Source organism: Cellulosimicrobium arenosum, from assembly GCF_014837295.1.
Lineage (GTDB): Bacteria > Actinomycetota > Actinomycetes > Actinomycetales > Cellulomonadaceae > Cellulosimicrobium > Cellulosimicrobium arenosum.
This window is the reverse complement of sequence record NZ_JACYHB010000002.1, coordinates 346,029-388,535: the sequence shown is the minus strand read 5'-3', so window position 1 is coordinate 388,535 and position 42,507 is coordinate 346,029. Positions and strand designations below refer to the sequence as shown.

Annotated in this window: 35 protein-coding genes and 1 riboswitch (1 of these 36 cut by a window edge); of the genes, 15 read left to right on the top strand and 20 right to left on the bottom strand. The window is 73.5% G+C overall.

Features of this window, described 5'->3' with window-relative positions; translation table 11 throughout:
• Positions 1-147, bottom strand: a 147-nt coding sequence (locus IF651_RS18330; RefSeq protein WP_206715142.1) for a helix-turn-helix domain-containing protein, incomplete at its 3' end; no start/stop codon positions are given.
• A gap of 204 nt (positions 148-351) precedes the next feature.
• Positions 352-642 carry a WhiB family transcriptional regulator gene (locus tag IF651_RS04590; protein ID WP_191827880.1) on the bottom strand — a complete coding sequence of 97 codons (291 nt, stop codon included), beginning with the start codon at positions 640-642 and terminating at the stop codon, positions 352-354.
• A gap of 260 nt (positions 643-902) precedes the next feature.
• Between IF651_RS04590 and IF651_RS04585 the strand changes: the two genes are divergently transcribed.
• Together IF651_RS04585 and guaB are read left to right on the top strand one after the other, a co-directional pair.
• Positions 903-2,129: a MerR family transcriptional regulator gene (locus IF651_RS04585; RefSeq protein WP_191827879.1), complete on the top strand. Its 1,227-nt coding sequence runs from the start codon at positions 903-905 to the stop codon at positions 2,127-2,129.
• Between the two features lie 66 nt (positions 2,130-2,195).
• Positions 2,196-3,728: an IMP dehydrogenase gene (gene guaB, locus IF651_RS04580; protein WP_191827878.1), complete on the top strand. Its 1,533-nt coding sequence runs from the start codon at positions 2,196-2,198 to the stop codon at positions 3,726-3,728.
• A gap of 82 nt (positions 3,729-3,810) precedes the next feature.
• Here guaB and IF651_RS04575 read toward each other — a convergent pair whose 3' ends face one another.
• Entirely contained in the window at positions 3,811-5,424 is a 1,614-nt protein-coding gene (locus IF651_RS04575) for a flavin monoamine oxidase family protein (protein WP_191827877.1), read from the bottom strand.
• Positions 5,425-5,788: 364 nt separating this feature from the next.
• On the opposite strand from IF651_RS04575, the gene IF651_RS04570 reads away from it, so the two are divergent.
• Positions 5,789-6,427 carry a Rid family hydrolase gene (locus IF651_RS04570; RefSeq protein WP_191827876.1) on the top strand — a complete coding sequence of 213 codons (639 nt, stop codon included), beginning with the start codon at positions 5,789-5,791 and terminating at the stop codon, positions 6,425-6,427.
• A 60-nt stretch (positions 6,428-6,487) separates the two neighbouring features.
• Here IF651_RS04570 and IF651_RS04565 read toward each other — a convergent pair whose 3' ends face one another.
• Both IF651_RS04565 and IF651_RS04560 read right to left on the bottom strand, forming a co-directional pair.
• A complete protein-coding gene (locus tag IF651_RS04565) occupies positions 6,488-8,023 on the bottom strand; it encodes a helix-turn-helix domain-containing protein (RefSeq protein WP_191827875.1) in 1,536 nt (511 codons plus the stop codon).
• A 102-nt stretch (positions 8,024-8,125) separates the two neighbouring features.
• Entirely contained in the window at positions 8,126-8,818 is a 693-nt protein-coding gene (locus tag IF651_RS04560) for an exonuclease domain-containing protein (protein ID WP_191827874.1), read from the bottom strand.
• Between the two features lie 146 nt (positions 8,819-8,964).
• Between IF651_RS04560 and IF651_RS04555 the strand changes: the two genes are divergently transcribed.
• The 3 genes from IF651_RS04555 (at position 8,965) to IF651_RS04545 (ending at position 12,833) form a co-directional block, all read left to right on the top strand.
• On the top strand, positions 8,965-10,089 hold the full coding sequence (locus IF651_RS04555; RefSeq protein WP_191827873.1) for a GuaB3 family IMP dehydrogenase-related protein: 1,125 nt from the start codon (positions 8,965-8,967) through the stop codon (positions 10,087-10,089).
• A gap of 69 nt (positions 10,090-10,158) precedes the next feature.
• Complete coding sequence (locus IF651_RS18145) at positions 10,159-11,184, top strand: GNAT family N-acetyltransferase (protein WP_191827872.1); 1,026 nt, start codon at positions 10,159-10,161, stop codon at positions 11,182-11,184.
• Positions 11,181-12,833: a succinic semialdehyde dehydrogenase gene (locus IF651_RS04545; protein WP_191827871.1), complete on the top strand. Its 1,653-nt coding sequence runs from the start codon at positions 11,181-11,183 to the stop codon at positions 12,831-12,833. Before IF651_RS18145 ends, IF651_RS04545 begins: the two co-directional genes overlap by 4 nt.
• 37 nt (positions 12,834-12,870) lie before the next feature.
• On the opposite strand, the gene IF651_RS04540 is transcribed toward IF651_RS04545, so the two are convergent.
• The 6 genes from IF651_RS04540 to IF651_RS04515 all read right to left on the bottom strand — a co-directional run bounded on the left by IF651_RS04540 (position 12,871) and on the right by IF651_RS04515 (position 22,844).
• Positions 12,871-13,539 (bottom strand): SanA/YdcF family protein, encoded by a 669-nt coding sequence (locus IF651_RS04540; RefSeq protein WP_338403769.1) that lies wholly within the window; start codon positions 13,537-13,539, stop codon positions 12,871-12,873.
• Positions 13,540-13,620: 81 nt separating this feature from the next.
• Positions 13,621-14,538 carry a DUF4031 domain-containing protein gene (locus tag IF651_RS04535; protein ID WP_191827870.1) on the bottom strand — a complete coding sequence of 306 codons (918 nt, stop codon included), beginning with the start codon at positions 14,536-14,538 and terminating at the stop codon, positions 13,621-13,623.
• Between the two features lie 93 nt (positions 14,539-14,631).
• The gene (locus IF651_RS04530) at positions 14,632-15,879 is read right to left on the bottom strand and encodes an acetate/propionate family kinase (protein WP_191827869.1); all 1,248 of its coding nucleotides are present in this window, start codon (positions 15,877-15,879) and stop codon (positions 14,632-14,634) included.
• Positions 15,876-17,942, bottom strand: a complete 2,067-nt coding sequence (pta, locus tag IF651_RS04525) for a phosphate acetyltransferase (protein ID WP_194719913.1) — start codon at positions 17,940-17,942, stop codon at positions 15,876-15,878. The genes IF651_RS04530 and pta overlap by 4 nt, the downstream gene beginning before the upstream one ends.
• 56 nt (positions 17,943-17,998) lie before the next feature.
• Positions 17,999-20,497 carry a phosphoketolase family protein gene (locus tag IF651_RS04520; protein WP_191827867.1) on the bottom strand — a complete coding sequence of 833 codons (2,499 nt, stop codon included), beginning with the start codon at positions 20,495-20,497 and terminating at the stop codon, positions 17,999-18,001.
• A gap of 151 nt (positions 20,498-20,648) precedes the next feature.
• On the bottom strand, positions 20,649-22,844 hold the full coding sequence (locus IF651_RS04515; RefSeq protein ID WP_191827866.1) for a DUF7507 domain-containing protein: 2,196 nt from the start codon (positions 22,842-22,844) through the stop codon (positions 20,649-20,651).
• 77 nt (positions 22,845-22,921) lie between these two features.
• Here IF651_RS04515 and IF651_RS04510 point away from each other — a divergent pair, with 77 nt between their 5' ends.
• Positions 22,922-23,812, top strand: coding sequence for an SURF1 family protein (locus IF651_RS04510; protein ID WP_338403768.1), 891 nt, complete (start codon positions 22,922-22,924; stop codon positions 23,810-23,812).
• 38 nt (positions 23,813-23,850) lie between these two features.
• On the opposite strand, the gene IF651_RS04505 is transcribed toward IF651_RS04510, so the two are convergent.
• The 3 genes from IF651_RS04505 to IF651_RS04495 form a co-directional block, all read right to left on the bottom strand.
• The gene (locus tag IF651_RS04505) at positions 23,851-24,828 is read right to left on the bottom strand and encodes a hypothetical protein (protein WP_191827865.1); all 978 of its coding nucleotides are present in this window, start codon (positions 24,826-24,828) and stop codon (positions 23,851-23,853) included.
• A 146-nt stretch (positions 24,829-24,974) separates the two neighbouring features.
• Positions 24,975-26,708 carry an ABC transporter ATP-binding protein gene (locus IF651_RS04500; protein ID WP_191827864.1) on the bottom strand — a complete coding sequence of 578 codons (1,734 nt, stop codon included), beginning with the start codon at positions 26,706-26,708 and terminating at the stop codon, positions 24,975-24,977.
• Positions 26,705-28,582 carry an ABC transporter transmembrane domain-containing protein gene (locus IF651_RS04495; protein ID WP_191827863.1) on the bottom strand — a complete coding sequence of 626 codons (1,878 nt, stop codon included), beginning with the start codon at positions 28,580-28,582 and terminating at the stop codon, positions 26,705-26,707. The genes IF651_RS04500 and IF651_RS04495 overlap by 4 nt, the downstream gene beginning before the upstream one ends.
• Positions 28,583-28,698: 116 nt before the next feature.
• Here IF651_RS04495 and IF651_RS04490 point away from each other — a divergent pair, with 116 nt between their 5' ends.
• From IF651_RS04490 to IF651_RS04480, 3 genes are read left to right on the top strand one after another with little or no spacing between them, the layout of a single operon-like run.
• Positions 28,699-29,139 carry a DUF3817 domain-containing protein gene (locus tag IF651_RS04490; RefSeq protein ID WP_191827862.1) on the top strand — a complete coding sequence of 147 codons (441 nt, stop codon included), beginning with the start codon at positions 28,699-28,701 and terminating at the stop codon, positions 29,137-29,139.
• A 26-nt stretch (positions 29,140-29,165) separates the two neighbouring features.
• The gene (locus IF651_RS04485) at positions 29,166-30,464 is read left to right on the top strand and encodes a ThiF family adenylyltransferase (protein WP_338403767.1); all 1,299 of its coding nucleotides are present in this window, start codon (positions 29,166-29,168) and stop codon (positions 30,462-30,464) included.
• 51 nt (positions 30,465-30,515) lie between these two features.
• Positions 30,516-32,174: a DHA2 family efflux MFS transporter permease subunit gene (locus IF651_RS04480; protein ID WP_191827861.1), complete on the top strand. Its 1,659-nt coding sequence runs from the start codon at positions 30,516-30,518 to the stop codon at positions 32,172-32,174.
• 40 nt (positions 32,175-32,214) lie between these two features.
• On the opposite strand, the gene IF651_RS04475 is transcribed toward IF651_RS04480, so the two are convergent.
• Positions 32,215-32,910 carry an ABC transporter ATP-binding protein gene (locus tag IF651_RS04475; RefSeq protein WP_191827860.1) on the bottom strand — a complete coding sequence of 232 codons (696 nt, stop codon included), beginning with the start codon at positions 32,908-32,910 and terminating at the stop codon, positions 32,215-32,217.
• Between the two features lie 77 nt (positions 32,911-32,987).
• Positions 32,988-34,085 (bottom strand): ABC transporter permease, encoded by a 1,098-nt coding sequence (locus IF651_RS04470; RefSeq protein ID WP_191827859.1) that lies wholly within the window; start codon positions 34,083-34,085, stop codon positions 32,988-32,990.
• 179 nt (positions 34,086-34,264) lie between these two features.
• Between IF651_RS04470 and IF651_RS04465 the strand changes: the two genes are divergently transcribed.
• Together IF651_RS04465 and IF651_RS04460 are read left to right on the top strand one after the other, a co-directional pair.
• Complete coding sequence (locus tag IF651_RS04465; RefSeq protein WP_191827858.1) at positions 34,265-35,515, top strand: histidine kinase; 1,251 nt, start codon at positions 34,265-34,267, stop codon at positions 35,513-35,515.
• Positions 35,512-36,132 carry a response regulator gene (locus tag IF651_RS04460; RefSeq protein WP_191827857.1) on the top strand — a complete coding sequence of 207 codons (621 nt, stop codon included), beginning with the start codon at positions 35,512-35,514 and terminating at the stop codon, positions 36,130-36,132. The genes IF651_RS04465 and IF651_RS04460 overlap by 4 nt, the downstream gene beginning before the upstream one ends.
• 7 nt (positions 36,133-36,139) lie before the next feature.
• Here IF651_RS04460 and IF651_RS04455 read toward each other — a convergent pair whose 3' ends face one another.
• The 3 genes from IF651_RS04455 to thiO form a co-directional block, all read right to left on the bottom strand.
• Positions 36,140-36,988 carry a thiazole synthase gene (locus IF651_RS04455; RefSeq protein WP_191827856.1) on the bottom strand — a complete coding sequence of 283 codons (849 nt, stop codon included), beginning with the start codon at positions 36,986-36,988 and terminating at the stop codon, positions 36,140-36,142.
• Positions 36,989-36,990: 2 nt separating this feature from the next.
• Positions 36,991-37,221 (bottom strand): sulfur carrier protein ThiS, encoded by a 231-nt coding sequence (gene thiS / locus IF651_RS04450; RefSeq protein ID WP_191827855.1) that lies wholly within the window; start codon positions 37,219-37,221, stop codon positions 36,991-36,993.
• Between the two features lie 4 nt (positions 37,222-37,225).
• Positions 37,226-38,449: a glycine oxidase ThiO gene (gene thiO / locus IF651_RS04445; protein WP_191827854.1), complete on the bottom strand. Its 1,224-nt coding sequence runs from the start codon at positions 38,447-38,449 to the stop codon at positions 37,226-37,228.
• A riboswitch (TPP riboswitch) is annotated at positions 38,439-38,541 on the bottom strand. Its footprint overlaps the gene before it by 11 nt.
• A 44-nt stretch (positions 38,542-38,585) precedes the next feature.
• On the opposite strand from thiO, the gene thiE reads away from it, so the two are divergent.
• Both thiE and guaA read left to right on the top strand, forming a co-directional pair.
• Positions 38,586-39,317, top strand: coding sequence for a thiamine phosphate synthase (gene thiE, locus IF651_RS04440; protein WP_191827853.1), 732 nt, complete (start codon positions 38,586-38,588; stop codon positions 39,315-39,317).
• Positions 39,314-40,918, top strand: a complete 1,605-nt coding sequence (gene guaA / locus IF651_RS04435) for a glutamine-hydrolyzing GMP synthase (protein WP_338403766.1) — start codon at positions 39,314-39,316, stop codon at positions 40,916-40,918. Before thiE ends, guaA begins: the two co-directional genes overlap by 4 nt.
• A 50-nt stretch (positions 40,919-40,968) precedes the next feature.
• On the opposite strand, the gene IF651_RS04430 is transcribed toward guaA, so the two are convergent.
• The gene (locus tag IF651_RS04430) at positions 40,969-42,108 is read right to left on the bottom strand and encodes a glycosyltransferase (RefSeq protein WP_191827852.1); all 1,140 of its coding nucleotides are present in this window, start codon (positions 42,106-42,108) and stop codon (positions 40,969-40,971) included.
• 199 nt (positions 42,109-42,307) lie between these two features.
• On the opposite strand from IF651_RS04430, the gene IF651_RS18140 reads away from it, so the two are divergent.
• Positions 42,308-42,507: the start of a hypothetical protein gene (locus IF651_RS18140; protein ID WP_338403765.1), read on the top strand. The gene runs 604 nt beyond the window's last position; the window shows 200 of its 804 coding nt (coding positions 1-200); its start codon is at positions 42,308-42,310; its stop codon lies off the right edge, out of view.

The following is a 42,507-nucleotide window of genomic DNA, read 5'->3' as shown; positions in this document are numbered from 1 at the left end:
GCCGCTCGTGCCCGGCTTGCCGCGCCCGTGGATACCTGCCCTGCGCGCCCATCCGAACGCCGTGTTCCGACTCACCCCGACCGCGCGGGCGGCAGCCGAGACACTCCCGTCCTCACGATCGAGGGCCGCGAAGAACCGCGCCCGCATCTCCTCAGAAACCACGATCCCCGCAACTCCCCGAAATCCAGGGTGTTGCGGGGATCGCTAGAACCCGCCTTCGGTCGCGGGGCCCTGTCGTGTATCCGTGATCTCGGGCGCCCTCACCGTGCTCTCGGCCCCAGCCAGGATCCGGCCTCCGCCAGAATCCTGGCACCCCGGGGCGTCGTCCGTGCGGATCGCCGAGCGGTCGGGTCAGCCGGTGCGACGGGCGCCGCCGGCGAGGATGGCGGAGCGCTCGTCCTCGCTCAGGCCGCCCCAGACGCCGTACGGCTCCCGGACGCGCAGCGACTGCTCACGGCACTGCATCATCACCGGGCACCCCTGGCAGATCGCCTTCGCCGCCTCGGCGCGACGTCGGCGGGTCGAGCCACGCTCGCCCTCGGGGTGGAAGAACAACGTGTCGTCCTGGTCCCTGCACGAACCCTGGTACTGCCATTCCCACAGTTCCATCACCGGTCCGGGGAGCCTTGAGATCTCTGCCATGGCGAACAACCTACAAGCGTTGCAAGGGTTGTTCAACCCCCTGTGCTGAACTGGTGAAGATGCACGTCGGCTCGTTGCGGCCGCGGTACCCGGGTGCGGCACCGGCGTGCAGGGGCCGCACCCGGCTCGACACGGGGTTGTTCAGGGCCTGTGCGTCGACCCGCTCCCGTGCTCGCAGGACCGAACCACTCATGAACAGGTCGTGACGCGATCGACGGTGGCGGGTGGCGGGAGGTGCCCTGTGTCGGCAGAATCCCCCTATGACCCGAGTCCGGTCCGCCCCCGACCACGAGGGAGCCAGGTCGAGCGCGCCCGCGCCCGGCCTCGCGGTCGCCGTCGTGGCGCGCCGCCTGGGTGTGGCGCCCGCGACCCTGCGCACCTGGGACCGTCGCTACGGCCTCGGCCCGTCGGAGCACGAGGCGGGAGCGCACCGGCGCTACATCGAGGACGACGTCGCCCGGCTGATGGTCATGCGCCAGCTCACGCTGGACGGCGTGGCCCCCGCGGACGCGGCACGGGTCGCCCTCGACGCGGACGCGGGCACGCTCGACGCGCACCGCGAGGCGGCGGCCGCCGCGACGGCCGGCGGCGAGGACGACCCACGGGACGACGACGCACCCGACGACGTCGCCGGGCCGCCCGCCGGTGGAGGCCGGGACGGCGGGGTCCGGGGCGTGACCCCCAAGATCGCCGGTGCCCCGGACGACGCGAACCCGGCCCGTGCCGGGCAGTCGCCGCAGCGGCCGGGGCGCGGGTTCCTGCGGGCGGTACCGGCCGGCGGGGACGACCCCGAGCCCGTGCACCCAGGACGAGCGGGGGCCGCAGCAGGCATGTCGGGGCGTGGAGGGATCTCTGCCGTCCTCGACGCCGCCATCGCCTACGACCAGGGTGCGTGCGACCGCCTGCTGCGCATCCCCGCTGACGGGGACCCCGCCGTGTGGTGGTCGGAGCTCGTCGAACCGGCGCTGGGCCGGCTCGCGGAACGCACCGTGCTCGCCGGCCCCGGAGCCGTGCCCGAGGTCGTCCTGGCCAACGCGACGCTCGGCGCGCTGCGCGAGCACACGCAGCAGCGCGAGGAGGCGATGGTCGCGGCAGGCGGCCCGCCCCCGAACCACCCGAGCCGCATGCGGCGGATCGTCCTCGTCTTCGCAGCGCCCGACGAGCCCCTCCCGCTCGCGGCCCACGCGCTCGCGGCCGCGCTCGGTGCGCACGGCGCCATGGCCCGCATCGTCACCGGACCCGCCAACGTGCACCGCACGCTCGAGCTCGTGACGATGGTGCGCCCGGCCGCCGTCGCCATGGTCACGATGCAGGCGCGGCCGGACCTCGGCATCGTGCACGCCACGTACGAGGCGAACCCGGACCTGCCGGTGTTCGTGGGCCTGCCCAGCGACGACGTCGCCGACGAGATCCCGCTCGCCGCGAGCGTCCAGCGGGTGCGGAGCTTCCCGGGGATGCTGCACGAGCTGCTCGCCGTCGTCGCCTGACGTGCAGGCGTCGTGGCCGGGTCCCGGGCAGCACGAGCGGGCCGCCGTGCGTCGTAGAATCGTCGCGTGACCGACACCCCTCCTGCCCCCGGTTCCACGCCCGCGCACGACCCGTTCGGCTTCGTCGGCCTCACCTACGACGACGTCCTGCTGCAGCCGGGCTATTCCGACCTCGCGCCATCGGACATCGACACCACGACCCGGCTGACCCGGGAGATCTCGCTCCGCGTCCCGCTCGTGTCGGCCGCCATGGACACCGTCACCGAGTCGCGCATGGCGATCGCCATGGCGCGCCAGGGCGGCATCGGTGTGCTGCACCGCAACCTGTCGCTCGACGACCAGGCGTACCAGGTCGACCTCGTGAAGCGGACCCAGACCGGCATCATCGACAACCCGGTCACCATCGGGCCGGACGCGACGCTCGAGGAGCTCGACCGCACGGCGGGCGACTACCGGATCTCGGGGTTCCCGGTTCTCGACGCCGAGCAGCGCCTCGTCGGGATGGTCACGAACCGGGACCTGCGCTTCACCCCCGTCGCCGAGTGGGCGACGACGAAGGTCGACGAGGTGATGACGCGGCAGCCGCTCATCACGGGGCCGTCGGGCATCTCACGCGAGGACGCCACCGCGCTCCTGCGCAAGCACAAGATCGAGCGGCTGCCGCTCGTCGACGAGGACGGTCACCTCACCGGGCTGATCACCGTCAAGGACTTCGTGAAGTCCGAGCAGTTCCCGAACGCGTCGAAGGACGGGCAGGGGCGCCTGCTCGTCGCCGCGGCGATCGGCTACTTCGGTGACGCGTGGCAGCGCGCGACGACCCTCATCGACGCGGGCGTCGACGTGCTCGTCGCCGACACGGCCCACGGGAACGTGGCGATGCTCATCGACATGGTGCGGCGGCTCAAGACCGACCCCGCGACGCGCGACGTGCAGGTCATCGGGGGGAACGTCGCCACCCGGCAGGGTGCCCAGGCGTTCGTCGACGCGGGGGCCGACGGGATCAAGGTCGGCGTCGGCCCGGGCTCGATCTGCACCACGCGCATCGTCACGGGAGTCGGCGTGCCGCAGGTGACCGCCGTCTACGAGGCGTCGCTCGCGGCACGCCCGGCGGGCGTGCCCGTCATCGCCGACGGCGGCATGCGGCACTCCGGCGAGATCGGCAAGGCGCTCGTCGCCGGCGCGGAGACCGTGATGCTCGGGTCGATGCTCGCCGGCACGGAGGAGTCGCCCGGCGACACGATCCTCGTCAACGGCAAGCAGTACAAGGCGTACCGGGGCATGGGATCGATGGGCGCGATGTCCTCGCGCGGCAAGAAGTCCTACTCCAAGGACCGCTACTTCCAGGCCGAGGTCACGAGCGACGACATGATCGTCCCCGAGGGCATCGAGGGACAGGTCCCCTACAAGGGCACGCTCCAGGCCGTGTCGCACCAGCTCGTCGGCGGCCTCCACCAGACGATGTTCTACGTCGGTGCGCGCACGGTCCCCGAGCTGCAGGAGAAGGGTCGGTTCATCCGCATCACGTCCGCGTCGCTCAAGGAGAGCCACCCGCACGACGTCCAGATGACGGTCGAGGCCCCGAACTACACGGGCTTCTGAGCGGCGCACCTCGTCGTCGGACGAGCCGGCCCCGCCGAGAGGCGGTGGCCGGCCCGTCGTCGTCACGGTCCGTGCGTGGGGCTCAGGTCGTCATCACCCGGGTGTGGAGCGCCTGCACCGCGTAGCGCGCCCCCCAGAACGCGCCGTGCTGCCATGCCGAGACCTCGGACATCCAGTCGCCCGCGAAGTAGACGTTGCCGGCTCCCTGCTGCAGCTGCTTGAAGCGCGAGGACTCGGTGTTCGGGTAGGCCCAGGCCCCCTCGATGTAGGGAACCTTGTGCCAGGCGATGGAGAACGAGCTCTCGAGCTCCGTCCGGTACTTCGCGCCATGAATCTTGACGCCCTGCTCGACAGCACGCAGCTCGCGCTGCTTGGGGGCCATGTCCGCGTAGGTCCGAGCGTTCGTGCCGGTGTTGTAGTAGCCGACGAGAAGCCCCTTCCGCTCGCCGTAGCCGTACGACGGGTACCAGATGTGGGCGAGATCCATGTCCGTCTCGGTGATGCCGCCGTAGATCCGGTGGTCGTCCTCCCAGAACCGGGACCGGTACTGGAGGCCGATCTTGCCCGCCGGCGACCCGAGCGCGAACTCGCCCAGCGCCGCGTCGATGTCCGGGCCCCAGTTGGTCTCCCAGCCGCGCATCAGGCCGGCCGGCGCCGACACGATCGCGAAGTCCGCGTCGATCTCTCGGGGCTTGCCGTTCTTCGCCGTGTAGGAGACCGTCACACCGCTGCTCGTGTTCCGCACACCGGTGACGGGCGAGTCGAGGTGGACGTTCTGCTTGCCGATGGCTCGCACGAAGTAGTCGTACGTCGTGTCCATGCCGCCCTTGGGCTGGAACATGAGCATCGACTGCTCCCAGTTGATCTCGAACGGGAAGTACTGCCCCATCCGCGACGCGAGGACCTCGGAGACCGAGCCCGGGCCGGCGAGCGGTGTCCCGTGCTCGTTCCAGGCCGACGGGTACTCGGAGAAGCCCCGGTTGCTGCCACCCTGGTAGGTGCCGTCCGCCTTGAGGGAGCCCCACGACCGCAGGAACGACCGCAGGTTCTCCTTGTCGGCCGCCGTGAGCTTCTGGTCGAGGGCGCCCTGGTCCGTGGCGAGGGTGAGCAGCTCCGACGTGTACCCGAAGACGTCGGCCTTCGCCGTGCGGTACCGGGTCGGGTTGCCGGGGGTGGAGCCCGTGCGCTCGTTGTACAGGTAGGCGTCGGCGTTCGCGTTGGTGAACACCTCGTACGGCACGCCCAGCTCGCGCAGGTAGTCCATCGTGACCATCCACTGCGCGATACGCCCTGCACCGGCGTTCATGTAGATGCCGTCGCCGAACCGGGCGGTCTGCCTGACCCCGTTCACGTCGGTCTCGGAGTCCCCGTCGCGGATCGTCAGGGTGCGACCACCGACGCGGTGCCGGGCCTCGAGCACCGTGACCTTGTAGCCGGCCTTCTGCAGCTCGTACGCCGACGCCAGGCCCGCCGGTCCGGCGCCGACGACGACGACCTTCTTCCTGGAACGACCGGTGAGGGTGAAGTCGCTCTCCCGCGGCGGGGACCACGACTCGTTCTTCGGCTGTCCCGCCGCCGTCGGGGCGAGGCCGACGGCCCCCATCGTCGCGAACATCACGCCGGCGCTGGAGCCGACGCCGACCGCCTGGAGAAAGTTGCGGCGCGAGACGCCGATCGTCATCTCGTCAGTGACCATGTGGCAGGACCTCCCGGTGAAAGGGCCTGACGGGGGGCAACGCCCGGCCCTGGATGCCGGATGCCGCCGTCAGCACCGTCACAGACGGTAGGCAACGTGACGTCGCGGAACCGCGTCCGGCATGTTTCCCCGTGGTCAACACCGGAACCGGCGCGTAAACGTCTGGTTTCGGCACGTGGGTGAGCAGGAGCCGTCCGGGCTGGTGCCGGGGCACGAGAGGGGACCGGCCGATCTCACGAACGTCACGTCACTGTCACATCGGTGAAACCGCCCGTGGATACTGTCGCCGCTCCGACCGTGCCGCACCGGACCGGTCGCTCACCGGATGCCATGGAGGCGTCCGACGCCCAGCCTGGAGGCACACATGAAGAGCCGCATGAAGGTCGCCGTCGCCGTCGCCGTCACCGCAGCCCTTGCTGTCCCGGGGACCGCCATCGCCCAGGGTCGGCTGTTCCAGCCGAAGCCGACGGAGGCCGTCTCGTTCATCACCGGCGACACCGCCTCGATCGCCGACGGCGTCGCCATCGGCAAGAACGTCGCCTGGTACAAGTCGTCCGGGCTCGGACCGTCGGCGATGAACACGACGCCCGGAGCGTCCGCCGAGGAGCGCTACATCCCGACGGACGTCTTCCCGGGAGGGACGCTGCCCGCCGGGGTGACGGTCACGGAGGCCCAGGGCATCAACGCGCTCATGCGGATCGGCGACAACCTGGAGAAGGCGGGGCTGTCCTACGACGACGTCGTCTCGATGCGGGTGTTCCTCCAGAACCCCGCGGGGGCGGAGAAGATGGACTTCGCCGGCTGGAACCGGGCGTACCGCCAGTTCTTCGCCAACACGAACCTGGCGACCGGAGCCACCCTGGACGTCCAGCTCGGATCGACGACGACCAGGCCCATGGTGGTCAACGAGGCTCGACCGTCGCGCTTCGCGCTCGAGATCGAGAACCTGCCGGTCAACGGGTGGCTCGTGGAGGTCGAGGTCGACGCCGTCTACCCGCAGTGAGTCCCGGGCCGGCCTCCTCGCGGAGGCCGGCCCGTCCCCCGCGTGCGTCGGGTCGCGACGTCAGTCGCGGAACGTCTCGATGTTGGCGCCCAGCTCGCGCAGGCGCTCCGTGAGCTGCTCGTAGCCGCGCGCGATGATGTCGACGCCGCGCAGGACCGACGTGCCCTTGGCCGCGAGCATCCCGAGCAGGATCACGACGGCGGGGCGCAGCGCCGGCGGGCAGCTGATCTCGGCCCCGGACCAGCGGGTCGGTCCCGTGACCTGGAGACGGTGGGCGTCGAGCAGGCGCACGTCCGCTCCGAGCCGGGTGAGATCCGTGAGGTGGATCGCGCGCCCCTCGTAGACCCAGTCATGGATGAGGGTCGTGCCCTGCGCGCACGCGGCGATGACCGCGAAGAACGGCAGGTTGTCGATGTTCAGGCCGGGGAACGGCATGGGGTGGATCTTGTCCGTCGGCGCGTGCAGCTCGCTCGGGTGCACGGTGATGTCGACGAGACGCGTGCGGCCGTTGCGGGCGTCGTACTCGTCCGTGAGGCTGTAGCGCAGCCCCATCTCGGCGAGCGTCGCGAGCTCGATCTCCATGAACTCCACCGGTACGCGCGCGACGGTGATCTCCGACCCGGTCACGATGCCCGCCGTGAGCAGGCTCATCGCCTCGACCGGGTCCTCGGAGACGGCGTACTCGACGTCGACGTCGATCTCCGTACGACCGTGGACGCGCAGCGTCGTCGTGCCGATCCCGTCGATCCGCACTCCCAGCAGCTCGAGGTAGAAGCACAGGTCCTGGACCATGTAGTTGGGGCTCGCGTTGCGGATCGTCGTGACCCCGCCGCGCCGTGCCGCGGCCATGAGCGCGTTCTCGGTCACGGTGTCGCCGCGCTCGGTGAGTACGATCCGCAGGTCGTCGCCCGTCGGCGGGGCGACCGTGGCCTCGTAGTTCCCGGCGGTCGCGGTGACCGCGAGGCCGAACGGGCGCAGCGCGATCATGTGGGGCTCGACGGTCCTCGTGCCGAGGTCGCAGCCGCCGGCGTAGGGGAGCTCGAACGCGTCGCGCAGGCCGAGCAGCGGGCCGAGGAACATGATGATGGAGCGCGTGCGACGTGCGGCGTCGACGTCGATCGACGCGAGGTCGAGCTCGTCCGGGACGACGACCTCGAGGTCACGACCGCCGGTCGTCCAGGTGGCCCGCACGCCGATCGAGCGCAGGACGTCGACGATGCGGTCGACCTCCACGATCCGCGCGACGCCCCGCAGGGTCGTGCGGCCACGGTTGAGCAGCGAGGCGCACAGCAGTGCGACGGCGCCGTTCTTCGAGGAGTTGACCTCGATGCGCCCCGAGAGCTGCTGTCCGCCCTGCACACGCAGGTGGGAGTGCTTGGGGCCGCCGAGGCTGATGAGCTCCGAGTCGAGCGCCACCCCGATCCGGTTGAGCATCTCGAGGCTCAGGTTCTGCGACCCCTGCTCGATGCGGTGCACCGCGCTCTGGCTCGTGCCGAGGCGCTCGGCGAGCTGCGTCTGGGTGAGGCCGCGGTTCTGGCGGGCACCACGGATGAGTGCGCCGACCTGCGTGAGGGGGGCGTCGTCCAACGTCGTCATGCGGCGACGTTAACTCATCCATGAGATATGACCGCGCTCAGATCTCGCGTGTCGGGACTCCACGGCGAATCGTCACACCGTCTTCACCCGTCCGATGAGATATCAGGGCCAGCGGCCGTCGGCCCCGGCGCCCACGTACGCGCGCTCGCGCCCCGACGACTCCAGCCCGTCCACCCAGCGCCGGTGCGCACCGACCTGCGCGTCGTGGAGCGCGTCGAGCGAGATCTCGCCCAGGTCGGGGAACGTCCGCACGATCGCGTCGAGCACCTCGAACGTCGCGAGCACGTCGGCGTCGGCCGTGTGCAGCGGCCCGACGTCGTCCACGCCGTAGCAGTCGCACAGGTCTCCCAGGCGACGCTTGCCCGCGCGCTCGAGGTCCCAGCCGCGATCGATCACGAGCGGGTCGATCACCGGCCGGACCGGTCTGCCGAGACGCTCCGCGAGGGTCGGCATCCCGTGCCGCGCCAGCTCCACGTCGAGCAGCGCGAGGTCGAACGCGGCGTTGAAGGCGACCACCGGCACGCCCCGGAGCTGCTGCTCGGCCACGAGCGAGGCGATCTCCTCCAGGGCCACGGCCGGCGCGGTCCCGTGCGCCGCGGCGTGCGCCGTCGTCACGCCGTGGATCGCCGTGGCCTCGGTCGGGATCGGCACGCCCGGGTCGAGGAGCCACGTGCGCAGGTGCGAGTTGCCGGCCTCCCGCAGGACGACGGCGACGGTCACGATGCGGTCCTGCGCCACGTCCACCCCCGTGGTCTCCGTGTCCAGGCCCAGCAGGGGACCGGTCGTCCAGCTCATCGCGCGCTCCTCTCGTCTCCCCTTCTCGCGCCGACACTGCCAGCCCCCACCCACAGGCCGTTCCGCGCCCACGTCCGGGTGGCCGCCACGTGCCCGGCGACGCGGACGCCTGCGTGGCGGCGCGCGCCCGCCGGTACGCTGTCCCGGTGAGCAACGAGATCGAGATCGGACGTGGCAAGCGCGGTCGCCGCGCGTACTCCTTCGACGACATCGCGGTCGTCCCCTCGCGGCGTACCCGCGACCCGGAGGAGGTCTCGGTCGGCTGGCAGATCGACGCCTACCACGTCGACCTGCCGATCCTCGCGGCGCCCATGGACTCCGTGATGAGCCCGGCCACGGCCGTCGCGCTCGGGAACCTCGGTGGTCTCGGGGTCCTCGACCTCGAGGGCCTGTGGACGCGCTACGAGGACCCCGAGCCCCTGCTCGCGGAGATCGCGACGCTCGAGCCGGTCGACGCGACGCGACGCATGCAGGAGATCTACGCCGAGCCCATCAAGCCCGACCTCATCACGCAGCGCCTCAAGGAGGTCCGCGCGGCAGGCGTCGTCGTCGCCGGGGCGCTGTCGCCGCAGCGCACGCAGGAGCACTACCAGACGGTGGTGGACGCGGGCGTCGACCTGTTCGTCATCCGCGGCACCACGGTCTCTGCGGAGCACGTCTCCGGCAACGCGGAGCCGCTCAACCTCAAGCGCTTCATCTACGAGCTCGACGTCCCGGTCATCGTCGGCGGCGCCTCGACCTACACGGCCGCGCTGCACCTCATGCGCACGGGTGCGGCGGGCGTCCTCGTCGGATTCGGCGGGGGGGCCGCCCACACGACGCGCGTCAGCCTCGGCATCCACGCGCCCATGGCGAGCGCGGTGGCCGACGTCGCCGCCGCGCGACGCGACTACCTCGACGAGTCCGGCGGCCGGTACGTGCACGTCATCGCCGACGGCGGCGTGGGTCGCTCCGGTGACCTCGTCAAGGCCGTCGCGTGCGGCGCCGACGCCGTGATGATCGGCGCGGCGCTCGCGCGCGCCGAGGAGGCCCCCGGCCGCGGTTGGCACTGGGGCCCCGAGGCGCACCACCCGCAGCTTCCTCGCGGCGAGCGCGTGCACGTCGGTACCGCGGGGACGCTCGAGGAGGTCCTCTTCGGCCCCGGTCGACAGGCGGACGGCACGCTGAACATCGTGGGCGCGCTGCGCCGCGCGATGGCGACCACGGGCTACTCCGACCTGAAGGAGTTCCAGCGCGTCGAGGTCGTCGTCTCTCCGTACCAGCCGCACTGACGTGGGCGTGCCGAGCAGCGGCCGGGGACCAGGCGGTGTCGGCCGACGCCTCGACGAGGACTGACGTCGGTGACGGGCGCCGACGCGGACGCGGTCCAGCACGCGCACGTCGAGCGCATCGCGGCGCTCGACACCGCGCTCGCGCCGCAGGCGGAGCTCCGGCCGGACGCCGGGACCTGGTATGGCAGCGTGCGTGCTGACGGCTCGCGCGGCGTCGGGCTCGCGACCACGACCCAGGTCGCCGAGGACGCGCCGGCGGCGACCTTCCGCGCGCTGCGCGAGCACCGGCTGCGAGGCCGGGTCGCGGGACCCGACGTGCGCGGTGTGCTCGGCGAGCTCCTCGACCGATGGGGGAGCGAGGTGCAGGGGGAGACCGCCCGTGCAGCGGGGGGCGCCCCGTCGACCGACGACGTGCTCGCGGTGACCTGGCCGAGCCGGGACGTCGAGGCGGTTGCAGCGCTCCTCGACCGGGGCTTCCGTCCCACCGAGGTCCTCGCGGTCCGGGCGGAGCGGCCAGAGCCACGCGGCGGGCGGGCGCGGCGACCGGCCGAGGGAGTGCGGGTGCGCGACGCCGGCCCGCAGGACGTGGCCGTGGCCGCCGCGCTGCAGCTCGCCGAGCTGGGGTACGACGCGCTCGTGGGCTCGGCACGGTTGCGGCCGGCGACGGCCCGGACCGTCGCCGGCGCGATCGAGCACGCGATCGTGCGTCCCGGCACCACGGTCCTGCTCGCCGAGATCGACGGGAGGCCGGTCGGCGTCGTCGGCGTCGACCACCCCGGTATCGCGTCGGAGGCGTCGAGGGCGCTCGCGTACGACCACGTCGCCTACGTCGTCGTGCTGCACGTCGACGCCCGTGCGCGCGGCCGGGGTGTCGGCCGCGCGCTCGTCGACGCCGCGCTCGAGGCCGTCCGTCCGGACCTCGGTCGTGACGGCGGCTCGACCGCCGCGTCCGCGCTCCACCACGGCGTCCTCAACCCCCTGTCGTCGCCGTTCTGGGCGCGGGCCGGGTTCCGTCCGGCGCTCACCTCGTGGGAGCGGCCGACGGCGCTGCCCTGGGCACCGGTGTCTGCGGCGCACCCTAGGCTGGTGCCATGACCTCATCCTCGACCCCGCCCCCGGGTGGGCCGGACGGATCGCGCGCCGGTGCCCCGGACGACGAGCTGCTCGACCCGGAGCTCCCCGGGGCCACGTACGTCCTCGAGCCCGACGTCGTGGCACCGCTCGTGGCGCGTCTCGTCACGAGCCACGCCGCGGGGTCGCACCGCTCGGTGCTGCCCTTCACCGGGGCGCCCCTGGCGGCGTTCGCGCTGTCCTCGGTCGACGACGTCGCAGGGGCGGCCGACCGCGCGCGGTCGGCGCAGCGCCGGTGGGCGCGCGTCCCCGTGCGCGAGCGGGCCGACGTCCTGCTGCGCCTCGCGGATCTCGTCCTCGAGCGGCAGTCGGACGGTCTCGACCTCGTGCAGATGGAGTCGGGCAAGTCGCGTCGCAGCGCGTTCGAGGAGATCGGGGACGTCGCGCAGGTCGCGCGGCACTACGGGGTGCGCGGGCCGCGGTACCTCGCGGACCGCCGCGTCCCGGGCATGCTTCCCGTCCTCTCCGGCGCCCGGGTGCATCGACGCCCGGTCGGCGTCGTCGGGGTGATCGCGCCGTGGAACTACCCGCTCACCCTCGCGCTCGCCGAGGCGTTGCCCGCCCTGGTGGCCGGCAACGCGGTCGTGCTCAAGCCGGACCCGCAGACCACGCTCACCGCGCTGTGGGCGGCCGAGCTCCTCGAGGCGGCGGGGCTTCCCGAGGACCTCTTCCTCGTCGTCGCCGGCGGTGGCGACGTCGGTGCCGCGCTGACCGACGAGGTGGACCACATCGCGTTCACCGGCTCGACCGCCACCGGGCGCAAGGTCGCCGCGCGCGCCGGCGAGCGGCTCATCGGCGCCACGCTCGAGCTGGGCGGCAAGAACCCGCTCTACGTGGCGGCCGACGCCGACGTGACGGCCGCGGCGCGCGGCGCCGCGCGCGCGTGCTTCTCCAGCACGGGGCAGCTCTGCGTGTCGATCGAGCGGATCGTGCTGCACGAGGCCGTGGCGGACGCGTTCTGCGAGGAGTTCGTGCCGCTCGTGCGCGGGCTACGACTCGGTACGGGCCTGGACTACACGGCCGACGTCGGGTCGCTCACCTCCCAGGCGCAGCTCGACCGGGTGGTCGCACACGTCGACGACGCGCTCTCGCGGGGGGCTCGTGTCCTGGCGGGCGGCGTGCACCGCTCCGACGTGGGGCCGTGGTTCTACGCACCGACGGTCCTGGACGACGTGCCCGACGACGCCACGTGCGCGCGCGAGGAGACCTTCGGCCCGGTCGTCTCGATCAGCCGCGTCGCGAGCGACGAGGAGGCGGTCCGCGTGATGAACGACTCCGACCTCGGTCTCAACGCGAGCGTCTGGACGCGGGACGTCGCACGCGGACGGCGGATCGCGGCCGAGGTCGAGGCGGGGACCGTCAACATCAACGACGGGTACGCGGTGTCGTTCGGGTCGGTCGCCGCACCGATGGGCGGGTTCAAGTCGTCCGGGCTCGGGCGGCGCCACGGCCGTGAGGGCGTCGAGGCGATGACCGAGGCACAGTCGGTCGTCGCGCAGCGCGGGGTGAGCCAGGGACTGAGCTTCGACGCGCTCTACGCGCTCGGCGGGGAGCTGCCGAGCCGGGTGCTGACGGTGGCGCTCGGGGCGATGCGGCGCCTGCGACTGCCCTGACCCGTCGGGACTCGCCTGTGCCCGGACCGCGGGTCGGTCAGCGGGTGACGGCGTCGAGCACGGCCTTCGTCGCCGCGGGGACCTCGCGCACCCGGTACAGCACCGCCTTCCAGGGCTCGACGCTCGTGGTACTCACGCCCACGCCCAGCGCGTCGAGACCGGCGACCCGGCACGAGAAGAGCGCTCGCGGCAGGTGGTAGTCCTGCGTGACGACGACGGCGCTCGAGATCCCGAACTCGGACACCGCGCGGGTGCACGTCGCGTGTGTGTCGTACCCCTCCCGGTCGAGCAGGATCGCGTCGTCCGGCACGCCGCGATCGAGGAGCCAGGCACGCATCGAGCCGGGCTCGTCGTAGTCGTCGTGCGCGTCCCCGCTGACCAGGACCGCGGGGGCGACGCCGCGCGCGTAGAGGTCGGCGGCCGCGTCGAGGCGTCGACGGAGGTAGGTGGATGGGGAGCCGTCCGGTCGCAGCCCGGCGCCGAGGACGACGACGGCGTCGCTCGCCGGGACGTCGTCGGGCTGCGCCACGTGGGAGCGCCCGACCCGCTGGACGACGACGAACGGGGCCAGCACGAGCGCGGCGACCGTGGCGGCGCACGTCAGCACCACGCGCCGCGGTCGTGGCGGTCGGCTCGTACGTCGGGCCACGCGGGCGTCGGTTCCCGACGACCCAGGGCCCGGTCCGGTCGTCGGGTCGTCAGTCACGCGCCGACCCTAGCGTGCCCCGCCTGTGCCCACGCGATCCCGGGCCCGGGGCGAGCGCACGCCGGGGTCTCGGTGACGGACTCAGTCGGCGAGCCCGGCAAGCTCGACCGTCAGGTTCGCGCGAGCAGCGTGCTCCCAGCGGACCACCGCCGGCTCGGTCCGGTAGAGCGCGCCGCTGCCGAGGAGGCCGCGGAGCACGGATGCCCTGCCGGCCCGGAACGTCTCGTCGGGCACCGAGGAGTACTCGGCACGGACCTGGCGCACGTACCGCGCATACCTGTCCGGGGCCGCAGCGAGGATCGCGAGGTCGGCGTCCGAGACGAGTGCGCCGGGTGCGTCGTCGTCTGCGGGGGAGTGGTCGGTCGTCACGAGCACGAGCCGAGCGACCTCGTGGACATCGGAGGGGGGCAGGAACGGCTCGAGCAGCGTGGTCGCGAGCGCGGCGGACCGCTCCTCGTCCCGTCGGGCGACACCGTCGTGCACGGCGTCGTGGAACCAGATCGCGAGCTGGGTGAGCGACGACGCACCGTCGTGGTGCGGAGGGGGCGCGCCGTCGGGCACCCCGGGCGGGCGACCCTCGAGGAGCGCGAGGCAGTCCAGCGCGTGCACCAGGTGCTCCGGGCCGTGATAGACGCGGTGGGGCTCGTGCCAGCGGTCGACGAGCTCGACCCCGACGCTCCGAGCGTCGGGCATCAGGACGTCCCACCGGACGAGCAGCGCGTCGGCCTTCGCGTCGCGGCGCGCGCGACCCGGTACCCGTAGCCCGGACGCCTCCAGCCGTCGGGCGAGCTCGCGCCCCCCGACCGGTACGGCACCGGCCGCGATCGTGGCGTCGTACCGTTCCGCGGCGACGTCGTAGTGGTCCAGGTCGAACGCGCGCCGACTCAGCCCGACCCGGTCGGCGAACGCGTGCAGCTCGTCGAGCGAGGAGTCCGACACGAGATGGCTGAACAGGGTTCCGTGCGCAGCCCACACGGACGGATCAACGAACACAGTCACCCGCCGAGCATGCCACCACCACCCGGCGAACATGTGGTCGTGGCTCGTCCCGAGCTCGCGACGAGCCACAACCCCATGTTCGGCGGAGGAGGGTCAGGACTTCTCCACCGCTTCTACGCATTGGCGGGCTATCGCCAGCTCTTCGCTGGTCGGGACGACCATCACCAGGGTGCTCGTCCAGTCCGGGGAGATGACGCGGGGGTCGCTCGAGCGCACGGCGTTGCGGTCAGGGTCGACCGCGATGCCGAACGGCTCGAGGCCTTCCGCCACCGCCGCGCGCACGGCGGGATCGTTCTCGCCGACGCCCGCCGTGAACGCCACGACGTCGACGCGGCCCAGGACCGCCGCGTAGGCGCCGACGTACTTGCGCAGACGATGGATGTAGACGTCGAACGCGAGCCGCGCGTCCTCGTCGCCCGCGTCGATGAGCCGCCGCAGCTCGCGGAAGTCGTTCTCCCCGGCGAGCCCCTTCATCCCGGACCGCTTGTTGAACAGGTCGTCGACCTCGTCGACGCTCATCCCCGCGTTGCGGACCAGGTGGAAGACGACGGCCGCGTCGATGTCGCCGGTGCGCGTGCCCATCACGAGGCCCTCGAGCGGGGTCATGCCCATCGACGTGTCGACCGCGACGCCACCGCGCACGGCGGAGGCCGACGCCCCGTTGCCCAGGTGCAGCACGATCGTGTTCAGCGACTCCACGCGCCGGCCCAGCACGCGCGCGACCTTGCCCGACACGTACTGGTGGCTCGTGCCGTGGAACCCGTAGCGCCGCACGCCGTACGCGCGGGCCGTGTCGCGGTCGAGCGCGTAGGTGGCCGCCTCGTCCGGCAGGGACGAGAAGAACGCCGTGTCGAACACCGCGACGTGCGGGACGTCGGGCAGCAGCTCGCGGGCGACCTCGATGCCCTTGACGTTCGGGGGGTTGTGCAGCGGCGCGAGCGGGGACAGCTCGTCGATCTGGCGCACCGCGTCGTCGTCGAGGACGACGGGGCGGGAGAAGACCGCGCCGCCGTGCACCACACGGTGGCCCACGGCGTACACGTCGGCGTCCGACAGGTCCGGGCCGACGTCGTCGAACAGGCCGAGCGCGATGCGCAGCGCCTCGCCGTGGTCCGCGACCGCCTGCTCGCGCGTCGTCGTGTTCCCGGCGAACCGGTGCGTGACGATGCTCGAGTCCTCGCCGATGCGCTCGACCGTCCCCGCGGCGATCGCCTCGCCGCCCACCGGGTTGACCAGCTGGTACTTGAGCGACGACGACCCGGAGTTCAGCACGAGCACCGACCCGTGCGCGCCGTACGCGCTGTACGGGTTGGGGCGCTCGCCCTCGGGCAGGATCGTCATGAGGTCTCTCCGGCTGACGTGGGGGACGAGGACTGCGCCTGGATGGCGGTGATGGCGACCGTGTTGACGATGTCCTGGACGAGCGCGCCGCGCGACAGGTCGTTCACCGGCTTGTTCAGCCCCTGCAGGACCGGGCCGACGGCCACCGCACCCGCGGAGCGCTGCACCGCCTTGTAGGTGTTGTTGCCCGTGTTGAGGTCCGGGAAGATGAAGACCGTCGCCCGCCCCGCGACGTCGGACCCCGGCATCTTGGATGCTGCGACCGACGCGTCGACCGCGGCGTCGTACTGGATGGGCCCCTCCACGGTCAGCTCCGGGCGCCGTTCGCGCACCAGAGCCGTGCCACGGCGCACCTTGTCGACGTCCGCCCCCGTGCCGGACTCGCCCGTCGAGTAGGACAGCATCGCCACGCGCTGCTCGACGCCGAACTGCGCGGCGGTCGCTGCGGAGGAGATCGCGATGTCCGCGAGCTGCTCCGACGTGGGGTCGGGGATCACCGCGCAGTCGCCGTACACGAGCACGCGGTCGTCGAGGCACATGAGGAAGACCGACGACACGACGGACACGCCCGGCTTCGTCCTGATGATCTCGAACGACGGCTTGATGGTGTGCGCCGTGGTGTGCCGGGCGCCCGAGACCATGCCGTCGGCGAGCCCGAGGTGGACCATCATCGTGCCGAAGTACGACACGTCCTGGACCCGCTCGCGCGCCTCGTCGATCGTCACGCCCTTGTGCGCGCGCAACCGCGCGTACTCGGTGGCGAAGAGCTCGACGTGCTCCGGGTCGTGCGGGCTCAGGACCGTCGCGGCGTCGATGTCGAGGCCCAGCTCGGCGGCCCGTGCCCGCACGGGCTGCTCCTCGCCGAGGATCGTCAGGTCGGCGACCTGGCGGCCCAGGAGCGTCGACGCGGCCCGCAGGATCCTGTCGTCGTCACCCTCGGGGAGCACCACGCGCTTGCGGTCCGCGCGAGCGCGCGAGAGCAGCTCGTACTCGAACATCAGCGGCGTGACGACCTCCGGCCGTGGGACGTCGAGCCGGGCGAGGAGCGCCGCGCCGTCGACGTTCTGCTCGAACAGCGCGAGCGCAGTGTCGACCTTGCGCTGCGCGTCCTTGGTGACCCGCCCCCGCGCGGTCGCGGCGGCGCTCGCGGAGCGGAACGTCCCCAGGTCGGTACGGATGATCGGCAGGTTCGGGTCGAGGTCGGCGACGAGACGTGCGGTCGACTCGGGCGGGAAGAACCCGCCGTTGAGGACGATCCCGGCGAGCGACGGGAAGCCCTTGGCCGCGTGCGCCGCGAGCAGGCCGATGACGATGTCGACGCGGTCGCCCGGCGTGATGACGACGGCGCCGTCGGTGAGCCGGTCGAGCAGGTGCTCGAACGACATCGCCCCGACGAGCAGGTCCGTGGTCTCGCGCGCGAGCAGCGCCTCCTCCCCGAACGCGAGCCGGCCCTCCACGGCCTCCATGACCGCGCGGACCGTGGGCGCGTCGAGGAACGGGTCCTCCGGGACCGCCCAGGTCGCGAGCCCGGACCCGTCGGGGCTGCGGCCCTCGAGCGCCGTGAGCGTGCTGCGCACGTGCTCGATCTCGTCGGGCGCGCACCGGTTCGCGACGACGCCCACGGGCTGGGCGTGGTGCGAGCGCAGCTCGCCCACGCTGACCTCGACGAGGTTGCCCACGGCGTCCGGAGTGCGACCCTTGCCCGACACGACGAGCAGGACGGGCGCACCGAGGTTCGCCGCGACCCGCGCGTTGAACGACAGCTCCGTGGGACCCGCGACGTCGGTGTAGTCCGTGCCGACCACGACGACGACGTCGCACACGCTCGCGACCTCGTGGTACCGCGAGACGATGCGCGACAGCGCCGCGTCCGCGTCCGCGTGCACGTCCTCGTACGTCACCCCGATCGCCTGCTCGGCGCTCAGCTCCACGCCGTCGTGCGCGAGCAGCAGCTCGAGCACGTAGTCGTGCGCGTCCGGGCCGGTGGCCCGTGTGACCGGCCGGAAGACCCCCACCCGCTGGACCTTGCGGGTCAGCAGGTCGAGGACTCCCAGCGCGATCATGGACTTGCCGGTCTCGCCCTCGGGCGAGGTGATGTAGATGCTGCGAGCGGGTCCGCTCACTCGTTGTCTCCTCCTGTGTCCTGCAGTGCTCCCGCGCCCTCGTACTGCGGGCCGCCCTCGCCCGTCGCGGTGTCTCCCGCGTCCGGCCAGACCCAGTCCCGCACCTCCGGGAAGTCCTCGCCGTGCTCGCGCGTGTACTGCCGGGCCGCGAGGCGCGCGTCGACCATCTCCTGGCGCAGCCCCGCGTAGCGGGACCGCAGCGACGGTACCCGGTCGATGACGTCCAGGACGAGGTGGTAGCGGTCGATGTCGTTGAGCATCGCCATGTCGAACGGGGTGGTGGTGGTGCCCTCCTCCTTGTACCCGCGCACGTGGATGTTGGCGTGGTTGGTGCGGCGGTACGTGAGGCGGTGGATGAGCCACGGGTAGCCGTGGTAGTTGAAGATCACCGGCTTGTCGGCGGTGAACAGCGTGTCGAAGTCCTTGTCCGAGAGCCCGTGCGGGTGCTCGTGCTCGTCCTGCAGGCGCATGAGGTCGACGACGTTCACGACGCGGACCTTGAGCTCCGGGAGGCGCTTGCGCAGGATGTCCGCGGCGGCGAGCACCTCGAGGGTCGGGACGTCGCCCGCGCACCCGAGCACGACGTCGGGGTCCTCGCCCTCGACCTCGGTGCCGGCCCACTCCCAGATGCCCAGGCCGCGCGTGCAGTGCGCGATCGCGTCGTCCATCGACAGGAACTGCGGCGCCGGCTGCTTGCCGGCGACGACGACGTTCACGTACTGGCGCGAGCGCAGGCAGTGGTCGTAGGTCGACAGCAGGGTGTTGGCGTCCGGCGGCAGGTACACGCGCGTGATCTCGGCCTTCTTGTTGATCACGTGGTCGATGAAGCCGGGGTCCTGGTGGCTGAAGCCGTTGTGGTCCTGCCGCCAGACGTGGCTGGACAGCAGGTAGTTCAGGCTCGCGATCGGCCGGCGCCACGGGATGTGGTTGGTGACCTTCAGCCACTTCGCGTGCTGGTTGAACATCGAGTCGACGATGTGGATGAACGCCTCGTAGCTGGTGAACAGGCCGTGCCGCCCGGTGAGCAGGTACCCCTCGAGCCAGCCCTGGCACTGGTGCTCGCTGAGCATCTCCATGACGCGACCGGCACGCGCGAGATGCTCGTCGACGTCGGGACCGTAGAAGTCCGCGTTCCACTGCTTGTCGGTCGTCTCGTACACCGCCTGCAGGCGGTTCGAGGCCGTCTCGTCCGGGCCGAAGATGCGGAAGTTGTCGGGGTTCTGGCGCACGACGTCGTTCAGCCAGGTCCCGAGGACGCGCGTCGCCTCGGCGGCGGCGCGGCCCGGACCGGAGACGTCCACCGCGTAGTCCCGGAAGTCCGGCAGCCGCAGGTCCTTGAGCAGCAGCCCGCCGTTGGCGTGCGGGTTCGCGCTCATCCGCAGCTCTCCGTGCGGGGCGAGCGCCGCGACGTCCTCCACGAGCCGGCCGCCGTCGTCGAACAGCTCCTCCGCGCGGTACGACTCGAGCCAGGTCTTGAGCACCTGGAGATGCTCGGGAGTGTCCCGCGCGCTCGCGAGCGGCACCTGGTGCGCGCGCCAGGAGTCCTCGGTCTTCTTGCCGTCGATCTCGGTGGGGCACGTCCAGCCCTTGGGCGTGCGGAAGACGATCATGGGCCACGCGGGCCGCTCGTCCTCGCCCGCGGCGGCGTCCGCCTTGATCTGCGCGATGTGGTTGAGCACCTCGTCGAGGAGCTGCGCGAACCGCCGGTGGCACTCGTCGTGGTCCTCGCCGTCGAACCCGCCGGTGAAGAAGTACGGCGTGTGCCCGTAGCCGATCATGAGGTCGCGCAGCTCGTCCTCGCTGATGCGGCTCAGCACCGTCGGGTTGGCGATCTTGTACCCGTTGAGGTGCAGGATCGGCAGGACGACCCCGTCGTTGCGGGCGTTGACGAACTTGTTCGAGTGCCAGCTGGTCGCGAGCGGGCCGGTCTCCGCCTCGCCGTCGCCCACGACGGCCGCGACGAGCAGGTCGGGGTTGTCGAACGCCGCGCCGTAGGCGTGGGAGAGCGCGTAGCCGAGCTCTCCGCCCTCGTGGATCGACCCCGGCGTCTCGGGGGCGACGTGGCTCGGGATGCCGCCGGGGAACGAGAACTGGCGGAACAGCCGGCGCATGCCCTCGGTGTCCTGGGTGATGTCCGAGTAGGTCTCGGAGTACGTGCCCTCGAGGTAGGTGTTCGCCACGAGGCCGGGCCCGCCGTGCCCGGGGCCGGCGACGTAGATCGTGGACTGACCGCGCTCGGCGATCGCCCGGTTGAGGTGCGCGTACAGGAAGTTCAGCCCCGGCGTCGTGCCCCAGTGCCCGAGCAGGCGGGGCTTGACGTCGTCGCGCGACAGCGGCGTGCGCAGCAGCGGGTTGGCGAGCAGGTAGATCTGTCCGATGGAGAGGTAGTTCGCGGCTCGCCACCACCCGTCGACGCGGCGCAGCGTCTCCTCGGTCAGGGGTGTCACGTCCGCGCTCTGCCAGGCGTTCGTCTCGTGGGCCGTCGTCGTGCTCATCTCACGCTCCTGCAAGGGTCGGCGTACGTGGAGAACTACGACTTCATACAACCGCATCCCACGATGCGGCGCACCAGGTTGGCCCCTCCTGCAGGGTGTGACGTGCGGAGAGGGCCGAAGGTCCCGTGGGCGGCTGGCGCAGGCGCGACGGTCAGGCCCGACGTCGTGCGCGTGCCGCGTGCAGGACGAGCCCGGCGCCGAGCCCGACGGCGAGGAGGCCCGCGACGGCCGAGGCGAGCATCGCGCTCCCCGTCTGCGCGAGCCCGTCGGAGGGCTCTGCCCCGTCCGCCCCACCGGGAGCGTCCGGCGTCCCGGGGTCGGGGGTGGGCACGGGCGTCGGCGTCGCCCCGGTGATGCTGGTGGCGACCTCGGCGACGTCGTCCGTGCCGTCGGCGTCGACGCAGTCCGGGCACGCGGTGAGCGTCGCCCGGTTCACGACGTCGCCTGCCGCCGCGGCAGCACCGCGCACGACGAGGGTGGCCTCGCCACCGGCGGGGATCGTGGCGGTCGTGGCGACCTCGGCGCCCGTGCCCTCGCCGGGGGAGCAGGCCGAGCCGTCCGAGACGGTGCACGCCCAGGAGACGTCGGCGATCGCTGTCGGGACGTCGTCCGCGATCGTGGTGCCCGGGGCCGGGGCGGGACCGCCGTTCGTCACGACGATCGTGTACTCCACCTCGTCGCCGACGGTGGCAGTCGCGGGCCCGGCCTTGGAGATCGCGAGGTCGACCGGCACGACGCACTCGCTCGTGACCGTCGCGACGTTGTCGGACAGGTCCTCCTCGGGGGTCGTGGACGTCACCTCCGCCGTCTGGACGACGTCGGTGCGGCCGCACGCAGCGGCGTCGCCTGCCAGCGTGCCGGACAGCGTCGTCGACCACGTCGCCCCCGGTGCGAGGGTCCCGAGGTCGCACGAGAGCACCTGCCCGGACAGGTCGCAGCCGTCCGCTGAGACGGTCGCGGGGTCGAGCTCGGCGGGGATCCGGTCCGTCACGACGACGTCCTCGGCCGTGCCCTGCCCGTCGTTGACCACGTCCAGGGTGTAGTCGACCTCCTCGCCGTACCGCAGGGGCGTCGCCGTGACGAGCTCCTTGGTGAGCACGAGCGCGGGCGCGGGCAGCACCGTGACGTCGACCGACGACGTGTTCTCGGTGAGATCCTCGCGGTCCGCCGGCGCGATGACCTCTGCGTCGTTGGTCAGGACCGTCTCGGCGTCGACGAACGGCGCGGTGCCCGTCACGGTGATCGTCGCGGACTCCAGGGCTTCCAGGTCGAGGAGGGTGTCGATCGCGTTGCCCGAGCCCGACGGCTCGCGGCAGTCCTCCCCGGTGGACAGCACACAAGACCAGGTGACGTCGGTGATCTCCCCGGGCACGTCGTCGACCAGCCGCGCGCCGACGACGTCGTTCACGTAGTCGTTGCTGACGGCGAGGTCGTAGGAGACCTGCGCCCCGGAGCCCACGACCGGGGTGGTCGTCGTCTTCTCGATCCCCAGCCGGGTGGGGACGACGACGCGCAGGTTGCGGATCTCGTGGTTGTTCGTCGCGCCACCGGTCGACGCGGCGAATCCCAGCTTGAAGGTGTCGGGCAGAGCGGGCTGGCCGGGCGCGTTGCCGATGTCGAACCGCTCGATGAGAGGTTCGATCGCGGTCCCGGGTCCCGAGTCGCTCCAGACCCCGATGAGGTCGGTGCTCGGTGCCGGCGTGACGATCACCCGGACGGTGCGGACGAACTCGCGGCCCGGCTCCCCACCACCGGTCGGCACCGTCTCCACGGTCCCGCCCGGACCCGGCACGCCGGTCAGGTAGCCCCAGGTCGGGGTCGCCGAGTAGGAGCCGCGCACCGAGATGTAGCCGGGCTGCTGACCGGGCCCGCCCAGACCCGCCGAGTAGTTGCCGAACTCGTCGAACCCGACTCCGGCATAGCCGCCCTGGAGGAACGTGTAGCCGAGCGACCCGCCGTCCCCGCCCACCGCCGCGGGGAAGGAGCCGTCCATGAGGAAGAACGAGAAGCCGTCGCCACGGTTTCCACCGAGCTCCTGGCCGCCCCACGTCGCGTACTCGAACTCGATCTCGACGCCGAGGTCGGTGGGGAAGGCGCTGTCGAGGACGTAGCCTCCGAAGCCCGTCGCCGTGTCCGTGTCGGTGAGCTGCAGCCAGCCGTCGCCCTCGTCGGTCAGGCTCGCCTCCCCGAAGGGGACCCACGCCGCGTCGTTCGGCGTGGGGCCGTCGAACGGCTCGTCGATCGGGAAGTCCGCGGCGGCGGCGGGCGCCGCGACCATCGCGGCCGCGAGCATCAGCACCGTGGTCAGGGCGAGGCGTGCGTGCCCTCGCCTCGAGCTCTTCGCCATGGACCCTCCGGTGTGACCTTCGTCGCTCGCGCTCGGTGGATTCGGGTAGCCCAGTCGGCCCCGGCTACCGTGGGAGCGTGCCTGAGCCTACCGCCCCGCGCTCGTTCTGGGCCGTCGCACGACAGCCGCGGATGATCGGTCTGCTCCTGGTGTTCCTGCTCGCCGCGGCGGTGTGCGCGCGCCTCGGTGTGTGGCAGCTCGACCGGTCCCACCAGCGGGCCGAGCTGGCGGCCCAGCACGAGGCGGCGGAGCAGCTCGCCACGGGACCGGAGTCGCTGGGCACGCTCCTCCCGCCGCAGTCGACGTTCCCGGGCGAGCTCGTCGGACGCCAGGCACGGGTCGAGGGCGAGTACGACGCCGCGGGCCAGCTGCTCGTCACCGGGCGCGCGCTCGACGGTCGCACGGGCTACCTCGTCCTGACCCCGCTGCACGTCATCGACGACGGCACGGACGGTGCGTCGTGGGCCGGCCTGTCCGGCTCGCCGGTGCTGCCGGTGGTCCGGGGCTGGGTTCCCACGCCGGACGACGCGGCTGCGCTCGAGGTGCCCGACGGCGTCGTGCGCCTGACGGGGTACCTGCAGGCGTCCGAGGCCGCGGGAGAGGAGGTGCTGCCTCCCGGTCAGACCGACGCGATCTCGACGGGAGAGCTCGTCAACGCGTGGGGCGGGCCGATGTACACGGGGTACCTCGTGCTCCTGGACTCCGACCCGCCGCAGCTCTCGGCGCAGGACGGCGGCCCGGCCCCGCTCCCACGACCGACGATCGAGGGCGGGACGGGCCTGAACCTGCAGAACCTGTTCTACGCGTTGCAGTGGTGGGTGTTCGGCGGCTTCGCGGTCCTGCTGTGGCTCCGCCTGGTCCGCGACGAGATGAGGGGCGTGCGCCGTCCGACGCGGGGCGACGCCACGGCCGGCATCGCCGGCCTCCCCGCCGAGATCGACCCGCCCGCATCGACGTCGACCCACTGAAGGTCGATCTCGGACGTACGGGTCGATCTCGCCGATGGTCACCGGTGCTGGCGCAGCGCGGCACGGAGGCGACGTTCGAGCGACTCGGGTGCTGTGAGGTCGGCCCAGACGACGCGGACGACGAGCCACCCGGCCTCGGTCAACGCGTCGTGACGCAGCTTCTCGCGCCAGATCCGTGCCGACGGGTCGCCGAACTCCCCGCCCGAGTACTTCACCGCGCCGTCGAACTCGATCGCGACCATCAGGTCCGGCCACGCCAGGTCGAGCCAGTACCGTCCGCGCGCCGTGGTGGCCTCGTGCGCAGGGACGGGGGCCGGAAGCCCAGCCTCGTGGATCGTCCAGCGCACGACGGACTCTCCGGGTGACTCCGCCCGGGCGTCGGCGAGGGCCACGACGGTGCGCGCGCGCCGGATCCCGCGCTTGCCCACGGACTCGTCCAGTATCGCCGTCAGCACCGTCGGGTCGGCGCCCGCGCGGAGCGCGGAGTCCGCGACCACGAGCCCTTGCGGTCCGGTGCCCGCACGAGCGCAGTCGACGACGGTGCGCTCGAGACCGGTGACGGGCAGACCGGCGACCTCGGACCGGTCCCGCGCGGGCAGCGCGGTCCAGTGCCGGTGCAGGTGCTGCTCCGCGACCTGGGCACCCTTGGGCGCGCGGAGCTGAGTGAGGTGGACGTCCCGCGGCAGGTGCCAGGTCCAGCAGCCGTGCAGGAGCGCGGCGCTCGTGTGGCTGAACCAGTACGGGGTGGACAGCCGCTCTGCGACCGCGACGACCTGGCGCAGGACGTCCTCGCGACGAGCCGCCGCGCGGCCGAGGTCGGTCGCGGCACGGGGAAGGTAGATGCCGCGACGGACCCGTTCGAGCGCGCCGAGGGCGGTGCGGCGCGCCAGCTCTGTGCGGCGTTCCTCGCTGAATCGGACGGGCGCAGGGAGGAGAGGGCGCTCGGTCGGGTGGGAGTCACCCGGCCTGCGGGGAGCGCTCGGGAACGACCTCGACGTCGGCTGCACGGCTGTCATGGTGACCGAGCCTGCCGCGCCTCGCGCCGGCGGGACAGCCACCCACGGAATCTGTGGACGAGCAATGACGAGGTCGACCTGTACGTCCGAGATCGACCCTCGGTAGGGCGATCTGGCGACGTACGGGCCGATCTCGCGGAGGGTGGTTACTCCTGTTGCCAGGAGTGCCAGAGGCGGGCGTAGTCGCCGTTCGCCGCCACCAGCTCGTCGTGCGGGCCGATCTCGCTGATCCGGCCCTCGTCCACGACGGCGACGCGGTCCGCGTCGTGGGCCGTGTGCAGGCGGTGGGCGATCGCGACGACGGTCCGCCCCTCGAGCACCCCGTTGAGCGAACGCTCCAGGTGCCGGGCGGCGCGCGGGTCCAGCAGCGACGTGGCCTCGTCGAGCACGAGGGTGTGCGGGTCGAGCAGAACGAGCCGCGCGAGCGCGACCTGCTGGGCCTGGGCGGGCGTGAGCACGTACCCGCCGGAGCCGACCTCCGTCTCGAGGCCCCGCGGCAGCGCCTCGACCCAGTTGCGCGCGTCGACCGCCTCGAGCGCGCCGAGCAGCTCGGCGTCGTCCGCCTCGACCTTGGCGAGCCGCAGGTTCTCGGCGACGGAGCCCACGAACACGTGGTGCTCCTGCGTGACGAGCGCGACGTGCCGACGCAGGTCGGACAGGGGCAGGTCCACGAGCGGTACCCCGCCCACGGTGACCGTGCCCGCCGTGGGTGGGTGGATCCCCGCGAGCATGCGGCCGAGCGTCGACTTGCCCGCCCCGGACGGCCCGACGACGGCGAGCCGCTCGCCCGGGTCCAGGTCGAGGCTCACGCCGTGCAGCACCGGGCGCCCGGCGCGGTAGGCGTACTCGACCTGGTCGGCGACGACGTGCTCGTCGGTCGGGGCGGCGTCCTTCGCGGACCGGTCGGCGTGCACGAGCGACACCCCGACGATGCGCGCGAACGACGCCAGCGCGACCTGGATCTCGTCGAGCCAGAAGATGAGGTTCCACACCGGTCCGGCGAGCTGGAACCCGTACATCGCGATGGTCGTCACCGCGCCGAGGGTCGCGTGCCCCTGCGAGATCAGCCAGGCGCCCCACACGACGACCGCGATCGGTGCGATCGCCACGGAGACGTCGATCCCCGGGAACAGGACGGTGCGCAGGCCGAGCGTGTACCGCTCCGCAGCGAACGCCTCGCGCAGGTCGGCGTGCACCCGGGCCCGGCGCTTGCCGGACAGCGCGAGGGCGTCGACGGTGCGCGCACCCTCGACCGACTCGGTGATGGTGCCGTTGAGCGTCGCGTACGCCGCGGCCTCGCGCTGGTAACCGGGTGCGGCGCGCTCGAGGTACCAGCGCGCCGCCACGACGAGCAGCGGCACGCCCACGAACAGGGCGAGCGCGACGAGCGGGTCCACGAACAGCGACGCGACGACGGTGAGCACGATCGTGACGACGGACACGAGGAGCTGCGGTACGCCGAACCGCACCGCGTGCTGGATCCGGTCCACGTCGTTGGTGGTGCGCGCGACGAGGTCGCCCGTCCCCGCCCGCTCGACGGTGGACAGGGGCAGCGAGGTCACGGTGTCGACGAGCTCCTCGCGGAGCTCGGCGAACACGGTCTCGCCGAACACCATCGAGCTCCGTTGCGCGTACCGGCGCAGCACGGCCTGCGCGACGACGGCGACCGCGCCGATCGCGACGAGCGTGTTCACCGAGCTCGACGTGGTGCCCTGCGTGACGTCGTCGACCAGCAGGCCGAGCAGCCACGGCCCGGCGAGCCCGGCGACGGCGGCGACCGTGTGCAGGACCGCCACGACGACCAGCGTGCGGCGGTGCCGGGAGAAGAGCCGGACGGTGCGGGCGCGGACGGCGGCGCCCTCGGCGACGGGAAGCTTCATGACCGGCCTCCTTCCTGGGTCGGGGTGGGGCCGGTCTCCGCGCCGACCGATGCGAGCGCCGGTTCGTCGGGCGTCGCCGTGTCCTCGTCGAGCGAGCGCCCGACGACGCGCAGGTACCGGCGCGCGTCCAGCGACCGGTCCGACCCGTTCGACCTGCCCGGTCCGTCGGTCGGGTCCGCGCGACCCGGCACGCGGGCCCGGTCGACGAGGTCGCGGTGCGTGCCGCGCAGCGTCACGCGCCCGTCCTCGAGGAGCTGGACCTCGTCGACGTGCTCGAGCACGAGCGGGGACGCCGTGACGACCAGCGTGGTCCGGCCGCGACGGACCTCGGCCAGGCGGGCGGCGATCCGCGCCTCGGAGTGCGCGTCGACGGCGCTCGTCGGCTCGATGAGGACCAGGATCTCCGGCTCGGTGAGCAGGGCGCGAGCGAGCGCGACGCGCTGGCGCTGTCCGCCGGACAGCGAGCGTCCCTTCTCCGGCAGCTCGCCGTCCAGGCCGTCGGGCGTCGAGTCGAGCACGTCGTGCGCGTCGGCGACCGTGATCGCCGCCATGAGGTCCGCCTCGAGGGCACCCCCGCGCGGATCGAGCTCGTCGCGCAGCACGCCGGAGAACAGCTGCGGGGTGGCCTCCGCGACGACGACCCGTCGGCGCAGCGCACCCTTGTCGAGGTCCCGCAGCAGCACGCCGCCGAGCCGGACGGGCGTTGCCGACTCCGCCGCGTCGTCGAACCGGCCCAGGCGGGTGGCGACCAGCGCCGAGGCGTCCGGGTCGGCGCACACGAGCGCGACGACCCGGCCCGGCTCGAGGACGAGACCGCTGGTCTCGTCCACGAGCTCGCTCCCGGCCGCCGGCATCGCTGCGGTCGCCGGGTCTGCGCCGGCCGCCGGGCGCACGGCCAGGACGCGCACGATCTTGCGCGCGGCCACGTGCGCCCGCGTGGCGATCTGCAGCATCTGCGTGGCGATCTGCAGCGGCCAGCCGAGGAACGCGGCGTAGCCGTAGAAGGCGACGAGCTGACCGGTGGTGATCTCCCCGCGCAGCGCGGCGTGCGCCCCGACCCAGATCACGACGACGACGAGCAGCCCGGGCAGCAGCACCTGGAGCGCATCGAGGTTCGCCTGGGTGTGCGCGACCTTCACCCCGGCCACGCGCACGCGCTGCGACTGGCGCGCGTAGCGTCCGGAGAACACGGACTCGCCGCCGATCCCGCGCAGGATCCGCAGTCCGGAGACGGTGTCCGCGCCGAGCGTCGTCAGGCGGCCCTGCGCCTCGCGCTGGGCCGACTGGCGCTGCTGGAGGGGCTTGACGAGGAACGCCAGCACGCCCGCGACGGCGGGCAGGCCGAGCGCCACGACGAGCCCGAGCGGCAGCCAGGTGGACAGCATGAGGACCACGACCACCAGGTACGCGCCGAGCGCCCCGAGGAACTGCCCGAGCATGGCGAACAGCTGCCCCACGCGCATGGCGTCGCTCGCGACGGTCGACACGACCTCGCCCGTCGGCAGCTCCTCGGTGATCGCGTCGCCCGAGCTCGCGGTCACGTCCCCGACGAGCTGGGAGGTCGTGAGCGCGGAGCGCAGCCAGTTGGCGATGTCGAACCGGTGCCCGACGACGCCGCTCACCACGATCACGGCGGCGGCGGCGAGCAGGAGGCCGACCCAGCGCCACAGCTCCGGACCGAACCCGTCGGCGAGCCCGTCGTCGAGCACGCGCCCGAGCAGGTACGGCTGCACGGCCTGACCGGCGAAGTTGAGCAGGCCGATGAGGACCGCGGCGGTCAGGACGGTCCACTGGCGGCGAGCGACCCACAGGAGGTACCGGGTGGGGCCGCGCAGGTCGGGGGTGCCCGGGTCGGGCACGGGGAGTTGCTGCACGGTGATCTACCCTAGGTTCGGCGTCCGACGTGCGGCGACGTAATTAGGACGGACCGCGCTCGGCCGGGTGTGCTCTCGGTCACGGACGCCTCCCACCACCTCAGGAAGCTGTGCCCATGACCTCCCAGGACTCCACCAGTACCGACAGCACGGAGCACGCGCCGGGCGGCTCGCTGCCCACCCCGGAGGCGGCGGGCGCCGCGATCCGCAAGGCCCGGGGAGCGCTCGCGCGATACCGCGTCATGGCGATCATCACGGGTGTCATGCTGCTCGTCCTGTGCGTCGAGCTGGTGATCAAGTACGCGGTGGGCGCGTTCGCGGACGTCGACCCGCTGCTGAGGTTCATCGGGTGGGTCCCGTTCGCGCACGGGTGGATCTACGTCGTCTACCTGGTCACCGTGCTCGACCTGTGGACCAAGATGCGCTGGGGCTGGGGCCGCCTGGCGACGATGGTCTTCGCCGGGGTCGTCCCGGTGATGTCGTTCGTGCTGGAGAAGAAGGTCCACGCCGAGGCGGACGCCAAGCTGGCGGCGCTGGAGGAGCGCTACACACCGTGACCGCCGCCGTTCCTTCCGTGCCTGACGTGCCCGCTGTGCCCGCCGAGCCCGCGTCGCAGCTGGCCCCGCTGGTCGAGCCGGGCCGGGAGCTGACGACCGCTGAGTTGGAGCGCTACGCCCGGCACCTGTCGCTCCCGGGCGTCGGCCCGGCCGGGCAGCGGCGGCTGGCCGCGGCGCGCGTGCTCGTGGTGGGCGCGGGCGGCCTGGGCAGCCCGGCTCTGCTCTACCTGGCCGCGGCGGGAGTGGGGACCGTGGGGATCGTCGACGACGACCTCGTCGACACCTCGAACCTGCAGCGGCAGGTGATCCACGGTTCGTCCGGCGTCGGCCTGCGCAAGGTGGACTCCGCGCGCGCCGCGATCGCCGAGGTCAACCCGTGCGTCGAGGTGGTCGAGCACGCGGTGCGGCTGGACGCGGACAACGCGCTCGACGTGCTGGGCGGCTACGACGTCGTCCTCGACGGCGCCGACAACTTCCCGACCCGCTACCTGGTCGCCGACGCGGCCGAGGCCCTCGGCCTGCCCGTCGTGTGGGGGTCGGTCTACCGTTTCACCGGCCAGGTCGCCGTCTTCTGGGGCGCGCCCCGGTACGTCGTGCCCGACGCCGCGGGCTCGTCCCCGCGAGGCGGCGCCGGCGGACGCGGGGTGACCTACCGCGACGTCTTCCCCGTGCCGCCGCCTCCCGGCGCGGCCCCGGACTGCGCGACCGGCGGCGTGCTCGGCGCGATGTGCGGCACCGTCGGGTCGGTCATGGCGACGGAGGCGATCAAGCTGGTCACCGGGGCCGGGACGACGCTGTTCGGCCGCCTCGCCGTGTACGACGCGCTCGACCTCACGTGGCGCCAGCTCACCGTCCGCCCGGACCCGACCCGCGAGCCCGTGACCGCGCTCCTCCCGGGCGACGACGCGTACGCCGCGTTCTGCGGTCTGACCCCCGCGGCCGGCGGGACGCCAGGCGGGGCCGCACCTGCGGCGTCGGGCACCGGGGCCCCGACCGCCGACGTGGACGCGCGCGAGGCGGCCGCGCTCCTCGCGGCCGGCGCCTACCTGCTCGACGTGCGCGAGGGTTGGGAGGCGCAGGTGCGCCCCGTTCCCGGCGCGACGCTCGTCCCTAGCGGGACGTTCCTCGGTGGCGTGCCGGGTGGGCACGACGCCGCGGCCCGGGCCGCGTTGGACGACCTGCCCACCGACCGTCCCGTCGTGGTGGTGTGCGCCGCGGGCGCCCGCTCGGCCCGCGTGGCCGACGTCGCCCGCGCGGCGGGCGTGGAAGCACGCTCGGTGACGGGCGGTGTCCCCGCGCTCCTCGCAGCCGTCGCCCCGCACTGAGGAGGGCGCGCGAGCAGCAGGCTCGCGGATGATCTGACAAGGTGTCGAGTGATGAGCGCTGACGAGCCGGAACCTGCGGTCGACCAGCGAGCGCACGCGAACCGGTGGGCGGCGCTCGTGGTCCTGTCCGTCGCGCTGTCGATGGTGGTCATCGACGGCACGATCGTCGCCGTCGCCCTCCCGGACATCGTCGCCGACCTGGACCTGGGCCTGAGCGACGCGCAGTGGGTGAGCGCGTCGTACGCGGTGGTGCTCGCCGGGCTCCTGCTGTCCGCGGGCCGGCTCGGCGACCGGCTCGGGCGGCGTCGCCTGCTCGTGATCGGCGTGGTCGCGTTCCTGGTCGGGTCGCTGCTGTCGGCCGCGGCGGACGATGGCGGGACCCTGATCGGCGGCCGGCTCGTCCAAGGGCTCGGGGCTGCGGCGATCCTGCCGTCGACGCTGTCGACCGTCAACGCGACCTTCCGCGGCACGGACCGCGCCGCCGCGTTCGGCGTGTGGGGAGCGGTGATCTCCGGTGCCGCGGCGATCGGCCCGCTGGCCGGGGGATGGCTGACGACGTCGTTCACCTGGCCGTGGATCTTCCTCGTCAACCTCCCGATCGGCGTCGGGGTCGTGGTGTGCGCGTACCTCTGGGTCCCTGAGACCCGGGCGCACGTGACGGCGCCCGGGCTGGACGTCGACGGGCTGCTGCTGTCCGGCCTGGGGTTCGGCGCCCTCGTGTTCGGGCTGATCGAGGGGCAGAGCCTCGGCTGGTGGGCGCCGAAGACCGACCTGACGGTCGGGGGGTTCACGTGGTCGACGTCAGCACCCGTGTCCCCCGTCCCGGTCCTGCTGGCGCTCGCGGTCGTGCTCCTGGTGACGTTCGTCCTGTGGGAGCGGCACCGCGCCCGGATCGGCCGGTCGGCGCTGCTCGACCTCGACCTGTTCCGCATCCCCACGTTCCGCTGGGGCAACGTCGCCGCGACGGCGGTCGCGGTGGGGGAGTTCGGCATCATCTTCGTCCTCCCGCTCTTCCTGGTGAACGTGCTGGCGCTGTCGACGATGGGCGCCGGACTGGTGCTCGCGGCGATGGCGATCGGCGCGTTCGTCTCCGGAGCCTCCGCCCGTCACCTCGCGGCGCGGGTCGGTGCGCCGCTCGTCGTGGTGATCGGGCTCGTGCTCGAGGTCGTCGGGGTCGTCGCGGTCGCGCTCGTCGTGACGCCCAGCGTCTCGCCGTGGCTGCTCGCCGGGGTCCTCGTGGTGTACGGGGTCGGGCTCGGCCTCGCGTCCGCGCAGCTCACGAGCACGACGCTCGCCCAGGTGCCACCCGCGCAGTCCGGCCAGGGGTCCGCGACGCAGTCGACCGTGCGCCAGGTCGGCTCCGCCCTGGGCACGGCCCTGGTGGGGTCGGCCCTGGCCGTCCTCATCGCGTCGACCGTGCCGACGGCGCTCTCCGGGCAGGGGCTGCCGGACGACCAGGTGACCCGGCTGACCGACGCGACGAGCGGCTCCGCGGGCAACGTGATCACGGGGCTGCGTGCTCAGGGGACGTCCGGCGAGCTGGGCGACCAGGGGCCGGCCGTCGTCGACGCGCTGTCGACGGGGTTCGCCGACGCGACCCGCGGGTCGTTGCTCGTGGCCGGGGTGTTCCTCCTGCTCGGCCTCGTCGCGGCGACCGCCGTGGTCCGGGCCTCTCGCAGGCTCGACGCGGACGCTCCGCGAGAGCCCTGAGCAGCCCTGAGCGCAGCCTCCGGGCGGTCGTGGCGGCCGGTCAGGAGGTGGCGAGGTGGGCCGCGGGCTCGATGCGGGCGTCGAGCATCCGGACCGTCGCGTCCACGGTCGTGAGGGTGGACGCGTCGTGGGACACGATGACGGTGGCCGCGCCGGTCTCGCGGGCCAGGCCGGTGATGAGCTCGACCACGCGCGTGCCGCGCTCGTGGTCGAGCGCGGACGTGGGCTCGTCCACGAGCAGGACCTCGGGCCGACCGACGAGCGCACGGGCGATCGCGACGCGCTGGCGCTGACCGCCGGACAGCTGCGCGGGCCGCTTGCCCGCGTGGTCCGCCACGCCGACGGCGTCCAGCAGCTCCATGGCGCGTGGGCGCAGGCTCGACGGGCGTCGCCCCCGCAGGTGCGCGTGCAGCTCGAGCTGCTCGAGCGCGGTCAGCGAGCCGAGCAGCTGCGGCGACTGGAAGACCAGGCCGATGCGTTCGAGCCGCACCCTGGTCGCCTGCGCCAGGGTCGTGGTGGGGGTGAAGACCACGTCGGGGCCGATCGTCACGGTGCCGTGGCTCGGTCGGGTCAGCCCGGCCGCGACGGCCAGCAGGCTCGACTTGCCGGCGCCGGAGGGCCCGAGCAGCGCGGTGGTGGTCCCCGCGGGGACGGTGAGGTCGACGTCGTCGACCGCGGTGAGGGTCGTGCCACCGTCGGGGTAGACGAGGGTGACGTCCTGGAGGTGCAGGTCCATCGGGTTTCTCCTTCGAGTGAGGTTGCCACGGGGCGCGGGAGGTCACGAGGTCGCAGCGGGCTGTGAGCGGGACAGGATCAGCGGGCGGCGAGGGCCGCGTGCGGGTCGATGCGCGTGATGCGGGCCACGGAGACGCCGGCGCCCACGAGCCCGAGCAGGACGAGGCCCACGGCGGGCACGAGGGTCGTGGCGGCGGTGACGACGACGGGCACGGCGGCGGGCAGCAGCGAGGCCCCCGCGACCGTGAGCGCGGTCCCGACCGCGACCCCGCCGACGAGCAGCACCGCAGCCTGGCCGAGCGCGTCGCGCAGCAGGTAGCCGGTCGAGGCGCCGAGGGCCTTGAGCACGGCGACGTCCCCGGAGCGGCTGATGGTCCACACCGTGAAGAACGCGCCCACGACGAGCGCGGAGATCACCAGGAGGAACGCCTGCATGGTCGTCAGCGAGGTGTTCTCCCCGGCGAACGAGGAGACGGCGGAGCGCGCGTCCGACCGGGTCACGGTCGTCGTGCCGAGCTCGGCGTCGGCGTCGGCGAGGATCGCGCCGTCGGCCCCGGTCGTGGTCAGCGCGACGACCGTCGCCACGGGGGCGTCGGACGCGTCGGCGCCGCGCGCACCGATCGTCTGCCAGTCGTCCAGCGTGGTCCACACGACCGGGGTGTGCGAGAACGACTCGTCCGCGTCGGCGATGCCCGCGACGACGAGCTCGCCACCTCCCAGCGCTACGGTGTCGCCGTTCTGCGCGTCCAGTGCGCCGGCCGCACCGGGCGTGAGCACGACGGTTCCGGGCGCGACGTCGCCCGTGCTCCACGGCACGAGGTCGGAGCCGTCGGCGACACCGAGCGCGGTGACCGAGGCGGTCGTGCCGGCGGACTCCGCGCGCGTGGTGGCGACGCCGAGCGGGTCGGCGGACTCGACGCCCGGGACGCGGGCCCACCCCTCCCACTGGTCGGCCGTGACGCGGGACGCGGTGAACTCGGGCGCGTCGTCCGCTCCGGGCATCGAGAAGGCGATGCGGTCGGACGGCAGGTCCGTCACGGCCGACGTCGACTCCCTCGTCAGCCCGGCCGTGAGCGAGGCGAGGAAGGTCACGAGGAACGTGATCAGCACGATCACGACCGACATCAGGACGAAGCGACCACGGGCGTGCGCCAGGTCGCGCAGGGCGACGTACAAGGGGTACCTCCAGGGGGGACGGGCCAGCGGTGCGAGCGACTACCGGGACTTCCTCCAGCCTCCGCGTCCCCGCGCCCGCGGTCATCACGATCCGGGGCGACCCGGCCGCGCCGAAGGACGGGCCGGCCGGTCAACCTTTCGGACGATGCGCGAGCGCGCCGCCCCGATACGGTGGACGGGTGATCCGCCACCCCGCACCGTCGGCGACGCGAGGCCTGGCCGTGGGTCTCGACGTCCTGCTGACGGTTCTCGTCGCGGTGGCCGTGATCCTCGCGCCGCCCCGCTCCACCGTCCCGGCGGTGCTCGTCGCGCTCGTGCTCGTGGGCCTCTACGTCTGGGGGCGCCGCACGGTGCACGTGCACGAGGGCCCGGTGGACGCGCCCCGGGGAGCCTGGTGGCCCGACGCCGCGTGGGTCGCGGCGCTCACCGCCGCCTGGGTGGCGCTGCTGTGGCTGTCACCGGCGGCGCTGTGGGTCGCGTTCGCGCTCATGCTCCTGCAGATGCACGTGCTCGGTCCGCACCGCGGCGTCGTCGCCGTCGCCCTGACGACCGTCGTCGCGGTCTCCGAGGGGCTCGTCGTGCAGGCCGGCGCCGGTGAGCCCTGGACGGGGTTCGTCCTCGGCCCGGTCCTGGGCGCCGGCGTCGCCGTCGGCGTGGTGCTCGGGATCGAGGCGTTCGTCCGCGAGTCGCAGACCCGTCAGCGCACCGTCGACGAGCTGACCCAGGTGCGCCGGCACCTCGCGCAGGCCGAGCGGGAGCGGGCCGTGACGGACGAGCGCGCGCGGCTGGCGCGGGACATCCACGACACGCTGGCGCAGTCGCTCTCGGCGATCGAGCTGCTGCTGCGCGCCGCCGAGGAGTCCGTCGGCTCCGACGACGACAGGGCGCGCGACCTCGTCGGCCAGGCCCGCGGTGCGGCGCGGGACAGCCTCGCCGAGGCCCGCCGCGTCGTCCAGGACCTCACCCCGGCGGAGCTCGAGCGCACCACCCTCCTCGGCGCCCTGCGTCGCCTGGCCGAGAGCACCGCGGGCGCGGCCGACGACACCGGGCCCGGGCGCACGCGGTCGCTCGCCGTGTCCGTGCACGCCGCAGGGAGAGTGCGACCGCTGCCCGTGCCGCTCGAGACCGCGCTGCTGCGGGTCGCGCAGTCGGCCCTCGCCAACGTCGCGCAGCACGCGGGTGCCCGTCGCGCCCAGGTGACGCTCACGTTCGAGCCGGACACCGTCACCCTCGACGTCGTGGACGACGGAGCAGGCTTCGACCCCGCGACGACCGGCCCCGGCCGGTCGGGCGGGCGCGGCTTCGGCATCCCCGCGATCCGCTCGCGCGTGCGTGAGCTGGGTGGCACGCTCGCCCTGGAGGCCGCGCCCGGGAGCGGGACCGCGCTCGCGGTCACCCTGCCCGTCTCGCCGACCGAGGACGCCTCGTGATCGACGTCGTGCTCGCCGACGACCACCCGGTCGTCCGCGCGGGGCTGCGCGCCGTGATCGACGGCCAGCCGGACATGCGGGTGGTGCACGAGACCTCGACGGCCGAGGACCTCCTGCGCTGGCTCGGCGGCGGTGGTCGCGCCGACGTCGTCCTGCTGGACCTGAGGTTCGCAGATGCGCGCATGGGCGGCGCGGCGGCGACCGGGACGATCGTCCAGGAGCACGCCACCCCCGTCGTCGTCGTCACGACCTACGGCACGGATGCCGACATCCTGGCAGCCGTCGAGGCCGGGGCCACCGGCTACCTCCTCAAGGACGCACCGACCGACGAGCTCGCGCGTGCCATCCGGTCCGCCGCCGCCGGCGAGGTCACGCTCGGTGCGGACGTGCAGCGCCGACTTCTCGGGCGGATGCGCGCCCCGGGCGAGAGCCTCAGCGCGCGCGAGCTCGAGGTCCTGCGCCTCGTGGCGGCGGGCAGGTCGAACGACGCGATCGCGCGCGAGCTCTTCGTCTCGGTCGCGACCGTCAAGTCGCACCTGGCGCACATCAGCACGAAGCTCGGCACCCGCTCGCGCACCGAGGCGGCCGCCACGGCGCGCGAGCGCGGCATGCTCTGAGCCGCGCTCAGAGCGCGAGGTCGAGACGACCCTGCGGTGTCGAGCTCGCGAGCGCGCCCTCGCGGCGCGGGATGCGCCCGGCGCCCGCGGCGAGGCGTCCCGACTCGACGGCGAGCCGCATCGCGTGCGCCATGCGCACCGGGGCCGCGGCGCGGGTCACCGCGGTGGCGAGCAGCACACCGTCGCACCCGAGCTCCATCGCGAGCGCGGCGTCGGACGCCGTCCCGATCCCCGCGTCGAGGATGACGGGCACGCGCGCCGCGGCGGCGATCGCCTCGATGTTGCGCGGGTTGAGCACGCCGAGGCCCGTGCCGATGGGAGCGCCGAGCGGCATGACGGCGGCACAGCCGACGTCCTCGAGGCGGCGCGCGAGGATCGGGTCGTCGTTCGTGTACGGCAGCACGACGAACCCGTCGCGCACCAGCGTCTCCGCCGCCTCGACCAGCCCGATCGGGTCGGGCAGCAGCGTGACGTCGTCGGCGACCACCTCGAGCTTGACCCAGTCGGTCCCGCAGGCCTCGCGCGCGAGGTGGGCCGTGAGCACGGCCTCGCGCACGGTGAAGCAGCCCGCGGTGTTGGGCAGCGCGCGGATGCCGAGCCGGTCGAGCAGGCCCCATATCCCGGCGTCGGGCGACCCGTCGCCGCCCGCGCGGACCGCGACACGCCGCATCGCGACCGTGGTCAGCGCGGTCCCGGACGCGACGAGCGCGTCCTCGAGCATCAGCAGGTTCGCCGCACCGCCGGTGCCCATGACGAGGCGCGAGCCGACGGTCTCGCCGGCGATCACCAGGGGGTCGGTGCCCGACGCCGCGGCAGGCGTCGCGACGTCGGGCCCGGTCGGGTGCGTGGTGGTCATGGTCAGCCTCCCTGGACGGCGGTGAGGATCTCGACGCGGTCGCCGGGCGCGACCACGGTGTCGGCCCACGTGCCGCGCGGCACGACGGCGTCGTTGATCGCGACGGCGACGCCGCGCGGGGCGCCGTCGGTGACGTACGCCGGGGCGATCGCGGCGACGAGCTGCTCGACCCCGGTGGGCCCGTCCAGCGCGTAGGGCTCGCCGTTGACGATCGCGGTCGGTGGTGCGCTCACGGTGTCACCTCGATGTGGTCGGTGTCCGGGTGGGGTGGAAGCGAGCCGGGTCGGCGGGTGCGAGCGCGGCGACGGTGCCCGGCAGGGCCGTGCCGGCGAGTCCGGCGACGACGGCGTCGGCCGTGACCGGTGCGAGCAGGACGCCGTTGCGGCCGTGACCCGTGGCGACGTGCAGGCCGGGGACGTCGGTGGGGCCGATCAGGGGCAGGTTGTCCGGCGTCGCCGGGCGGGCGCGGGGCGTCACGTCGACGAGCGCGGCCTCGTCGATCCCGGGCAGCAGCGCGCGCGCGTCGCGCAGCAGCGCGAACACGCCCCCCGCGCTCGCGCGCCGGTCGTCGGGGTTCTCCTCGGTGGTCGCGCCGATCACGACCTCGCGGTGCCCGGGGCCGACGCCCGCGGTCCCCGGGGCACGCGGCACGACGTAGATCGGCCGACCCTGCACGACCCCGCGGACCACGTGCTCCAGCGCGAGGTCCGGCCCGGCGTCCAGCCGGAGCGTCTGACCCTTCGCGGGACGCGTCGGCACGCGCACCTCGGGCACCCCGGCGAGCAGCGCGCCCGTCTCCCAGCCCGCCGCGAGCACGACTGCTCCGGCGGCGTGGACGTGACCCGCGGCGTCGGGCACGCCCGTCACCCGCCCCGACGTGTCCCGCACCAGGCCGGTCGCCGCACGCCGCACGACGACGGCCCTCGGCTCGTCCGCCAGGCCCGCCAGCAGCGTGGCGTGCGTCGCGCGCGGATCGACGGCGTGGTCGCCCGGAGCCCACGCCGCGCCGGCGACGCGGGACCCGAGGTGCGGCTCGCGGCGGCGCGCGTCGGCGAGGGTGAGCTCGCGCGAGTCGAGCCCGTGCACGGCGTGCAGCGCGAGCACGCGGCGCAGCAGGGCGAGGTCGTCCGTGTCGTACGCGAGGGTGAGCGTCCCCGCGGTGCGCAGCCCCACGTCGAGCCCCGTCGCCGTCGTCAGGTCGGCGGCGAACGCCGGCCATGCGGCCGCCCCGGCCAGGTTGAGCCCGAGCGCGGCGTCCTCGCCGAAGTCCGCCTCGGTGACGGGGGCGAGCATCCCGGCGGCGGCGTGCGTCGCGCCGCTCCCGGGGGAGGGGTCCAGGACCGTGACGGTCAGCCCGGCGCGCACGGCGCGCCACGCCACGGCGAGGCCCACGATCCCGCCGCCCACCACGACGAGGTCGCGGAGGCCCTGCGGGACCTGCTCGTGGTGCAGGGGTGTCATGTGCGCTCCCTTCGCTGGCATGACCCAGATCAGGTTCGACGGTCGGCTCCTACGCCCTCTCAGCCCCGTCCGGGGCTCCCGTGCTCGCGGCCACACTACCCGCCGTCGTCCGACGAGCGCCCCTACACTCCGACGGGTGAGCACCGACACCCGCGCCCGCCTCGCCGCCGCCCGCCTGTACCTGTGCACCGACGCCCGCGAGGACCGCGGGGACCTCGAGGACTTCCTGCACGCCGCGCTCGCGGGCGGCGTGGACGTCGTGCAGCTGCGGGACAAGACGCTCGACGTGGCACGCGAGCTCGAGCTCCAGGCGACCGTCGCGCGGGTCGCCGCGGAGCACGGTGCGCTCTGGGCGGTCAACGACCGGGCCGACGTCGCACAGCTCGCCGGGGCGCCGGTGGTGCACATGGGCCAGGGTGACCTGCCCGTCCCGGCGGTGCGCTCACTGCTCGGGCCGGAACCGGTGCTCGGTCGCTCCACCCACTCCGCGCCGCAGGCCGCCGAGGCCGAGGCCGACCAGGACGTGGACTACTTCTGCGTCGGCCCGCTGTGGGCGACGCCCACGAAGCCGGGACGGTCCGCCGTCGGGCTGGACCTCCTGCGCGACGTCGCCGCCACCCGGCCGAAGACCCCGTGGTTCGCGATCGGCGGGGTCGACGCCGAGCGGCTCGAGGCGGTGGTCGGCGCCGGGGCGACCCGGGTCGTCGTCGTCCGGGCGATCACGCAGGCGGCCGACCCCGAGCGCGCCGCGCGCGAGCTGCGGTCCCGGCTCGGGGAGCTCGCACCGTGCGGGGACGTCTCGGTCGACGGGCGCTGCGGTGGACCCGGTTCGGACACCGACGGCGCGCCACCTATCCTGGGTCGGTGACCGCAACCCCCTCCGCAGCCACCCCGCCCGTGACGGCCCCGACGCCCCGGCCGGTGCTCGTCGTCGACTTCGGCGCCCAGTACGCCCAGCTCATCGCGCGCCGCGTGCGCGAGGCGAAGGTCTACTCCGAGATCGTGCCGCACACCTTCACCGTCGAGCAGATGCTCGCGAAGGACCCGGCGGCGATCATCCTGTCCGGCGGCCCGTCGTCGGTGTACGCCGCCGGCGCGCCGTTCGTCGACCCCGGGCTGTTCGAGGCGGGCGTCCCGGTCATGGGCATCTGCTACGGCTTCCAGGCGATGGCCGCGGCACTCGGCGGGACGGTCGCGCAGACGGGCCAGCGCGAGTACGGCGGCACGGAGGTCGAGGTGTGCTCCGCGGGCGTGCTGCTCGCCGAGACGCCCGAGAACCAGACCACCTGGATGAGCCACGGCGACGCGGTGCACGCCGCGCCCGAGGGCTTCGAGGTCCTCGCGACCTCCGCCGGGGCGCCCGTCGCCGCGTTCGAGAACCGGGAGCGGCGCCTGTTCGGCGTGCAGTGGCACCCCGAGGTCAAGCACTCCGCGCACGGCCAGAGGGTGCTGGAGCACTTCCTGTACGACGGCGCGGGGCTTGCCCCCGACTGGACGCCCGGCAACGTCATCGCGGACCAGGTCGCGGCGATCCGCGCCCAGGTCGGCGACGCGCGGGTCATCTGCGGGCTGTCCGGCGGCGTGGACTCGTCCGTCGCGGCGGCGCTCGTGCAGCGGGCCGTCGGGGACCAGCTCACGTGCGTGTTCGTCGACCACGGGCTGCTCCGTGCCGGCGAGGCCGAGCAGGTCGAGCGCGACTTCGTCGCCGCCACGGGCGTGAAGCTCGTCGTGCGCGACGAGAAGCAGCGGTTCGTCGGCGCGCTCGCCGGGCACAGCGACCCGGAGACCAAGCGCAAGATCATCGGGCGCGAGTTCATCCGCGTGTTCGAGGACGCGGCCCGCGACGTCGTGGACGACGCCGGCGCGCACGGCGAGGAGGTCAGGTTCCTCGTCCAGGGCACGCTGTACCCGGACGTCGTCGAGTCCGGCGGCGGCGAGGGTGCGGCCAACATCAAGAGCCACCACAACGTCGGCGGGCTGCCCGACGACCTGCAGTTCTCGCTCGTCGAGCCGCTGCGGACCCTGTTCAAGGACGAGGTCCGCGCGGTGGGCCGCGAGCTGGGGGTGCCCGAGGAGATCGTGGCCCGCCAGCCGTTCCCCGGCCCCGGCCTGGGCATCCGCATCGTCGGCGAGGTCACGGCCGAGCGGCTCGACACCCTGCGCAAGGCCGACGCGATCGCGCGCGAGGAGCTGACGAAGGCCGGCCTGGACGACGAGATCTGGCAGTGCCCCGTCGTGCTGCTGGCCGACGTGCGCTCGGTCGGTGTCCAGGGCGACGGCCGCACCTACGGTCACCCGATCGTGCTGCGGCCCGTGTCGTCCGAGGACGCCATGACGGCCGACTGGACGCGCCTGCCCTACGACGTGCTGTCCGTCATCTCGACCCGCATCACCAACGAGGTGAGCGAGGTCAACCGCGTGGTGCTCGACGTGACGAGCAAGCCGCCGGGGACGATCGAGTGGGAGTGAGCTGACGCACGGCTCGTCCTACGGGGTACGCCGGGTCGGTGTGCGGGTGGTCACCTGGTGGTGAGCGTGGCCGCTCGGGCGTAGGCGCGCTCGACGTCGATGAGGACCGTCGACCAGCTCGCCGTCGGCTGGACGTCGCGGTTGCGCGCGACGATACGGTCGAGCAGGCCGTCCTCGGTGGCGAGGCGGACGAGCGCCTCCGTGAGCCCGGCGTCGTCGTCGGCGAGAAGGGCGTCGACGCCGTCGGTGAGGCGTTCTGCGACGCCCGACTGCGAGCGGGTCACCACGGCCAGCCCGGCCGCCTGGCCCTCGAGCGCCGCGATGCCGAACGCCTCCTCGACCGCGGGGGCGGCGAAGACGTCGGCGCGTGCGTAGAGGCGCTTGAGCTCGGTCGTGGTCAGCCGCCCCGGCAGCGCCACGACGTCGGCCAGCCCGTGCTCGGCGACGAACCGGCGCGCTTGCGCCAGCTGCGGACCGTCACCGCCGAGCGTGACGTGGAGCGCGCCGTCGGGCACGCGTGCCGCGGCAGCGCGAACCACCTCCAGCAGCGGCAGGACGCGCTTGCGCGGCGCGAACCGCGTCGCTGCGACGACGTGCACCGCTGCTCCCTCCATGCGGTCGCCCCGCTCGGTGCGGGGCACCCGCCACGCGTCCAGGTCGAGGCCGTTGTGCAGGACCGCCACGTCACCGCGCTCGCCGACGATCCTTCGCAGCGGTGCGGCGGTCAGCTCGCTCACGGCCGACCAGAGCACCGGCCAGCGCGACCAGCGGACGACGCGGTCGAGCGCGGCGAACGCCTTCTCGGCCCCGCCCCACACGCTGTGCACGGTGAGCACGGCGGGCAGGCCCGCGCGGACGACGGTCCGCAGTGAGGCCTGCGTGGAGGGCGTGAGCACCCCCATGTGCAGGTGGACGACGTCGGGCCGTGCGCCTCGCAGCAGCCGTGCCACGTGGTGGGGCGCGCGGGGATGGACGGGGTACCCGCCGGGGACGCGAGCGGCGAGGCGGTGGACCGTGACGTCCTCGATCCGTCCGGTCGTCACGCCGTGCGCCCCCGGCCGCTCCGGGGTCGTGCAGATCACCGTGACGTGGTGTCCCGCCCCGGCCTGCTGCTCGGCGAGCCGCGCGACCTGGGTCTCGATCCCGCCGAGGAGCGGGAGGTAGCAGTCGGTGACGTGGGTGATGCGCACCGGGAAATCCTCCCACCTCGCGACTCCCAACCCGCCTCGAATCGTCTGCGACGGCGCGCCTTCCCGCGCGGTCCACGGGCTCCGTCGCTACGGTGGTCCTGTATGGGTGGTTCGACCGTCCTGCACACCGGTGAGGGCTCCGGAGGACGGGAACGTCGCGCACGCGCCGAGCTAGGTCGTCACGAGGGGAAGGCACGCCATGTCCAGCACCGTCACCGTCACTCCGGCGAAGGGGGTCCGAGGCATCGGCCTCGTGTCCATCATCGCCGGCATCATCCTGATCGTCGCGGGCGTCGCGACGTGGATCGTCGTCGCGAACCAGCTGTCGGCCGAGGACATCACCGTGTCCGAGGACGCGAACATGATGGCGGGCCGGCACGTCAACGGTCCGCTCACCGC

What these genes read in the sequence shown, in the direction of transcription:
- IF651_RS04590 (WP_191827880.1), bottom strand. Translation starts at nt 642, where the DNA reads ATGGCAGAGATCTCAAGGCTCCCCGGACCGGTGATGGAACTGTGGGAA.
- IF651_RS04585 (WP_191827879.1), top strand. Translation starts at nt 903, where the DNA reads ATGACCCGAGTCCGGTCCGCCCCCGACCACGAGGGAGCCAGGTCGAGC.
- IF651_RS04575 (WP_191827877.1), bottom strand. Translation starts at nt 5,424, where the DNA reads ATGGTCACTGACGAGATGACGATCGGCGTCTCGCGCCGCAACTTTCTC.
- IF651_RS04570 (WP_191827876.1), top strand. Translation starts at nt 5,789, where the DNA reads ATGAAGAGCCGCATGAAGGTCGCCGTCGCCGTCGCCGTCACCGCAGCC.
- IF651_RS04565 (WP_191827875.1), bottom strand. Translation starts at nt 8,023, where the DNA reads ATGACGACGTTGGACGACGCCCCCCTCACGCAGGTCGGCGCACTCATC.
- IF651_RS04560 (WP_191827874.1), bottom strand. Translation starts at nt 8,818, where the DNA reads ATGAGCTGGACGACCGGTCCCCTGCTGGGCCTGGACACGGAGACCACG.
- IF651_RS04545 (WP_191827871.1), top strand. Translation starts at nt 11,181, where the DNA reads ATGACCTCATCCTCGACCCCGCCCCCGGGTGGGCCGGACGGATCGCGC.
- IF651_RS04530 (WP_191827869.1), bottom strand. Translation starts at nt 15,879, where the DNA reads ATGACGATCCTGCCCGAGGGCGAGCGCCCCAACCCGTACAGCGCGTAC.
- pta (WP_194719913.1), bottom strand. Translation starts at nt 17,942, where the DNA reads ATGATCGCGCTGGGAGTCCTCGACCTGCTGACCCGCAAGGTCCAGCGG.
- IF651_RS04520 (WP_191827867.1), bottom strand. Translation starts at nt 20,497, where the DNA reads ATGAGCACGACGACGGCCCACGAGACGAACGCCTGGCAGAGCGCGGAC.
- IF651_RS04515 (WP_191827866.1), bottom strand. Translation starts at nt 22,844, where the DNA reads ATGGCGAAGAGCTCGAGGCGAGGGCACGCACGCCTCGCCCTGACCACG.
- IF651_RS04505 (WP_191827865.1), bottom strand. Translation starts at nt 24,828, where the DNA reads ATGACAGCCGTGCAGCCGACGTCGAGGTCGTTCCCGAGCGCTCCCCGC.
- IF651_RS04500 (WP_191827864.1), bottom strand. Translation starts at nt 26,708, where the DNA reads ATGAAGCTTCCCGTCGCCGAGGGCGCCGCCGTCCGCGCCCGCACCGTC.
- IF651_RS04490 (WP_191827862.1), top strand. Translation starts at nt 28,699, where the DNA reads ATGACCTCCCAGGACTCCACCAGTACCGACAGCACGGAGCACGCGCCG.
- IF651_RS04480 (WP_191827861.1), top strand. Translation starts at nt 30,516, where the DNA reads ATGAGCGCTGACGAGCCGGAACCTGCGGTCGACCAGCGAGCGCACGCG.
- IF651_RS04475 (WP_191827860.1), bottom strand. Translation starts at nt 32,910, where the DNA reads ATGGACCTGCACCTCCAGGACGTCACCCTCGTCTACCCCGACGGTGGC.
- IF651_RS04455 (WP_191827856.1), bottom strand. Translation starts at nt 36,988, where the DNA reads ATGACCACCACGCACCCGACCGGGCCCGACGTCGCGACGCCTGCCGCG.
- thiO (WP_191827854.1), bottom strand. Translation starts at nt 38,449, where the DNA reads ATGACACCCCTGCACCACGAGCAGGTCCCGCAGGGCCTCCGCGACCTC.